56 protein-coding genes (1 of these 56 only partly in view) are annotated in these 55045 nt (G+C 64.4%); 33 read left to right on the top strand and 23 right to left on the bottom strand.

Annotation, left to right across the window (positions count from 1 at the left end; genetic code table 11):
• On the top strand, positions 1–10 hold the 3' end of the coding sequence (locus ACE3QM_RS02620; protein WP_374420008.1) for a LysE family translocator. Its footprint begins 620 nt before the window's first position; the window shows 10 of its 630 coding nt (coding positions 621–630); the start codon falls outside the window, past its left edge; its stop codon occupies positions 8–10.
• 100 nt (positions 11–110) lie between these two features.
• Here ACE3QM_RS02620 and ACE3QM_RS02615 read toward each other — a convergent pair whose 3' ends face one another.
• The 8 genes from ACE3QM_RS02615 to ACE3QM_RS02580 all read right to left on the bottom strand — a co-directional run bounded on the left by ACE3QM_RS02615 (position 111) and on the right by ACE3QM_RS02580 (position 8444).
• Entirely contained in the window at positions 111–449 is a 339-nt protein-coding gene (locus ACE3QM_RS02615; protein ID WP_048411694.1) for a DnaJ family molecular chaperone, read from the bottom strand.
• Positions 446–1174, bottom strand: a complete 729-nt coding sequence (locus ACE3QM_RS02610; RefSeq protein WP_374420006.1) for a hypothetical protein — start codon at positions 1172–1174, stop codon at positions 446–448. Before ACE3QM_RS02610 ends, ACE3QM_RS02615 begins: the two co-directional genes overlap by 4 nt.
• A gap of 4 nt (positions 1175–1178) precedes the next feature.
• The gene (locus ACE3QM_RS02605; RefSeq protein ID WP_374420004.1) at positions 1179–2027 is read right to left on the bottom strand and encodes a DUF2167 domain-containing protein; all 849 of its coding nucleotides are present in this window, start codon (positions 2025–2027) and stop codon (positions 1179–1181) included.
• Positions 2028–2324: 297 nt separating this feature from the next.
• The gene (locus tag ACE3QM_RS02600) at positions 2325–3173 is read right to left on the bottom strand and encodes a family 16 glycosylhydrolase (RefSeq protein WP_374420002.1); all 849 of its coding nucleotides are present in this window, start codon (positions 3171–3173) and stop codon (positions 2325–2327) included.
• Between the two features lie 275 nt (positions 3174–3448).
• Positions 3449–3964, bottom strand: a complete 516-nt coding sequence (locus tag ACE3QM_RS02595; RefSeq protein WP_048411691.1) for a hypothetical protein — start codon at positions 3962–3964, stop codon at positions 3449–3451.
• Between the two features lie 166 nt (positions 3965–4130).
• Positions 4131–4883 (bottom strand): hypothetical protein, encoded by a 753-nt coding sequence (locus ACE3QM_RS02590; protein WP_231462242.1) that lies wholly within the window; start codon positions 4881–4883, stop codon positions 4131–4133.
• 2 nt (positions 4884–4885) lie between these two features.
• On the bottom strand, positions 4886–5887 hold the full coding sequence (locus ACE3QM_RS02585) for a substrate-binding domain-containing protein (protein WP_374420000.1): 1002 nt from the start codon (positions 5885–5887) through the stop codon (positions 4886–4888).
• 310 nt (positions 5888–6197) lie between these two features.
• Entirely contained in the window at positions 6198–8444 is a 2247-nt protein-coding gene (locus ACE3QM_RS02580) for an NACHT domain-containing NTPase (RefSeq protein ID WP_374419999.1), read from the bottom strand.
• Between the two features lie 385 nt (positions 8445–8829).
• Between ACE3QM_RS02580 and ACE3QM_RS02575 the strand changes: the two genes are divergently transcribed.
• The 4 genes from ACE3QM_RS02575 (at position 8830) to ACE3QM_RS02560 (ending at position 12962) form a co-directional block, all read left to right on the top strand.
• The gene (locus ACE3QM_RS02575; RefSeq protein WP_374419997.1) at positions 8830–10269 is read left to right on the top strand and encodes a PhoPQ-activated protein PqaA family protein; all 1440 of its coding nucleotides are present in this window, start codon (positions 8830–8832) and stop codon (positions 10267–10269) included.
• A 187-nt stretch (positions 10270–10456) separates the two neighbouring features.
• A complete protein-coding gene (locus tag ACE3QM_RS02570) occupies positions 10457–11062 on the top strand; it encodes a transcriptional regulator (protein ID WP_374419995.1) in 606 nt (201 codons plus the stop codon).
• The gene (locus tag ACE3QM_RS02565; RefSeq protein ID WP_374419993.1) at positions 11059–12021 is read left to right on the top strand and encodes a threonine/serine dehydratase; all 963 of its coding nucleotides are present in this window, start codon (positions 11059–11061) and stop codon (positions 12019–12021) included. Before ACE3QM_RS02570 ends, ACE3QM_RS02565 begins: the two co-directional genes overlap by 4 nt.
• Entirely contained in the window at positions 12018–12962 is a 945-nt protein-coding gene (locus ACE3QM_RS02560) for an ornithine cyclodeaminase family protein (RefSeq protein ID WP_374419991.1), read from the top strand. Before ACE3QM_RS02565 ends, ACE3QM_RS02560 begins: the two co-directional genes overlap by 4 nt.
• Positions 12963–13130: 168 nt before the next feature.
• Here ACE3QM_RS02560 and ACE3QM_RS02555 read toward each other — a convergent pair whose 3' ends face one another.
• Entirely contained in the window at positions 13131–14393 is a 1263-nt protein-coding gene (locus tag ACE3QM_RS02555; protein ID WP_231462252.1) for a hypothetical protein, read from the bottom strand.
• Between the two features lie 249 nt (positions 14394–14642).
• Between ACE3QM_RS02555 and ACE3QM_RS02550 the strand changes: the two genes are divergently transcribed.
• The 6 genes from ACE3QM_RS02550 (at position 14643) to ACE3QM_RS02525 (ending at position 19515) form a co-directional block, all read left to right on the top strand.
• Positions 14643–15662: a low specificity L-threonine aldolase gene (locus ACE3QM_RS02550; RefSeq protein WP_231462253.1), complete on the top strand. Its 1020-nt coding sequence runs from the start codon at positions 14643–14645 to the stop codon at positions 15660–15662.
• Positions 15663–15776: 114 nt separating this feature from the next.
• Positions 15777–16970, top strand: a complete 1194-nt coding sequence (locus ACE3QM_RS02545; RefSeq protein WP_374419988.1) for a serine hydrolase domain-containing protein — start codon at positions 15777–15779, stop codon at positions 16968–16970.
• Positions 16971–17065: 95 nt separating this feature from the next.
• On the top strand, positions 17066–17611 hold the full coding sequence (locus ACE3QM_RS02540; protein ID WP_231462255.1) for a GNAT family N-acetyltransferase: 546 nt from the start codon (positions 17066–17068) through the stop codon (positions 17609–17611).
• Positions 17604–18029 carry a DUF2000 domain-containing protein gene (locus ACE3QM_RS02535; protein ID WP_374419986.1) on the top strand — a complete coding sequence of 142 codons (426 nt, stop codon included), beginning with the start codon at positions 17604–17606 and terminating at the stop codon, positions 18027–18029. The genes ACE3QM_RS02540 and ACE3QM_RS02535 overlap by 8 nt, the downstream gene beginning before the upstream one ends.
• 11 nt (positions 18030–18040) lie before the next feature.
• A complete protein-coding gene (locus ACE3QM_RS02530) occupies positions 18041–18739 on the top strand; it encodes a transcriptional regulator (RefSeq protein ID WP_374419984.1) in 699 nt (232 codons plus the stop codon).
• A complete protein-coding gene (locus tag ACE3QM_RS02525; RefSeq protein ID WP_374419982.1) occupies positions 18736–19515 on the top strand; it encodes a PhzF family phenazine biosynthesis protein in 780 nt (259 codons plus the stop codon). The genes ACE3QM_RS02530 and ACE3QM_RS02525 overlap by 4 nt, the downstream gene beginning before the upstream one ends.
• A gap of 161 nt (positions 19516–19676) precedes the next feature.
• Here ACE3QM_RS02525 and ACE3QM_RS02520 read toward each other — a convergent pair whose 3' ends face one another.
• Positions 19677–20591 carry a LysR family transcriptional regulator gene (locus ACE3QM_RS02520; RefSeq protein WP_374419980.1) on the bottom strand — a complete coding sequence of 305 codons (915 nt, stop codon included), beginning with the start codon at positions 20589–20591 and terminating at the stop codon, positions 19677–19679.
• Between the two features lie 153 nt (positions 20592–20744).
• On the opposite strand from ACE3QM_RS02520, the gene ACE3QM_RS02515 reads away from it, so the two are divergent.
• The 3 genes from ACE3QM_RS02515 (at position 20745) to ACE3QM_RS02505 (ending at position 23666) form a co-directional block, all read left to right on the top strand.
• Positions 20745–22157, top strand: a complete 1413-nt coding sequence (locus tag ACE3QM_RS02515; protein ID WP_374419978.1) for an MFS transporter — start codon at positions 20745–20747, stop codon at positions 22155–22157.
• Positions 22158–22235: 78 nt separating this feature from the next.
• Complete coding sequence (locus tag ACE3QM_RS02510; RefSeq protein WP_231465665.1) at positions 22236–22607, top strand: VOC family protein; 372 nt, start codon at positions 22236–22238, stop codon at positions 22605–22607.
• A gap of 72 nt (positions 22608–22679) precedes the next feature.
• Positions 22680–23666 (top strand): DUF1176 domain-containing protein, encoded by a 987-nt coding sequence (locus ACE3QM_RS02505; protein WP_374419976.1) that lies wholly within the window; start codon positions 22680–22682, stop codon positions 23664–23666.
• A gap of 72 nt (positions 23667–23738) precedes the next feature.
• On the opposite strand, the gene ACE3QM_RS02500 is transcribed toward ACE3QM_RS02505, so the two are convergent.
• The 5 genes from ACE3QM_RS02500 to ACE3QM_RS02480 all read right to left on the bottom strand — a co-directional run bounded on the left by ACE3QM_RS02500 (position 23739) and on the right by ACE3QM_RS02480 (position 27733).
• Positions 23739–24083 (bottom strand): VOC family protein, encoded by a 345-nt coding sequence (locus ACE3QM_RS02500; protein ID WP_048411676.1) that lies wholly within the window; start codon positions 24081–24083, stop codon positions 23739–23741.
• A gap of 67 nt (positions 24084–24150) precedes the next feature.
• Positions 24151–24735, bottom strand: coding sequence for a HutD family protein (locus ACE3QM_RS02495; RefSeq protein ID WP_374419972.1), 585 nt, complete (start codon positions 24733–24735; stop codon positions 24151–24153).
• 8 nt (positions 24736–24743) lie between these two features.
• Positions 24744–25949, bottom strand: coding sequence for a sodium/glutamate symporter (gene gltS, locus ACE3QM_RS02490; RefSeq protein WP_374419970.1), 1206 nt, complete (start codon positions 25947–25949; stop codon positions 24744–24746).
• 88 nt (positions 25950–26037) lie between these two features.
• Entirely contained in the window at positions 26038–26979 is a 942-nt protein-coding gene (hutG, locus tag ACE3QM_RS02485) for a formimidoylglutamase (protein ID WP_374419968.1), read from the bottom strand.
• A 25-nt stretch (positions 26980–27004) separates the two neighbouring features.
• Positions 27005–27733, bottom strand: a complete 729-nt coding sequence (locus tag ACE3QM_RS02480; RefSeq protein ID WP_374419966.1) for an IclR family transcriptional regulator — start codon at positions 27731–27733, stop codon at positions 27005–27007.
• Between the two features lie 512 nt (positions 27734–28245).
• Between ACE3QM_RS02480 and ACE3QM_RS02475 the strand changes: the two genes are divergently transcribed.
• The 5 genes from ACE3QM_RS02475 to ACE3QM_RS02455 all read left to right on the top strand — a co-directional run bounded on the left by ACE3QM_RS02475 (position 28246) and on the right by ACE3QM_RS02455 (position 32670).
• Positions 28246–29961: an ABC-F family ATP-binding cassette domain-containing protein gene (locus ACE3QM_RS02475; protein ID WP_374419964.1), complete on the top strand. Its 1716-nt coding sequence runs from the start codon at positions 28246–28248 to the stop codon at positions 29959–29961.
• Between the two features lie 153 nt (positions 29962–30114).
• On the top strand, positions 30115–30417 hold the full coding sequence (locus tag ACE3QM_RS02470; RefSeq protein WP_048411670.1) for a hypothetical protein: 303 nt from the start codon (positions 30115–30117) through the stop codon (positions 30415–30417).
• Positions 30410–31315: a sensor histidine kinase gene (locus tag ACE3QM_RS02465; protein WP_231463955.1), complete on the top strand. Its 906-nt coding sequence runs from the start codon at positions 30410–30412 to the stop codon at positions 31313–31315. Before ACE3QM_RS02470 ends, ACE3QM_RS02465 begins: the two co-directional genes overlap by 8 nt.
• A 28-nt stretch (positions 31316–31343) precedes the next feature.
• On the top strand, positions 31344–32096 hold the full coding sequence (locus tag ACE3QM_RS02460; RefSeq protein WP_231463953.1) for a LytTR family DNA-binding domain-containing protein: 753 nt from the start codon (positions 31344–31346) through the stop codon (positions 32094–32096).
• A gap of 64 nt (positions 32097–32160) precedes the next feature.
• Positions 32161–32670 (top strand): N-acetyltransferase family protein, encoded by a 510-nt coding sequence (locus tag ACE3QM_RS02455; protein WP_374419960.1) that lies wholly within the window; start codon positions 32161–32163, stop codon positions 32668–32670.
• Between the two features lie 112 nt (positions 32671–32782).
• Here the strand turns inward: ACE3QM_RS02455 and ACE3QM_RS02450 are convergent, their stop codons facing one another.
• Together ACE3QM_RS02450 and ACE3QM_RS02445 are read right to left on the bottom strand one after the other, a co-directional pair.
• On the bottom strand, positions 32783–33544 hold the full coding sequence (locus ACE3QM_RS02450) for an alpha/beta fold hydrolase (protein WP_374419959.1): 762 nt from the start codon (positions 33542–33544) through the stop codon (positions 32783–32785).
• 82 nt (positions 33545–33626) lie between these two features.
• Positions 33627–34562, bottom strand: a complete 936-nt coding sequence (locus ACE3QM_RS02445; RefSeq protein ID WP_374419957.1) for a LysR substrate-binding domain-containing protein — start codon at positions 34560–34562, stop codon at positions 33627–33629.
• Between the two features lie 129 nt (positions 34563–34691).
• Here ACE3QM_RS02445 and ACE3QM_RS02440 point away from each other — a divergent pair, with 129 nt between their 5' ends.
• The 4 genes from ACE3QM_RS02440 to ACE3QM_RS02425 all read left to right on the top strand — a co-directional run bounded on the left by ACE3QM_RS02440 (position 34692) and on the right by ACE3QM_RS02425 (position 38939).
• Positions 34692–35885 carry an MFS transporter gene (locus ACE3QM_RS02440; RefSeq protein WP_048411665.1) on the top strand — a complete coding sequence of 398 codons (1194 nt, stop codon included), beginning with the start codon at positions 34692–34694 and terminating at the stop codon, positions 35883–35885.
• A gap of 63 nt (positions 35886–35948) precedes the next feature.
• Positions 35949–36749 carry a 2,5-didehydrogluconate reductase DkgB gene (gene dkgB, locus ACE3QM_RS02435; protein WP_048411664.1) on the top strand — a complete coding sequence of 267 codons (801 nt, stop codon included), beginning with the start codon at positions 35949–35951 and terminating at the stop codon, positions 36747–36749.
• A gap of 328 nt (positions 36750–37077) precedes the next feature.
• Positions 37078–38295: a 6-phosphofructokinase gene (locus tag ACE3QM_RS02430; protein WP_082151188.1), complete on the top strand. Its 1218-nt coding sequence runs from the start codon at positions 37078–37080 to the stop codon at positions 38293–38295.
• 344 nt (positions 38296–38639) lie between these two features.
• Positions 38640–38939: a putative quinol monooxygenase gene (locus ACE3QM_RS02425; RefSeq protein ID WP_374419953.1), complete on the top strand. Its 300-nt coding sequence runs from the start codon at positions 38640–38642 to the stop codon at positions 38937–38939.
• Positions 38940–38997: 58 nt separating this feature from the next.
• Here the strand turns inward: ACE3QM_RS02425 and ACE3QM_RS02420 are convergent, their stop codons facing one another.
• From ACE3QM_RS02420 to ACE3QM_RS02410, 3 genes are all read right to left on the bottom strand, one after another.
• On the bottom strand, positions 38998–40182 hold the full coding sequence (locus ACE3QM_RS02420; RefSeq protein ID WP_231463938.1) for a NupC/NupG family nucleoside CNT transporter: 1185 nt from the start codon (positions 40180–40182) through the stop codon (positions 38998–39000).
• Between the two features lie 261 nt (positions 40183–40443).
• Positions 40444–41982, bottom strand: a complete 1539-nt coding sequence (rlmD, locus tag ACE3QM_RS02415) for a 23S rRNA (uracil(1939)-C(5))-methyltransferase RlmD (protein WP_231463937.1) — start codon at positions 41980–41982, stop codon at positions 40444–40446.
• 44 nt (positions 41983–42026) lie between these two features.
• Positions 42027–42734, bottom strand: a complete 708-nt coding sequence (locus tag ACE3QM_RS02410) for an ArsR/SmtB family transcription factor (protein WP_374419949.1) — start codon at positions 42732–42734, stop codon at positions 42027–42029.
• 124 nt (positions 42735–42858) lie between these two features.
• Between ACE3QM_RS02410 and ACE3QM_RS02405 the strand changes: the two genes are divergently transcribed.
• Complete coding sequence (locus tag ACE3QM_RS02405) at positions 42859–43362, top strand: DUF2938 domain-containing protein (RefSeq protein WP_374419947.1); 504 nt, start codon at positions 42859–42861, stop codon at positions 43360–43362.
• Between the two features lie 141 nt (positions 43363–43503).
• The gene (locus ACE3QM_RS02400; protein ID WP_374419945.1) at positions 43504–44478 is read left to right on the top strand and encodes a L,D-transpeptidase; all 975 of its coding nucleotides are present in this window, start codon (positions 43504–43506) and stop codon (positions 44476–44478) included.
• A gap of 1 nt (position 44479) precedes the next feature.
• Here ACE3QM_RS02400 and ACE3QM_RS02395 read toward each other — a convergent pair whose 3' ends face one another.
• Positions 44480–45901: a PLP-dependent aminotransferase family protein gene (locus tag ACE3QM_RS02395; RefSeq protein WP_048411658.1), complete on the bottom strand. Its 1422-nt coding sequence runs from the start codon at positions 45899–45901 to the stop codon at positions 44480–44482.
• 207 nt (positions 45902–46108) lie between these two features.
• On the opposite strand from ACE3QM_RS02395, the gene ACE3QM_RS02390 reads away from it, so the two are divergent.
• Together ACE3QM_RS02390 and ACE3QM_RS02385 are read left to right on the top strand one after the other, a co-directional pair.
• Entirely contained in the window at positions 46109–46738 is a 630-nt protein-coding gene (locus ACE3QM_RS02390) for a LysE family translocator (protein ID WP_374419942.1), read from the top strand.
• 150 nt (positions 46739–46888) lie between these two features.
• Entirely contained in the window at positions 46889–47521 is a 633-nt protein-coding gene (locus tag ACE3QM_RS02385; protein WP_374419940.1) for a class I SAM-dependent methyltransferase, read from the top strand.
• A 19-nt stretch (positions 47522–47540) separates the two neighbouring features.
• Here the strand turns inward: ACE3QM_RS02385 and ACE3QM_RS02380 are convergent, their stop codons facing one another.
• Entirely contained in the window at positions 47541–47972 is a 432-nt protein-coding gene (locus tag ACE3QM_RS02380; protein ID WP_374419938.1) for a phosphoribosyl-ATP pyrophosphohydrolase, read from the bottom strand.
• A 117-nt stretch (positions 47973–48089) separates the two neighbouring features.
• A complete protein-coding gene (gene aroA / locus ACE3QM_RS02375; protein ID WP_231461674.1) occupies positions 48090–49382 on the bottom strand; it encodes a 3-phosphoshikimate 1-carboxyvinyltransferase in 1293 nt (430 codons plus the stop codon).
• A gap of 218 nt (positions 49383–49600) precedes the next feature.
• Here aroA and cmk point away from each other — a divergent pair, with 218 nt between their 5' ends.
• The 6 genes from cmk to pyrF all read left to right on the top strand — a co-directional run.
• On the top strand, positions 49601–50269 hold the full coding sequence (gene cmk / locus ACE3QM_RS02370; protein ID WP_374419936.1) for a (d)CMP kinase: 669 nt from the start codon (positions 49601–49603) through the stop codon (positions 50267–50269).
• Between the two features lie 92 nt (positions 50270–50361).
• A complete protein-coding gene (gene rpsA / locus ACE3QM_RS02365) occupies positions 50362–52053 on the top strand; it encodes a 30S ribosomal protein S1 (protein WP_156183983.1) in 1692 nt (563 codons plus the stop codon).
• A gap of 7 nt (positions 52054–52060) precedes the next feature.
• The gene (locus ACE3QM_RS02360) at positions 52061–52375 is read left to right on the top strand and encodes an integration host factor subunit beta (protein ID WP_048411652.1); all 315 of its coding nucleotides are present in this window, start codon (positions 52061–52063) and stop codon (positions 52373–52375) included.
• Between the two features lie 134 nt (positions 52376–52509).
• The gene (locus ACE3QM_RS02355) at positions 52510–52803 is read left to right on the top strand and encodes a lipopolysaccharide assembly LapA domain-containing protein (protein WP_231461671.1); all 294 of its coding nucleotides are present in this window, start codon (positions 52510–52512) and stop codon (positions 52801–52803) included.
• 152 nt (positions 52804–52955) lie between these two features.
• Entirely contained in the window at positions 52956–54116 is a 1161-nt protein-coding gene (gene lapB, locus ACE3QM_RS02350; protein WP_231461670.1) for a lipopolysaccharide assembly protein LapB, read from the top strand.
• A 247-nt stretch (positions 54117–54363) separates the two neighbouring features.
• Positions 54364–55045 (top strand): orotidine-5'-phosphate decarboxylase (gene pyrF / locus ACE3QM_RS02345; RefSeq protein WP_374419932.1); only part of this gene is annotated, 682 nt, incomplete at its 3' end.

Genomic DNA, 55045 nt, shown 5'->3' with positions numbered 1-55045 from the left:
TATGAGTTGAGCCGCGCCGGCTCGCCATGAAAAATCCCGCCAAGCCTGGCGGGATTTTTTTTGGGGCCGCGCAAGGCGGCTTCACACTGGGAAGAATGGCGAGCCGGCGCTCAGGAGCACAGCGGCAGCAGGCGCTGATAGGCGGCGTTGATCTCCTTGCTCTTGCGTTCGGCCAGTTCGCGCAATTCCTGGCCCAGCGTGCTGACCTTGTCCGGGTGGTATTCCGCCATCCGCGCGCGGTAAGCGGCTTTCAAGGCTTCCGCCGAGCAGGGCAGCGTGATTTGCAGCACCCGGCAGGCTTGTTCCAGCTCGGAGACGGGCTCCGCCACCGGCTCGGCCTCGGGCGCGGGGCGGCGCGGCTGTTGCCGCGCGTTCTTGCGCGCGCTCAGCAGGTAATCCACCAGCCAGAAGCCCAGCAGGCCGAAAACGATTAGGGTGATGAGTTTCATGGTTGCGGCTCCGCTTGCCTGGCTTCCGCCAGCGTGATGATCTGGTGTAGATGCGCGCGGGCATCGGCCGGTTCCGTGACTTCCAGCTGTTCGCGCGCCAGCGCGGCGATGTGGGCGGCGCTGTCCGCGTCCAGCCCGGCCTCCGGCGCCAGCAGATCAATCAGCGGCAGCGGGGCGAAGCCGGCCAGGCCCAGCTTGCGCGGCAACTGGCTGGCGTAGGGCAGGCAGAGCAGGGCTTCCAGCATCAGCCGCAGTTGCGCGCCGTTGGGGCCCAGCCGCGCGCGGCGCAGCGCCAGCATGCCCAGCAGCGCGGCCGCCAGGTAGGCGATATAGCCGGCCAGCAGCAAGAGCAGCCAGTCCGGCGCGCCGGGGCGCAGCCACAGCGCCAGCGGCGCCGCGGCCACCGCGCAGGCCCAGCTCAGCGCCAGCCAGGGCGCGGTCCAGCGGTAGAAGCGGCGGTAGCGCTCCGCCTCCGCGCGCCAGCGCGCCAGGCTGCCGGGGGCGCTGGGCGCCCACAGGCTGAGCTTGGCGCAGGGGGAGGCGAAGCGCCACGGCGCGGCCAGCAGCGCGAAGCGGCCGCCCAGCCGCGCCCGCCACGAGGGCAGCCGCGCCTGGCAGCCGTGTCCGGCCAGATAGGCGATGCCTTCACCGGCCGGCAGCAGCAGCAGCAGGTCCAGCAGGAAGAAGGCGAGGATGGCCAGGCAGAGGATTAGGGAGTAATCCATGCGCTCACTGCGTTTTTTTGCGCGACAGCAGCGACTTCAGCCCGGCGAAGGCGGCCAGCGCCAGGCCGGCGATCACTTTCCAGCCGGCGGCCAGGATGCCGACAAACCATTTCCAGGCGCCGCTTTTCACCGCCGCGGCCGCCGCGCCGCCGACGATCAGGCCGGTCAGGCCGTATTCGGCCACTTTGTCGCCTTCCTTGAATTCCGAGTATTTTTCGCCCGGCTTGAACTGGAACTGGTTCAACTGGGTTTTCAGGTCCGCCACCGCGCCGTCCAGCCGCGCCGGTTCCGTCACCAGGGTGACGGAGGCCACGCCGGTGCGGGACAGCACCTTGGTGGTGTAGTTGACCACGCGCTGGCCGCCGCTTTCGCTGATGGTGGCCCAGGACAGGCGCTTGGTGTCGACCTCGTAATGCGGCGGGGTTTGCCAGCCCACCAGGTGCAGTTCTTGCCAGCCGCGCTTGCGGCGCTCTTCATTGGAGGCTTCGGTGCCTTCCTGCAATTGTTTCAGGATGGCGTCCGCGTCCAGCTTCTCGCCGTCCATCACGTGGCCGGTGCTGTCGTAGGACACCACGGCGAACCACGGTTCCAGCGATTGCGGGCCGAACAGCCAGGAGTCGGTGACATTGGGGTTTTGCATCGCCTCCATCAGCCGGGTGGTGTCGTCCTGGTCCAGCGACAGGTATTTGGGCGGCACTTCCCAGTTGGCGACATTGGCGATGTTTTGGGTGTAAGGACCCAGGTGCGGGTTCTTGACCGGGGAGTCCTTGTCGGCGGCGGCCTGTTGCGCGCCCACGGCGGCGGACGCGCTCAGGCAGGCGGCCACCAGGATTGTCTTGTATTGTATTTTCATGTCAAACCATCCAGTCGTTTTTGGTATTTATGCTTTTTGCAAAACCAGCTAGTTTCCCAAAAACCGTCCGGGTTTGGCAAATCCATGGGCGTGGTAATTATGGCGCCGTCCATCCGGGTCTGGACGACAAAAAGCCGCCCCGGGGGGCGGCAAGCATGCAATCGACAGATACAAAGGAGTTGGAAGCGCGCTTGGCGCTTCCCGAGGACCAGGCTAGTGTAGCTAGCCGATGTGACGCGCGCGTGACGGCGCGCGGCCTCCCTCCGCCTGGCTTGGGATCTTGTCGCGGAAGGGGCGTCAGCGCAGCGGCGAGGCGGCCGATGCCGGCGCCCGACGGCGCGCGGTGGGTTCGCCGGCGTCGCGGTACACCCGCACATAGTCCACCACCATTTCCTGCGGCCAGCGCGTGGACGCGTCCGGCGCGCCGGCCCAGTCGCCGCCCACCGCCAGGTTCAGCACGATGAAGGCCGGCTCTTGCAAGGCGCTCCAGCCGTCGCCGCCGTCGGTTTTCATCGTCACCGTCTGGTAGAGCCGGCCGTCGACGAAATAGCGGATCGCCGCTGGCGACCATTCCACGGCGAAATCGTGGAAGCGATCGTTGAACCAGCCCAGGTCCGGCGTGACGTAGGAGGCCGACGCCGTTTGCACCGTGCCGGCCGGCGCGCCGGGCTTGGGCCGGTGCGCGCTGCCCCAGATGGTGGCGTTTTCCGCGCCGGCCTCGCTGCCCACCATTTCCAGGATGTCGATTTCGCCGTAATGCGCGGGCTGATCCCATTGTTGGTTCAGCATCCAGAACGCCGGAAACATGCCTTGGCCGTAAGGCAGCTTGATGCGCGCCTCGATCCGGCCGTGGCGCCAGGCGGCCTGGCTGCGCAGCCGCGCCGAGGTGTAGTCGCGGCCGCCGTAGGCCTGCCGCCGCGCGGTGATATGCAGCGCGCCGTCGCGCACGGCCACATTGTCTCCGGCGGTGTAGTACTGCAGCTCATGCAAGCCCCATGGGCCGGGGCCGGATTCCAGCCGCCATTTGGCGGTGTCCAGCGCCGCGCCGTTGAATTCGTCCTGCCACGCCAGTTGCCAATTGGCCGCGGCTGCGCCACCGCTCAGCAGCGCCGTGATTGCGGCGGCTGCCGCCATCTTGCTTTTCATCGCTCATCTCGCCCGAGTTTGTCGAGCGCCCAGCATAGTTGGACGCGACAGCGGCGCAGTGCAACCGCGCTTGGCAGTTTTACCAAGCGCGGTCAGGTTCGTGGCCTAGAACGTGTTTACGATCTCGCGCGCTAAGAACCTGTTCAAAGCCTCGCGAGCAAGAGCGAGACAAGGCGAAAACGAGCGAAAAAGCGGAATGTACAGGTGGTACATGAGCATTTTGAGCTCGTTTTCAACGCCGTATCGTCGAAGCGCAGCAGATCGTGAACAGGTTTTTAGGAGCAATTCGAGTTCAGGCTGGGATAGGCGGTATTCAGGATCCACTTGCCCTTGCTGTTCTTGGCATAGCGGAAAGACAGGTAAATGGGCTCTCCCGCGGGAAACGGGGTGGACTGGGTGCAGGCTCCGGCCGCGTTCACCTGCTTGCAGGTGCTGGGCCGCGCGCCGGGCCAGCCGTTGGGATAGAGCGTGCCCTCCGGCACGCAATCGGATTCCGCCGCCCGGGTGCCGCATACGGCCGGTTTGGGGCCCTTGGGACCGGGGTAGCTCTGCCAAGTGGTGAAGGCGGCCTTGAATTGATCCCAACTGTCGAACTGCGATTTGCCCGCTTGGGTGGGCTGGCCGCGGATGTGGATGCTGACATGGCCTTCCATCGCGGTGTTGTCCGTCATGGATTTGACGCTGGCGTTCACGTCCGCGGTGACGCGGCATTCCGCCGCCAGCGACGGCGTGGCCGAGAATAGGCAGAAAGCCAGGGCGGACAGTGCAAGCGGGCGATAGGGATCAAGCATGGATGGCTCCTGAAAGCGGCGGGAAACGGTCCCGAACCGGGTTTTTAAAAGCGGGCGGCTGGAAGTTATCGCGCCAACAGGGCATGGCGCGGCTTATCGTTGAAGATTAATGCAAGGAGCATGATTGGAGCCTGCGCTTTGGGACAGGCGAGGAGCAGGCGGGAGGCTATTGCCGGTTGCGGGCCCAGGTGGCGGAGGTTTCCTGAAAGAACGCGTCCATATGGTGTTGGCGCCAGATGGCGGCGGTGTCCTTGGCGAACAGGCCGGCGCGCAGCGCCTGGCGCAGCTTGCTCAATACCGGCGGCGGGGTGTCGGGATTGCAGGCCAGCCAGCGTTCGGCCGGCGTCAGCAGCAAGACCTTGCGCGGCGGCGGGCCGGTGTCCGGTTGCGGCGGCGTGTCGCTGACGAAGACCTCCAGCCGCTTGGCCGCCAGCATCTTGAAGCCCAGCGCCGGTTTGGCGATGGGGATGTAGGGCAGTTGGGCGCTGCTGAGCAGGTCGCGCGCTTCGGCAATATCCACCGTGCCCAGCGTCCGGCCCCGGAAATCGCTCAGGCTGCGGAATGGCGCGGCATTGCCGGCGGCGGCGTAAGCCTGCAGCACCACCGGCGCGATGGCGGCCACATAGCTGAGGGTTTCCGCCTTGCCCTGATCAAAATTCACGTCCAGCGCGCAGGTGTTCTTTTCCGCCGCCGCCAGCAACAGCGCCCGTTTGGCCGGCGCCGTTTTCAGCGCCACCTCCAGCCCGGCCTTGCCCGCCAGGTAATGGAATGCTTCCGCGTAGGGGCCGGCCAGGCCATCGCGGGCCGGCAGCAGGAAGGGCGGATGCGCGTCCGCCACCACCGTCAGCGCGGGCTGGGCCGGTGTCCAGCCGCAGGGCAGCGCCATCACCGCCGCCAGGCATGCGCGAGCGAGCGCCATGGTCAGGACTTCACCAGGTCCACCGGCGTGCGCACGATGCTCTGCATCTCGCTCTGCGTCAGCCGTTTGTTGAAGGATTCCAGGCCCAGCCGGATTGCCTGCTCCGCCTGCAGCGCCGGGTGCTGGTCCGCGGTGGCGTAGATGCGTTTGGCCGCCAGCAGCGCGGCCATTTCCGGGATATTGTCGTAGCCGCCGATCAAGACCTTGCCGTCGCGCTTCAGCTCGCTCAGCGCCTGCGCCGCGCCTATCGCCATATTGTCGTTGCCGCACAAGAGCGCGGCCAGGTCTGGCGTTTGCCGCAGCAGCGCCGTGGCGGCGGCGCGGCCCTTGTCCCGCTCCCAGTCGCCCCAGGCGATGCCGGCCAGACTCATGCCGGCGTTGGCGATCGCCTCGCGGTAGCCGTCGCTGCGCGCCTTGGCGTTGATGGAGCCGGGCAGGCCCTCGATCACGCCCACCTTGCTGCGCGGTTTCAGCGCGCGCAGCACATAATCCCCCACCGCGCGCGCGCCGTTGAAATTGCTGGGGCCGACGAAGGGAATGTTGACGCCGTGGCCGGCCAGCGCGCGGTCGTCCAGCTTGTTGTCCAGATTGATCACCAGCATGCCGCTCTGTATCGCCTTGATTAGCGCGGGGATGATGGCGCGGGAATCCGCCGGCGTGATGATCAGAATCTGGTCGCGGCGCGCGATGCTGGTTTCGATGATCTTGACCTGCCCGGCCACGTCGGATTCTTCCGGCACGCCGTCCAGGGTCAGCCGGTATTCGGCGCGGTGCTGGGCGTGATGTTTGCGCGCGCCGGCGGTCATCAATTCGAAAAACGGATTCTTCAGCGATTTCAGCACCATGGTGACGGCCGGCTGCGCCGCGGCCGCCGCCCGCCAGGGGATGGCCAGCAGAGCCAGGGATGCCAGTAGAAGTTCGCGCCGCCGCATGGAGCTCCCCCGCTTGTCGAATGAATGCGCCGGCAAGCCGCCGGCCTGGCCCGGCCGCGCGGCCAGGCTCAAGGATATGGCTTCTTTATAGAGCACAGTGGGAAGGGCGGCAGCGGGCAGGACGCCGCGCCGTCGCGTCCGCCGTTTAGCTATGGCTGGATGGCTCCTTGTCTTCCTGCTCGGACTTCCGCGTCTGCGTCTGATGCAATGTATGGAGGTTGTTCACATGGGAGAGCCTTGAAAAACTAGCCTAATTGAGTAGTGCATTCGAAACTTTAGGCTAAATTATTGCTGTATGCGGTTTGTATTTCAATTTATGCTTATGGCATTTTTTTGGTGTTGGGGGGGTAATTTGAATTTTGTTGTGTTGTGTTTTTTTGGTTTAATTTAAGTTTTCCATTTTTATCCAGAGGGGATCTTTGCTTAAGGCTAGCTGGTCTTTTATAGCTTTCATGCGTGAAGTGTATTCGCGTTTTGGATTGTAAATGAATCCAGAATTGTCTTTGCTTTTTTCAATTAATCCTTCGGATATTAGTATTGTTAATATTTTGTCAATGATTTTTTTGTCGAAATTTTGCCCAAACCCACCTTTATATAAAGAGTTTTCCTTTCGCCCCCCCCCTCTTTGGAAAAATATTTTGTGTATTATAGATAAGAATAATTTTTGAGAAGGTGGAAGTTGACTACTTTTTATTCTAGAAGATGTTGAAACATTATCAGTAGATGATAATTTGCAATTTTGTATCCAGGTGGGCAATCCTGATGATGATGAGAGGCCTGTTGCTTTAATGATTTCACTGTTTTTTATTGTGACAAAAGATTCCGGGTCTATAAGGCAATTTTCAAAAGCAGAGTGATGTATTATGCAGTCAGAAAATAAAATGTTTGAAAATTTTCTTGCTCCAAACGAAAGTATGTAAATTTCACATCCAACCAAAGAGATTCCTGAAAAATTTATTGGCTCCCCTTCAATTAAGAGCAGGGAGCAGATTACTTCACCAATTAGTTGTGTGTTCTTTGCATTTCCTTCTCGATAAATAAAGGCTAAGGTTTCTTGCTCAAAATTGTATGTGTCTATCCATTGGGCTAAAAAATAAAGACCGAGAGGTTCGAGAGCTTGGTTGTATGGTATATTTAAGTCGTCGTGATTTTTGTTGGATATGTCTTCTATTACACCTTCTGCAAATAATAATTGCACAATGTAAGGGTCGACAAACTGCCTATCTGGTGATTCGGGCTCTATGCGTCCTAAAGTGCAGAGCCGTGATAGCATTAACTGTCCAGATTCATCTGGCGCATAGCCAGTTGCTTGCTCGTAGGCATGGTTTACATCCCTTGGGGTTAAACGACCTAAGTTACGTTGACTTAATCGAGTGAGCTTTGCGAGATTAGCTAGAACGGTTCGAACAGTTGACGCTTCTATAGATGTATGCATTTTTGCTTCGCGAGCACAAACAGTATCAATGAACTGTCCCCAAAAGCCGACCTCTCCTGAATCAGACTTCAAAATATTTTCTGCATCTGTTGAAGGAATGGTTGCTAAAATTTGAAACATTAATGGTTTTTTTGGAAGCCACTTTGGTGCAGATAAACTCAATCCTAGAGCTGTTAGATAAGTATTTGCTTGTTCTGTTTCAAACTCATCACGGCACCGAATGATTGCATGTGAGGTTTGTCTTAATGATAGGCCCAGCGCTTCGAGTAGTTCTTCGTCATCATTAAAGTAGTGCGGTCTTCCAGTTATGAGTGCTCCACCTTTTGATATTGATAATAAATCTCTGACACCGCTAAGAGCGTGCTTTCTTATTGACTGTCTTTTCCCTTCACTGTTTCCAAATGTTTGTGTTCCAACTTCGTCGAAACCATCGAGAAGCAACAAAATACTACCTGATCTAAGTAGTTGCATTACCTGGTCTATTGAATTAGAAAGCCCAAGTCTTTGGAAGTGGCCTGCTATTATTTCAATGCCAGATAATGCTCCCCAGTGCTCTCTTAAGCTTATTGCTATAGGGTATGCCGAAGCATTTCTATAGGTCTTGGCTAGAATTTGGAAGGCTTCGCGAACGCATCGACTTTTCCCTGTTCCATACTCGCCAAGTAAAATTAACCTGTTTCGTTTGCTAAGTTTTTCGCATATGTCTTGAACCGATACTGATTTTTCTTCTCCATTAATCAAATAGGTTACAGGGATGAAGTCGTTAGTGTCGGGCTTTCCTGATATAGGATCAATGGCACTTCCAAATGTACCATCTAATCTTATGGTTTTGTAGCTCAGAAAATTAAATGCTTGTTGTGAAAAAGTGTTGATTGAAACTACTTGAATTTTGTGAGCTTTCCCAATGTCAATCATCCCTTGAGTTGGTTCTTTTGAAATAATTATAAATGCTCTTGCTAATACTGATTGAGTGGCGAATTTCAACTTAATGGCTGCAATTTTACTAACATCAGAGCGAATTTTTTCTAAACTGAATTCTTCTGTTATCTCTAGTAGTATTACCTCTTCCTCAGATATGTGAATTACTCCATCAAAATTGACACCGTCGATTCTGTCTTTTTTGACAGGGCGTTGCCAGATAGTTTGTGCGATATTGCGTACGTAGTTTTCTAATAATGCCCATGAACTGTTCATTTTTTTCCAATTTAAGTGAATGGATTTTAAATATTTAATTATCAGTTTCGCTTATATGCATTTATGATATTATAATTATGCCCATGGGTTTTTTCAAGAGGAATTAGATTCTTGTGAAATTAAGATTGTTTTTGCTTGCTTTTTACTGCTCTCGTTAACTTACATCGTCATATTAATTATTTGGTCTTGCTTGGGTGTTATTTTAAATATGATGTTGATGTACAGCTTTTAAATATGTAAGTATTTTGAGCTAATGAGTTCGGATCTAGCTGATTTGATGTGGAATATGGGTGCTAACGGTCTAAGAGGATGGATGGCTTGATCTTTTACTCTAAGATATTGCAAAATCTAGCACCCACTCTCTAACAATTAATATATTCCGCCGATGAACGCTTCCCTCCCTCTCGCGCTGCGCGCCTGCGTCGCGCTGTGCTTGTCATGGCCCGCCGTCGCGCCGGCCAAATCCTTGCCGGCTCAGTCCGCATCCACCGTTGTCGCCGACTATTTGCAACAGGCCAAGGCCAGCCAGCAGCCGGCCGAGCTGCTCAGCTCGGTGGTGGAGGACGGGGTGGAGGTGCGCATGTACCGGATGGTGTCGCAGCAATGGCCGGGGGCCGGCAGTGGCATCAACAGCAATGCGCCGCTGTGGGAGCAGCAGTACAAGCTGGTCCTGCCCTTGCAGCGCAAGCCGGGCGCGCCGGTGCTGCTGTATGTGAATGGCGGCAGCAATCACGCGCAGCCGCCCAAGTTGCCGGATCGCTTGCCGGCGGAGGCGCTGGCGCGCGATCTGGGCGTGCCGGTGGCCGAGCTGTATTTCGTGCCGAACCAGGATTTGCAATTGGACGAGCAGCCGGCCGGCCGCGAGGACGCGCTGGTGGCCTATACCTGGCGTAAAACGGTGGATCAGCCGCAGGCGGAGCGCTTCAGTTCCCTGCACTTGCCGATGACGCAGGCGGTGAGCGCGACGATGGACGCCTTGCAGCGCAGCCTGCCGGGCAGCGAGCGTTTCGTGCTGGCCGGCGCGTCCAAGCGCGGCTGGGCCACTTGGCTGGCCGGCCTGAACGATAAGCGGGTGAGCGCCATCGTGCCGGTGGTGGCGGATTTCTGGAATGTGCGCGTCAACTTCACCCATGTTTACAATAGCTACGGCCAGCAATGGCCGGTGGCGCTGCGCGATTACCAGCGCAACGGCATCACCGAGGATGTGCTGCAGGGCGGGGCCGGTCTGGACGCCTTGTTGCGCTTCGAGGATGTGATCCATTACCGCGCCGGGATGGCGCGTTTGAGCAAGTATATGATTTCCGCCTCCGGCGACGATTTCGCGGTGCCGGATTCCGCCTGGAGTTATCTGCCGGACTTCGCCGGCCCCACCCAGCTGCGCTATCTGCCCAATCAGTCGCATTATGTGAAGGGCGATCAGATCGGCCAGGCCTTGCGGCAGTTCATGCGCCGCTGGCTGGCCGGCAAGCCGATGCCGCGGGCGCAGGTGGACGCGGACCCGGCCAGCGGCCGTCTGCGCGTCAAGGTGACGGCGCGGGAGGCGGGCAAGGCCACGCTGTGGCTGGCGAGCAATCCCAAGAGCCGGGATTTCCGCTTCAATTCCGGTATTCGTTATCAGCCCAAGGCGATCGAGGGCCAGTGCCGCCGCGGCAGTTGCAGCTTCGAGTTCCGGCCGGATGCCGCGCAGCCGGGCTGGCAGGCTTATTTCATCGCGTTCGAAGGCCAGGACTTCGCCTGGAGCACGCCGCCCTTGGTGTGGCCGCACGCCTATCCCAACGGCGAGTCGGTGCCGTTTGGCGCGCCGCGTTTGCAACTGGGGCGCTGATGACGTTGTGCCGCGTTTGGAGCCCGTGTTTGCATCTCTTGGCTCTGTCCTGATCCAGAAGCCGGCGATGCCGGCTTTTTCGTTCTTGGCTTTAGCTGTGGATTTTTAAGTCCATATTGGACTTTTTTGTTTTATTTTTGGATTTTTGAGTCTAAACTGGATTTGTTGATCCAATTCGAGTGCCGCCATGCTGTCCCGTTACCAGTCCATCGCCGATGCCATCGCCACCTTGTTCTACCCCTATGCCGAGGTAGTGCTGCATGACCTGGCCACCCAGTCCGTGGCCTATATCGCCAACAATTTCTCCAAGCGCGAGCTGGGCGACGATTCCGGCCTGGAAGAGCTGGAAAACACGCCGGACGCGACGGTGATCGGCCCTTACGAAAAACTGAATTGGGATGGCCGCAAGCTGCGCTCCATCAGCGTGGTGCTGCGCGACGAGGCCGGCGCCGCGCTCGGAATGATGTGCGTGAACCTGGACATCTCGGTGTTCGAGGGCGCGCGGGCGGCGCTGGACCTGTTCTTGTCCGGCAGCAAGCTGGTGGCGCAGCCGGCCTTGTTGTTCGAGGACGATTGGCAGGAGCGCATCAACCGTTTCATCCACGGCTGGCTGCAACAGCGTCAGCTGAGCCTGTCCATCCTCAGCCGCGAGCACAAGCGCGAGCTGGTGCAGGCGCTGCTGCGCGAGGGCGCGTTTCGCGGCAAGAACGCCGCCGACTACGTGGCCAATGTGTTGGGCATGGGTCGCGCCACGGTTTTCAAGCATTTGAAAGAGCTGAAGGAGCAAGCATGACACTGGATTCCCTGTTCGAAGCCATCGCCGCCGCCCACCAGGCCATCCGCCCTCAGGCGCGGGTCACGCCGCTGGAGCACAGCCCGGCCTTGTCCGCCCTGACCGGCTGCGAGGTGTATCTGAAGTGCGAGCATCTGCAGCGCACCGGTTCTTTTAAATTCCGCGGCGCCAGCAACAAGCTGCGGCTGCTGGACCCGGCGGCGCGGCGAGACGGGGTGATCGCCGCGTCCACCGGCAACCACGGCCAGGCGGTGGCCTTGGCCGGCGGGCTGCTGCAAGTGCCGGTGACGGTGTACGCGCCGGCGTCCGCCGCCGCGGTGAAGCTGGATGCGATCCGCGCGCTGGGCGCGGAGTTGAAGCTGGTGGACGGCGACGCGCTGGCGGCGGAATTGAGCGCCGGCGCGGCGGCGCGGCGGGCGGGATTGCCCTTCGTGTCGCCGTATAACGATCTGGAGGTGGTGGCCGGTCAGGGCACAGTGGGCATGGAGCTGGCCGAGCAGTGCCCGGAGCTGGACGCGGTCTTTGTCTCCGTGGGCGGCGGCGGCCTGATTTCCGGCATCGGAACGGCCTTGCGGCGCCTGGCGCCCGGCGCGGAAATGGTGGGCTGCTGGCCATCGGCGGCGGCCACCATGCACGCCAGCCTGCAGGCCGGCCGCATCGTCGAGGTGGACGAGGGCGACACCCTGTCCGATGGCACCGCCGGCGGGGTGGAGCCCGGCGCGGTGACTTTCGAGCTGTGCCAGGCCCTGATCCGCCATTGCGCGCTGGTCAGCGAGGCGGAGATCCGCGCGGCGCTGCGCTTGCTGGCCCAAAGCGAGCGCTGGATGCTGGAGGGCGCGGCGGGCGTGGCGCTGGCCGGCCTGTTGCAGCAGGCGCCGCGCTACCACGGCAAGAAGGTGGCGGTGGTGCTGTGTGGCCGCAACATCGTGCTGGATAAGTTTGTGAAGGCGGTGTCATGAAAATCTTCAACAAGGATGAAATCCTGGCGCGGCTGGATCTGGAGCGGGCGGAAGCGCTGCTGCGCCAGGGCTTCATCGCCTATTCCGCCGGGCGCGCGCAACTGCCGCCGGTGCAGCATTTCGCCTTTGCGGCGGCCAACGGCGATTGCTGCGTGAAATCCGGCCATGTGGAAGGCGAGAGCCTGTTCGCGGTCAAGGTGTCCTCCGGTTTCTATGACAATCCCAAGCGCGGCTTGCCCAGCAATCAGGGCCTGGTGCTGTGCTTTTGCGCCCGCACCGGCGCGCCGCTGGCGCTGCTGCGGGACGAGGGCTGGCTCACCGCTTGGCGCACCGCGCTGGCCGGGCGGCTGGCGGCGCGGGTCTTGGCGCCCAGCCGGGTGGAGGCGATAGGCATCGTCGGCACCGGCTTGCAGGCGCGGCTGCAATTGCGCGCCTTGCAGGCGGTGACGCCGTGCCGCGATGCATGGGTGTGGGGGCGTTCCGAGACCGAGCTGGCGGCCTTCGCCGCCGAGTTCGAGGCCGAGGGCTACCGTGTGCGGACCACGCTGGACGCGGAAGCGCTGGCGCGCGCCTGCCGGCTGATCGTCACCTGCACGCCGTCCAGCCGGCCCATTCTGCAAGCCGGCTGGCTGCGGCCCGGCAGCCATGTCACCGCGGTGGGCGCGGACGCCGCCGGCAAGCAGGAGCTGGCGCTGGAACTGGTGGCCGGCGCGGACCGCATCGTGGTGGATTCCGTCGCGCAGTGCGCGGCTTACGGCGAGGTGTCGCACGCGTTGGCCGCCGGATTGCTGGAGCGCGAACGGCTGGCGGAACTGGGGCGGGTGCTGGCCGGCGAGCAGCCGGGCCGGCAAAGCGAGGACGAGATCACGCTGGCGGATCTGACCGGGCTGGCGGTGCAGGACGCGCAGATCGCCAAGTGCGTGCTGGAGGCCCAGGCCTGAAACGCTATTGACCGTCAATGGGTTCTCAGAACCTGTTCAAAGTCTGCTGCGCTTCAGCGATACGGCGTTAAAAACGAGCTCAAAATGCTCATGTACCACTTGTACATTCCGCTTTTTCGCTCGTTTTCGCCTTGTCTCGCCCTTGCTCGCGAGACTTTGAACAGGTTCTCAGGCCGCGTGTGGGAAGCCATGCACCGGCCGTAAGGGCGGCCGGGCGTGGCCGCCCTGTTTTTGCGCCGCCATCAGGAAGCGGGTGTAGTTTTCCTTGCCTACCTGACGGAAGTTGAATTTGACGGTGTCGGCGCTCAGCACGACGCCGTCCTTGGCCTGCAAGCGCGCGACGATGTCGGCGATCACATTGTCCGCCTGCTGACGCAGCGCGGAGCCGGCTTCTTTTTTCAGCATTTCGTTGAGGGTGACGATGGCGGGCGCGTCCGCCAGCCCCATGGCGGACAGGACGGCGGCGTGTTGGCCGAAGTGCCGCCAGACGATGGCTTGCGAGCCCAGCCGCAACACGAATTTGAACGGAAAGCCGGTGCGGATGGAGAGCAGCACCGGGTCGATGCACACCAATTGTTCGATGGAGTTGACGCCCTCGGCCGCCAGCGCGGCGGAGATATTGGCGGTCACGCCTTCCAGTTGGATCAACTGGTCGTTTTCCTGCGGCTGTTCCTTGGCGTTCAGGTTCAGCGCCACCAGCCGGCGCAGCAGTTTGAACAGGGTGTCCATCGGAAAGGCGCCTACTGCGAAGGCGGACACGGTTTGCGCGGCGGAGACGGTTTCGGCGGCGCCGGCGGCGCTGACGGCCGCGCCGATGGGGATGGCCAGCATCATGCGCAGCGCGTACCAGTACACGTCCGCCACATTGAGGCTGCGCTTGCGCACGCTCAGCACCATGTCGCTGACCACGAACAGATAGGCGCCGGCAATGGCGGCGCAGACGATCTGCGCGTCGAACGGCAGCGTCAGTTGGTCGTTGACGGCGAGCAGGTAGAGCACGCTCATGCACAGAGTGGCGATCAGCATCAGCAGCATCGGGGTGAGGAAGGCGGCGCGGCCGTAGTGCTCGCGGTAGATCTGCTCGAACAATTGCTCGGCGGCGGCTTCCACTTCTTCGTTCTCAGGCAACGGCCAGGTGCTCAGTTGCGGGTGCTTGTCGGTGCGCGGCTGCCAGAACTGGCGCAGGTAATAGACCAGCGCGCCGTTGTTGAGCCGGTTGCGGAATTCCTCGTAGCGGGCGCCCCAGCCTATGACCAGGAAGCGGATCATCGGCGCGGCCGCCAGCGCGGTGACCAGCAGGCCCAGCGCGAAATGACTGGTGTGCAGGGAGCGGGAGAAAGGCCGTTCCGTCAGCCACGGCAGCATCGCCAGCGCGGTGATGTCCAAGAGCAGCAGGCCTATCCACAAGCCGTGATAGTTTAGGTTTCTCATGATGGCCTCGCTGATTGGCGGCGTGGCTACCATGTTAGTTCTCCAGCGTAAAATCGCACTCCGTACGAATAACTAGCCGCTTGGGCAGCGTCAACCTTGTCGAAAGTCGTGTTGAATCATTGATGGCCGGCCCCTAGCATTTGCTTCGCATTTGATTGGCATGCCAATAGCGCGGCGGCTGTCCTCGCCCGAGGTTTTCCTTGCCGCCGCTTGCCATCCTCCAGCCGACGTTCACCAACGGGACCAGACATGCCGGACATCATCGATTTGAGAAGCGACACTCTGACGCGGGTCAGCAAGCGCGATGTGGAAGCGCTGGATTTCGCCAAGATCGGCGACGACTGTTACGGCGAAGACCGCTATGTGCGTGAACTGGAAGCCTACTGCGCCGAGCTGTTCGGCAAGGAGGCGGCCTTGTTCATGCCCTCCGGCACCATGAGCAATCAGGTGGGCCTGCGCTGTCTGGCGGCGCCCGGCGATGAAATCGTCACCGAGGTGGGCTATCACATCAGCTTCTTTGAATCCTCGGCGGTCAGCGCCAACAGCGGCCTGGTGCTGAATGCCTACCATAGCCGGAATGGCGTGCTCACCGCCGACGAAGCGCGCATCGCCATCCACGCCAAGGCGCGCTGGTCCAGCCTGTACGCGGTGCCCAAGGTGGTGGCGATAGAGAGCAGCATCAACAGCTACGGCGGCATCGTCTATCCGGTGGACGAGATGCTGCGCGTGCGCGCGCTGTGCGACGAAATGGGCCTCAGCCTGTATCTGGACGGCGCGCGAGTGCTCAATGCCTGCAGTCATCTGGACCTGTCGCCGGCGCGTTATGCGCGGCCGGCGGACATGTTGAACTTTTGCTTTTCCAAAGGCGTGGGCGCGCCGTTCGGCTCCATCCTGGCCGGGCCGGCCCACAAGATCGAGGCGGCCAAGATCTTCCGCAAGTGGCAGGGCGGCAGCCTGCACCAGTCCGGGCTGATGGCCGGCGTGGCGCTGGACAAGATGCGGCATTGGCAGCAAGTGACGCAGCAAGACAATGACAATGCGGCCTGGCTGGGGCGCAGGCTGGGCGAAGCGGCGCGGCTCAAATACCCGGTGGAGACCAATATGGTGTTCATCGAGGCGGCGGACGCCAAGGCCGCGGCGGCGCGGCTGGCGGAGCGGGGCGTGTTGGCGCTGGCCTGGAAGCCGGACTTGCTGCGCTTCACTTGCAGCAGCCTGGTGACGCGGCGCGAGCTGGAGCGGGCGGCGGACATCATACGCGCCAGCCTGTGAGCGCTGGCCAGCCATTCCGGACAATTTCTCACGACAGAGCGGAGCGCCGCCCGCTTTTTCCCGGCGTGGCGGTCGCTTATCGTTGTTGGCTGTTTTGCAGCCAAAGGAAGCGATATGTCGAATGTGGAATGCAGCGTGCGGCCAAGCCGCGCGGAGCTTGGCCTGGACGCGCGCGTGGACGCGGTGCTGGAGCAGGCGCTGAGCGAGCGGCGGCTGGTGGGAGCGGTAGTGCTGGTGGCCAAGGACGGCACGCCGGCCTACCGCCGCGCCGCCGGCTGGGCTGACCGGGAGGCCGGCGTGCCGATGCGGGAGGATGCGCTGTTCCGGCTTGCTTCCGTCAGCAAGCCCATTGTTTCCACGGCCGCGATGGCGCTGGCGGCGCGGCGGCGGCTGGACCTGGACGAGGACATCGCCCGCTGGCTGCCGGAGTTTCGGCCGCGGCTGGCGGATGGAACGCCGGCGCGGATCACGCTGCGGCAGCTGCTCAGCCATAACGCCGGCCTGGGCTATCGCTTCTTTGAGGAAGACGGCGACGGGCCCTATGCCCGCGCCGGAGTGTCCGACGGCATGGATGCCGACGGCCTCTCGTTGGCGGAGAACCTGCGCCGCATCGCCAGCGTGCCGCTGCTGTATCCGCCTGGACAGTCCTGGGGCTATTCGCTGGCCACCGACGTGTTGGGCGCGCTGGTGGAGCGGGTGGCGGACGAGCCGCTGCCGCAGGCGGTGCGCCGCTGGGTCACTGCGCCGCTGGGCATGGACGACACCGATTTCCATGCCTTGGCGCCGCAGCGCCTGGCCGCGATCTACGTCAATGGCGAGGCCGAACCGTGGCGGATGGAGCAGCCGGCGATAGTGGCGCCGTTCGAAGGCACGGTGGGGATACGCTTTGCGCCGCAGCGGGCGCTGGACGCCGGCGCCTATCCGTCCGGCGGCGCGGGCATGGTGGGCAGCGCCGACGATTTGCTGCGCTTGCTGGAGGCGCTGCGCCAGGGCGGCGCGCCGCTGCTGCCGCCGGAATGGGTGGACGAGATGGGGCGCAATCACACCGGAGCGCAGGAACTGCCGGAAATGCCCGGCTTCGGTTTCGGCCTGGGTTTCTCGGTGCTGCGCGATCCGGCCGCCGCCGCGTCGCCGGAATCGCCCGGCACTTGGCGCTGGGGTGGCGCTTACGGCCATTCCTGGTTTGTGGACCGCGCGCGCGGCCTGAGCGTGGTGGCCTTCACCAATACCTTGTATGAAGGCATGTCCGGGCGCTTCGTTTCCGATCTGCGCGACGCGGTGTATGGCGTGGAGCCGCGCTTGCAATAATTCAACCAAAAATGTAAATTTCAACAAATTGTTGAATTGTGGCGGCCCAAGCCCAACGAGATTCGAGCTTGGGCCGCTGGCATGAAGGGGAAACGATGTTGCAATTGGAGCGCTTGGCGCTGCGCGAATTTCGCGCCGAGGATTTGCCCAATGTGTTTTACGGGCTGTCGCACCCGGAAGTGATCAAACATTACGGCATCCATTACGCCAGCGAGGAGGACTGCCGCGCGCAGATGCGTTGGTTCGACGACATCCGCGCCGACGGCAGCGGCCTGTGGCTGGCGCTGGAAACGCGGGAGGATGGGCGCTTCCTGGGCGCGGTGGGTATCAGTTCCTGGTCGGAACAGCACCATTGCGCCGAACTGGGCTATTGGCTGCTGCCGGAACACTGGGGCCGCGGCTATATGCGGGAAGCCCTGCGCGGTTTCCTGAGGCTGGCTTATCGCCGCTTCCCGCTCAACCGCGTCTACGCGCAAGTGGAAGTGGACAATCTGGGCTCCGGCAAACTGTTGCGGAGCGTCGGCTTTACCCTGGAGGGCGTCAGCCGCGAGTGCGAATGGAAGGACGGCCGCTATCTGTCGCTGGCCAATTACGCCTTGTTGCGCGCGGAGCATGAGGCGGAGGACGGTGGCGATGAGTGAGGCGGAACGCAAATACGTGGCGGTGATCCACAAGCGGCTGGAGCCGGGCCGGGCGATGAATGTGCTGGGCCATCTGGCGTTGGCCCTGGCCTGCCGGCTGCGGCGCGCGGACGCGGCGGCAAACCATGTGGACTATGTGGACGCCGACGGCGGCGTGCATCCGGCGATTTCCGCCGATCCCTTCATCGTGCTGCGCGCCGACAACTCCGCCAAATTGGCGCAACTGCGTCAGGCCGCCGCCGAAGCCGGGGTGGCTTGCGTCGATTTCACCGACACCATGGCCGAGGGCGGCAGCGCCGAACAAGTGCGCCGCACCGCGGCCACCCCGGCCGCCGCCTTGGAGTATTGGGGCGTGGCCTTGTGCGGCGACGAGGCCGAACTGGGCGCACTGACGCGCAAGTTCAGCCTCTACCGTTGACGGGCGGGCGCATGGACGATCCGAAGCAGGCGGAAAAACAGGCGGTGCTGCGCGCCTTGAGCGCCACGGTCAAGCTGGTGGGCGCCATGGTGGATGCGCACACCGAGGTGGTGTTGCATGATCTGGGCCGGCCGGAGCGCTCCATCATCGCCATCGAGAACGGCCATGTGTCCGGCCGTCAGGCCGGTGACGCCATCCTCGGTGGCCCGGCTGGCGACCGCGGCTTCGCCGCCATCGAACAGGCGATGCGTCAGGGCGGCGCGGAACCGGCGCTGGTGTCCGGCTACCATACCCTGAGCCGCGACGGCCGGCGGCTGCTGTCCGCCAGCGCCGTCTTCAAGACCGCCGCCGGCGAACCCTTCGCCGCGCTGTGCCTGAACAGCGACCGCAGCGAGCTGGAAGCGGCGCTGGCCTGCCTGCAGGCGCTGGTGGGCCGAGCGCTGCCGCCGCAACGGACGGCGCCGGAGCCGCCGGCGATGGACGAAGCGATGCAGGACATCATCGCCCAGGCGCTGGAGCGCGGCGGCAAGCCGCTGGCGCGGATGAAAAAGGCGGACAAGAAACAGGCTGTGGCGCAGATGCTGGAGCAGGGCCTGTTCATCGTCAAAGGCGGGGTGGAGCGCGCGGCCGAGGCGCTGGGCGTCAGCCGCTACACCGTCTACAACTATCTGGACGAAATCCGCGGCGATGCGCGGGAGGACAAGGCATGAACATCCCTATCTATCAGGTGGACGCGTTCTGTGACGCGGTGTTCCACGGCAATCCGGCGGCGGTGTGCCCGTTGTCGGCCTGGCTGCCGGACGCCGCGCTGCAAGCCATCGCGATGGAAAACAATCTGTCCGAGACCGCTTTTTTTGTCGCGGACGGCGAGCGGATGGCGCTGCGCTGGTTCACGCCGACCACCGAGGTGGATTTGTGCGGCCACGCCACGCTGGCCAGCGCCTGGGTGTTGTTCCATGAGTTGGGCTGGCGCGGCGAGCGCATCGCCTTCCAGACCCGCAGCGGCGAATTGACGGCGCGGCATGACGGCGAGCGCATCGAGCTGCGCTTCCCCGCGGTGACGCCGCGCCCCTGCGCCGAGCCGCCCGGCCTGCTGGCGGCGCTGGGCCTGGACACCGGCCAAGTGCTGGCCGCCGACGACTACATCGTGGTACTGGACGACGCGGCGCGGCTGGCGGCGCTGCGGCCGGACTTCCAGCGGCTGCGCGGCTTGCCCAAGCGCGGGGTGGCGGTGACCGCGCGCGGCGCGGATTGCGATTTCGTCAGCCGCTGGTTCGGCCCCGGCGTCGGCGTCGACGAAGACCCGGTCACCGGCTCGGCTCACTGCTGGCTGGCGCCGTACTGGGCCGGCGTACTGGGCAAGACCCGTTTGCAGGCGCGCCAGGGCGGCGCGCGCCGCGGCAGCCTGGAATGCCGGCTGGAAGGCGGGGAAGTGGCTTTGCTGGGGCAGGCGCGGCTGTATCTGAGGGGCGAGATTTACGTTTAGAACGTGTTTACGATCTCGCGAGCTAAGGCGAGACAAGGCGAAAACGAGCGAAAAAGCGGAATGTACACGTGGTACATGAGCATTTTGAGCTGGTACTCACCGTGTAACGCTCCACGACGCGCAGCAGATCGTAAACAGGTTCTTAGGCGTGGAGCGGCGCCTCACACGGCGCTTTCCGCCGCCAATTGCTCATCGCACACCGCCTTGACGCAGGCGCGCAGCCATTGCTGCGCCGGGTCCGCGTCCAGCCGTGGATGCCAGATCATGGAAACGGTGATTTCCGCCACCGTCAGCGGCAGCGCGAAGCTGTGCAGTCCGGCGCGCAACTGGCCGGTGTGACGTTCCGGCACGGTGGCGATCAGGTCGCTGGCGCGCGCCAGCGCCAGCGCGGTGGCGAAGCCGCCCACGGTGACCGCGACATTCCGTTGCCGCCCCTGGGCGCTCAGCGCCTCGTCCACCGGGCCGACCAATCCGCCGCGGCGGGCCACCATCACATGGCGGCCGGCGGCGTAGCGTTCGACGTCGATGGCGCCGGACATCAGCGGATGGCCGGCGCGCACCACGCCGACGAAGCGGTCGCGGAACAGCATGCGCACTCGCAACTCCGGCCCGGCTTCGTGGCCCACCACTCCGGTGTCGAGGTCCACCGCACCGTCGCGCAGCGGCGCATTGTCCTTGTCGCGCTTGGGCAGAAAATGCAGATGCACGCCCGGCGCCTCGCCTTGCAGCCGCGCCAGCAGCCGTGGGCCGAAGTTCTCGGCGAAACCGTCGCTGCAGCGCAGGGTGAAGCTGCGCTGCAAACTGTCCAGCCGCAGCGTCCCGGCCGGGCGCAGCGCGTTTTCCGCGTCCAGCACCAGCGCGTGCACCCGCTCGCGCAGCTCCAGCGCGCGCGGCGTCGGCGCCAGGCCGCGGCCGGCGCGCACCAGCAGCGGGTCGCCGGTGAGCTCGCGCAGCCGCGCCAGCGCGCGGCTCATCGCCGAGGGGCTGAGCTGCAGGCGGCGCGCGGCGCGGACGACGCTGCCTTCGCTCAGCAGCGCGTCCAGGGTGATCAGCAGATTGAGGTCGGGCATGGGCATGGCCTCACCTTAGCACAACGATATATGGCGTCAAACGCAACTATTCAGTGCAAACCATGCGTCTTCCGCCTGCCATGGCGGCGGCGTAGCCTGTATCGGGTCCGCGTTGGCGGCTCCGGCGTTCGGGGCCGGACGCGGCGGGGAGTCGTCCTCATGCCTGTTCCCGCATCCTCTTCGTTTTCTTCCGCCGCCGCGCTGGCCAGCCTGGCGTTGGCTATCCTGCTGGCCTCGCTGGGCACCAGCATCGCCAATGTCGGCCTGCCCACCCTGGCCACGGCCTTCCAGGTGTCTTTCCGGCAAGCGCAATGGGTGGTGCTGGCCTATCTGCTGTTGATCACCCTGGCCAGCGTCAACGCTGGCCGGCTGGGCGATCAGTTCGGCCGCCGCCGCGCGCTGCTGGCCGGCATCGCCCTATTCACAGTGGCCTCGGTGGGCTGCGGCACGGCCGAGGCCTTCTGGGCATTGCTCGCCGGACGAGCGTTGCAAGGCGTCGGCGCCGCGCTGATGCTGGCCCTGGGCATGGCCTTTGTCGCGGATATCGCGCCGCGCGAGCAGGTGGGCCGGGCGATGGGGTTGCTGGGTTCCATGTCCGCCGTCGGCACCGCGCTGGGACCGTCGCTGGGCGGCGCGCTGATCGAGGCCCATGGTTGGCGCGCCATTTTCTGGGTCAAGCTGCCGCTGGGCGCGCTGGCTTTCGCGTTGGCCTGGCGCGCATTGCCGGCGGAGCGCGGCCCCAGGGCCGAGCGCGTAGGTTTCGACGCCGCCGGCAGCGCTTGGCTGGCGCTGACCCTGGCCGCCTACGCCTTGGCGCTGACCCTGAAGCAAGACCATTCGTCGGGGCATTTCGGCGCGCTCAACGCCGCCTTGTTGCTGGCGGCCGCCGTTGGCTGCTGGTTCTTTGTCCGGGCCGAATCCAAGGCCGCCGCGCCCTTGCTTGACCTGGCCCTGCTGCGTGATCCCGCGTTGGCCGTCGGTCTGCTCGGCAACGTCCTGGTGTCCACGGTGATGATGGCCACCCTGGTGGTGGGGCCGTTCTATCTGGCGCGGGGTTTAGGGCTGGACGCCGCCGGCGTCGGCCTGGCGATGTCGGCGGGGCCGCTGGTGGCGGCCTTGAGCGGGGTGCCGGCCGGGCGGCTGGTGGACCGCTGCGGCGCGGTTGCTGCGGCGCTGGCAGGTCTGGCCGGGATAGCGGCCGGCGCCTTGGCGCTCGCATTGCTGCCGGCGCGCCTGGGGCTGGCGGGCTATTTGCTGCCGCTGATCGCGATCACCGCCGCTTACGCCTTGTTCCAGGCCGCCAACAACACCCTGATCCTGGGCCGCGCCGCGCCGCGCCAGCGCGGCCTGGTGTCCGGCCTGCTCAATCTGTCGCGCAATCTGGGCCTGATCAGCGGCGCGTCCTTGATGGGCGTGGTGTTCGTCGCGGCCAGCGGGGCCGCGGACATCGCCGCCGCCGCGCCGCCGCAAGTGGCCGCCGGCATGCGCGCCGCCTTTGGCCTGGCGGCGGCGCTGATGCTGTTCGCGCTGCTGCTGTCGGCGCGGGGACGCGGAAAAGCCGCGCCCTGCTGACGCCACGCTGTCAGCAGAGGGGGCGTAGCCTGTCCGTCATCCGCGGCGCAGCCCGCATTTCATGAAGAGAGGATAGCGATGACCTTGGCTCCCAAACCCAATCTGCAACTGCTGTATGTGACGGATATCCAGCGTTCCACCGCGCTGTATCGCCGTTTGTTCACCACAGATCCGGTATTCGCCAGCCCGCGTTATGTCGCCTTCAGCGCCGGCGGCGAGGCGCTGTTCGCCTTGTGGAGCGGCGGCGACGCGCCGCATGCCGATGTCCCGAGATTTGTCGAAACCGGTATCATGCTGGCATCCGACGCCGAGGTGGACCAGCTCTATCAGGCCTGGCGCGCCGACCCCGATCTGCGCATCGCGCAGCCGCCGAGCACCGAAGTCTACGGCCGTACCTTCCTGGCGCTGGACCCGGATGGGCATCGGATCCGGGTGTGCCAGCGGGACTGAGCGTTTGCGCCCTGTCTGCCGCGTGTTGGCGCTATCGCCGCGCGGTGGGCATGGAATGACACAAGGACAAGCATGCGAATACACATCATGGTCGCCGCGCTGGCGGCGCTAGGCCTGCCCGCCGCGAGTTGGGCCAAGGCGCAGGTATACAAGGATTGGGCGGTGGCCTGCGACAACACCCGCCATTGCGAGGCCAACGGCACGCAGGGCGATGAGGGCGGCAATCCGGTCAGCCTGCTGCTCAAGCGCGATGGCGGCCCGAATGCGCCGCTGAGCGGAGAGTTGCTGGCGAATTCGGAGGAGGGCGGAATCGGCCCGCTGAGCCTGCGCGTGGGCGGTTTCAGTCTGCAGGGTCTGAAAGACGAGCAGACACTGTCCGCCGCGCAGATGGCCAAGTTGCTGCCGCGCATGCTGGACGCGGACGCGGCGGAGTTGAGCGATGGCAAGCAGCAATGGCGGCTGTCGCTGGCCGGCCTCAAGGCCGCGCTGCTGCGCATGGACGAAGCCCAGGGCCGGCTGGGCACGCCCGGCGCGCTGGTGAAGAAGGGGACGAAGCCGGAAGCCTCGGTGCCGCCGGCCTTGCCGGCGCCGCTGTTGCGGCCGGTGCCGACGGCGGCGCGGCCCGGCGATGATGCTCTGGCGGCGCCCATCCTGAAGGCGGTGCGCGAGCGTGATTGTTGGGAGCAGATGCCGGACGAGGAGCATCCGGCGGTGAGCGTGCATCGCTTGAGCGCCAAGCAAGTGCTGGTGCTGCGCGAATGTGGTCGCGGCGCTTACCAGAGCGGTTCCAGCGTGTGGATCGCCCAGGACAAGCCGCCGTATCAGTCGCGGCTGGCCCAACTGCCTGGCGGCGAGCCCGAATACCAGATGAACGCCGAGTTCGATCAAGGCGTGCTCAGCAGTTTTTCCAAGGGCCGCGGCTTCAACGATTGCAATGCCAGCAGCGCCTGGGCCTGGACCGGCAGCCGTTTCGAGTTGATGCATGACGCCGAGGCGCCGCAATGCAGCGGCATCCCCGGCGGCATCTCGCTGCGCAGCTGGGTGACGCGGCAGCAATAAGCGGGCGCGGTCCGCCCGCGCCTTGTAGCGAAGGCGGACCGAGGTCCCGTCGTTGGCGTGGAGCCTGCTCGCTTATGTCGACTCGGGCTGATGCAGGCCAAAGCTCAGGCCGCCAGGCGCATGGCATTGCGCGAATTTGCCGAAGCCCGGCTCCTCCGCGATGCCGCCGTCGATTTGGCCGCCCAGGGCCCGCACGCGCTCAACGGCGGCCGCCAGGTCCGGCACCTGGAAGAAGAGATCGATCCGGGGCGCGGCATCCCCCCCGTGCAGGCCGGCTTTAATCGATCCGGCCTGAAACCAGCCGCCTCCGTCCGTGCCCATCGGGTGGAAGCTCCAGCCGAACAGTTCGGCGAAGAAAGCTCCGACAGGGGCCGCGTCTCCGGCGCCGATCTCGATATAGGAAACAGTTGATGCCATGGGAATCTCCTTAGGAGTTAAAAAGCCAATTGGCCTATTTCAACAGCCTAGGTGATTATAGGTCGGCTCAGGCCGGACCGACGGTTTCCAGTTCCACCCGCCACAGCGGCAGTGGGCGCTCGGCCTGCAGCCGCAGCGTCTCGCCGCGCCGGATCAGGGCAGCGTCCCAGGCCGCCAGCGGCAGCGGCCGTCCGTCCTGCCACAGCCGCGCGCCGTCTTCCAGCGTTAACAGCAGGGTCAGTTCGGCGCTGGAGCCCAATTCCAGCGCGCCATCCAGCATCAGCTTGTCCAGCCGCGAGCGGTAGCGGCCGCGCCGCGTCATCACGTTGAAATCGGTCAGCGGGCCGTCCAGCAGCCGGCTTTGCGCCGGGGTCTCGCCGGCGAAGGCCAGCGGCGCGCCGCCCGGCGTCAGCCGCAGGCTGTCCCTGCCTTCCAGTTGCAACTCCAGTCCCGCGCCTTGCAGGATCAGCAATTGCCGGTCCACGCCGTCGAAGCGCGAGAACGGCCCGTCGCTGGCGACGCTGGCCAGGCTGACGCGGTAGTCGAAATCGTCCAGGCCGGCGTCGGCCGGGGCGATCAATAGCTGGCGGGTGCTGCCGCCGCCATTTTTCCATGGGCTGGGCGGGCAGTCTTGCAGGCGGATGAGCGTCATGGCGGGCCTTAGTGCAGGTAGTTGATGATCCAGGCGTGGAAGGGAATCGCCACCAAGTCTATCAGCACCGCGCCGCACAGCGGGATGATCAGGAAAGCCTTGTACGAGGTGGCGCCGTGTTTCTGGCACACCGCGCTCATATTGGCTACCGCGTTGGGCGTGGCGCCCAGGCCGTGGCCCATCAGGCCGGCGCACATCACCGCCGCGTCGTAGTTCTTGCCCAGCAGACGGAAGGCGATGAAGACGCTGATCGCCGTCAGCGCGATCACCTGCAAGGACAGCACGCCCAAGAGCGGCAGCGCCAGATCGTACAGCTCCCAGATCTTCAAGCTCATCATCGCCATGGTCAGGAACACGCCCAGCGAGATGTCGGCGATGGCGTCGATGGCGGCGCTATTGAGCCGGATCAGTCGCGCGCGGTCGTTCAGATTGCGGAACACGATGGCGGCGAACATGGCGCCGACATAGGCGGGCAGCACGAAGTCCCAATGTTGTTGCACCTGGCCGGCGATCAGCATGCCGGCGGTCATCAAGGCCAGCACCAGGCCCATGGACGCGATCAGCGAATCGCTGTTCACGGTGACGCTGGCCTCGTGATCGTGATAGGCGGGCGCCGGCGTTGTGCCGGCTTCGGCCTGGATCGGCAGCTGGTGACGGCGGATCAGCCAGCTGGCCAGCGGCCCGCCCAGCACGCCGCCGGCGATCAGGCCGAAGGTGGCGGAGGCCAGCGCCACCGCGGTGGCGCCGCGGGTGCCCAGTTGCTCCGCCATCGGGCCGAAGGCCGCCGCCGCGCCGTGGCCGCCTTCCAGCGACACCCCGCCCGCCATCACGCCCAGCGTAGGGTCCAGTCCGAACATGGCCGCCGCGCCGGCGCCGAACACGTTCTGGAATACCGCCAGCGCCCAACAGATGCCCAGGTAGATCAACAGGGTGCTGCCGCCGGTGCGCAGCAGCGCCAGGCTGCCGCCTATGCCCACGGTGGTGAAGAAGGCCACCATGAACGGGGTTTGCAGCGTGGTGTCGAAGCTGACCGCGGCGACGCCGCTCTCGCGCAGCAGCAGGACGGCGATGGAGACGGCGAAGCCGCCTATCACCGGCGCGGGGATGCAGAAGCGCTCGAAGAAGCGCACATGACGCTTGAGCCGGTAGCCGGCCAGCAGGGCCAGCACCGCCAGCGCGGTGGTGGCGATCAAATCCAGTTTCCATTGCTGCATGGTTTCTCCTTTGCAAAAGTGCGGCTTGCCGCTGTGTCGCGGCTTGTTCCGTTTGGCCTCACGTTAGCGCGAGGCCTTGAACAGGTTCTCAGAGTGGTCGTGTCAGCCGGTGTATCAGCCGCGCCGCGGTCCGCGCGGTCAGTTGGTCCTGATCCAGCTCCGGGTTCAGTTCCGCGATATCAGCCAGCCGCAGCTTGCCGCTGGCGCGGAGGATGTCGATCAACGCTTCCAGCGTCGCCAGCGGCACGCCCAGCGCCGCCGGCGCGCTGACGCCGGGCGCTTGCGATGCCGGCAGCGCGTCCAGGTCCATGGTCAGGTACAGGCAATCGCAGGGTTCGATGAAGTCGCGCAGCCGCTGCAAGGGCTGTTCCAGCCGCCAGGGTTGCAGTTCCTCGTCGAACAGCATCTGGGCGTCGAGTTGTCTGGCGGTGGCGAACAGCGCGGCGGTATTGGCGGTTTCCGCCACGCCGGCGCACAGATAGTGGAACGGCCAGCCGCGCCGCTCGCAGTCGGCGGCGATCTGGGCGAAGGGGGTGCCGGAGGAGGCGAGCGGACTTTGGCGCAGGTCCAGGTGGGCGTCGATATTGATGATGCCGACGCGCGGCGCGCGGCCGGCGGTTTCCAGGTGTCGGGCCAGGCCGAGGAAGCTGCCGTAAGCCACTTCGTGACCGCCGCCGAGCACGATGGGAAACTGGCCGTCGTCCAGCAGGCCGGCCACTTGCCGGCCCAGTTCGGCCTGGGCGGCTTCCAGTTCGTCGTCGCGGCAATGCACGTCGCCGGCGTCGTAGGCGGCTTGCGGCTGATGCCAGGCCAGGTTGGCCAGCGCGCGGCGGATGGCGCGCGGCGCGGCCGCCGCGCCCGGGCGGCCCTGGTTGCGGCGCACGCCGGCGTCGCAGGCAAAGCCCAGCAGGGCGAAGCCGGCGGCGACGCCGGGCTGCCATGGGCGGATGCGTTGATGCCAGCGACGCGCCAGTTCGCCCTCGGCGTCGATGCGGCCGCTCCAGGCCGCGGGAGGTGTGTGTAGCGTCATGCTTGGTCTTTCGGTTCGGGGCCGCTCAATCGCAGCCCAGGTAAGCGCTGATATTGCGCGCGGCCTGGCGGGTTTGCTCGACCAGCAGGGCGCGGCGTTGGGCGCGGCCGGAAGGCGCCATCAAGGTCAAGGCGCCCAGCAGTTTGCGCCGCCCCTGCAGCAAGGGGGCGCTGACGCCCCAGATGCCGGCATCGATGGCGCTGTCGCTGGTGGCGTAGCCCTGGCGGCGCACCTCGGCCAGGGTCTGGCGCAGGGCCTCGTGTTCCTGCGGCGGCAGCATGCTGTCCAGGGTGGCCTGGCTGTGCGCGGCCGGCATGAAGGCCAGCAAGGCCAGTGCCGACGCGCCGCGCGCCAGCGGCTGGCCCTTGCCGGCGGCGAAGGCGCAGCGCAGCGCCTGCTGGCTTTCCATCATCTCGATGCAGATCACCTGCTGACGGGTGGCCACCATCAAGGCCACGGTTTCATTGCTCAGCCGCGCCAGCCGCTGCATTTCCGGGCGCGCCTGCGCCGCCAGCGTGTTGTGCCGCTGAAAGCCCATCGCCAGTTGCAGGCCCAGCGGGCCGGCGTGGTAGGCGCCGTCCGCGCCCGCTTGCAGCAGGCCCCACTGGCTCAAGTGAGTCAGCTGGCGGTACAGCGTGGACGGCGGCAAGGCCAGCTGCTGCGCCATGTCCTTGGCTCTCAGCGGCTGAGGCGAGGCCGCCACCAGCTGCAGGGTTTGCAACAGGCGATCGGAAGAAGAGCTGAGAATGGGCATGTCCGGTCCTTATTAGGATTTTCTAACCTTATCTATTGCGACCGCCGCTAAAAAGCCCGGTTTCCCACCTGGCGGTAATTCATTGCCTATTTTTGTTTGCCATTCCCGCATTGCGGGAAAACGGGGCGCGGACACAGAAGGGCGGCTGGCGCGCGGCGGCGCGCATGGTTTACACTGCCAGCCTGCATCCACCATGGATAAAGAGAGGCCGTCTCCTCTTGGCGAGACGGCGACGACGCGGACACGCCGGCTTTGATACGGATTCAAGCCCCGCCCGCAAAACGAGAGAAAGGAGGTTATATGGTTCAGTTTGCGCGCCCAGAAATGTTGGCTCGCTTGTATGGCACATTTGCCGGCTCTTGCCCGAGTTCCATCGCGCTGCGATAACCGGGTCGGAGCAAAGCCACTCTTCACTTCGAGTTTCACTCGCCGAGTCTTTCCCGACTCTCACGTTGTCGCCAGCGCTCCTGTTGACAGGGACGATCACGTCCCGAAAAAACGAGAGCAAGAGCATGACAACCCTGATTTCCGCGCAATCCCTGCAACTGGACGCCGGCCATGGCCCGCTGTTCCAGGACCTTTCCTTTACCGTAAAACTGGGCGATCGCATCGGCCTGCTGGGCCATAACGGCTGCGGCAAGAGCAGCCTGCTCGACGTGCTGGCCGGCCAGCGCGAAGCCAATGCCGGCGCGGTGCAATACGCCGGCCTGTGCCGTCTGCAATACGTGGAGCAGCATCTGCCGCCGCAATTGGCCGCGGTGAGCGCGCGCGCGGCGCTGCTGGAGGCGGTGGACCGCCAGCCCGAGCAGCACTGGCGGGTGGACAGCCTGCTGGACGAACTGGAACTGGCGGCCGCGGCCGATACCCCGGTGGCCAGCCTCAGCGGCGGCCAGCACACCCGGCTGCTGCTGGGCCGCGCGGTGCTGCGTCAGCCCAATCTGCTGCTGCTGGACGAGCCCAGCAACCATCTGGACCTGCCGTCGCTGCTGTGGCTGGAGGATTTCCTGCGCCGCTGGCAGGGCGGCTTCATCCTGGTGTCCCACGACGCGCGGCTGCTGGACGCGGTGACCGCGCACAGCTGGATCCTGCGCGATCAGCGCCTGTACCGCTTCGAGCAGCCATGCAGCCAGGCGCGGGCCGCGCTGGCGGAAGCCGATGCCGCCGCCCGCGCGCGCCATGCCGGCGAGCAGAAGGAGATAGACCGCCTGAACGCCAGCAGCAAGCGGCTGGCGATCTGGGGCCGCGAGCATGACAATGAAAAACTGCTGCGCCAGGCCAAGTCCATGCAAAGGCGGGTGGAGCGGCTGAAGGAGGAGCAAGCCTTCGTCAGTCGCGGCAGCCCGTGGCGCTTGCGACTGCAGGGCCAGCCGCTGGCGGCGGACCGGCTGCAGGCTTTCGAAGGCTTGCAGGTGCGCGCCGCGCCCGGCCTGCCGGCGCTATTCGTGGCCGATGAACTGAGCTTGCGCAGCGGCGACAAGGTGGCCTTGCTCGGCGCCAACGGCGCCGGCAAGTCCTCCTTGCTGCGCCAGTGCTGGCGGGACTGGCTGCAAGGCGAGGCCGGCGTGGGCTGGCGGCCGCACCCGGCGGCGCGCATTGCTTATTACGATCAGTCGCTGCGCCGGCTGGACGACGCGGCCACGCTGCCGGACGCGCTGTATCCGTTCGCGCCGCTGAGCGATGCGGAGCGGCGCCAGGCGCTGATTTCCGCCGGCTTCGCCTATGCGCGCCATGCTCAGACCGTGGCCACTCTCAGCGGCGGCGAACGCGCGCGGCTGTTGTTCCTGGCGCTGTCGCTGGCCAGCTACCACCTGCTGTGGCTGGACGAGCCGACCAACCATCTGGACCTGGACGGCAAGCGCGAACTGGCCGAGGAACTGGCCGGCTTTGCCGGCGGCTTCCTGCTGGTGTCGCACGACCGCGAGCTGATCGAGCAATCGTGCAACCGCTTCTGGGTGGTCAGCGACGGCCGGCTGCGCGAGTGGCCGGACGCCGCCAGCGCCTACGCCCAGCTGTTCACCCCGCCAGCCGTCGCGGCGGTGGCCGATCAGCCGCCGGCGGCCGACGGCGCGTCCGCTCCAAGCGGCGCGGAGCGGCAGCTGGAGCGCTTGTACCAGCTGGAAGCGCTGCTGAGCGCCGACCTGGCGCGCAAACCCAAGCATCAAAAGCCGCAATTGCAGCGGGAATGGCGGCGTGAGATGGGGATGCTGGAGCAGGCGCTGGGCTTGTAAACCGGATGGGCGGCGTTTAAACGCCGCCCGTTCGTCGCGTGTTTCGCCGCTTTGTCCATCGCCTTGCGCGCTTCGTCGCAAGTCGCTGTCGGTGGTGTTTGGCGCTGACTACAGTGAGCAGCGTCAAGCACGACACATCACGAGGAGTTAGACATGGACCGGAAAAAACACGCGGAAGCCCTGGACGGATTGAACGGCGCCAAACACAAGATCGCCATTTACTGGCGGCTTTATGTAGACTGGCTGGCCGGCCTCGGCTGGGGGCGGCTGGCGCTGATCTCGCTGCTGGCCTTGGTTTTGAGCGGCGTGCTGGCCTTGAGCGGCGCGGTGGTTTTTTTGATACTGATGTCCTTCCTGGTGAAGGCTTGCGTCGCGTCGAAGCCGTCGCGGCCGGCGGCGCTGACCGAGCGGACCGAGGAAGAAATGAAGCAAGACCGGGGGGCGTATCATGGATAGGCAAAAACATGCGGAGGCGCTGGCGGGCATTGACCTCGTCAGCCACAAGGCTTCCATCTACTGGTGGTTGTTTTTCGACTGGCTGGCCGTCGTCGGCTGGGGGCGGCTGCTGCTGATCTGCTTCCTGGGCCTGATCATGGGCGGCATCATCGGGGTGCCGGTGCTGGCCTTCTTCCTGGGCGTGGCCGTCTGCATCGTCAAGATCGTGGCCGGCGGCAAGCGTCGGGCGGAACAGCGCGCCGACGCGGCGGTGGAGCGCAGCCAGCAGGCGGAGGAACTGGCCGAGGTAGAGGCGCTGCAACGCCAGTTGGCGGAGGCGCGGATGGGGGCGTTGCAAGCGCAAATCGAGCCGCACTTCCTGTTCAACACCTTGTCCTCGGTGTGTCAGCTGATGGAAACCGCGCCGGAGCGCGCCTTGCTGATGCAAAAGGCGCTGATCCGCTACCTGCGCTCCTCGCTGCCTGAGTGGCGGGAGTCCCCGGCGGAAACCAGCCTGGGCCAGCAGCTGGAGTTGTCGCGCGCTTATCTCGACATCATGCAACTGCGGATGGAAGACCGGCTGCGGGTGCGGCTGGAGGTGCCGGAGTCGCTGTTGGACGCGCGCTTTCCGGTGATGATGCTGCAAACCCTGGTGGAAAACGCGATCAAGCACGGCCTGGAGCCCAAGGCCGAGGGCGGCGAGATCCTCATCGACGCCAAGGTGCTGGCCGGCGAGCTTAGGGTGGCGGTCAGCGACAGCGGCGTCGGCTTTCCCGAGCAGCCGGGGCAGGGCATGGGCCTGAGCAATATCCGCGAGCGCCTGGCCATGCTGCATGGCGAACGCGCGCAACTGCTGCTGGAAGTGTTGCCGGCAGGCGGCACCCGCGCCACCATAGGCCTGCCGTTCGCGCTGGTGTGAGCGGCCGGCCTGGAAGAGGACTGCATTAATGAGCAAACTGAGCGCGGTGATCGCCGACGACGAGCGCCTGATGCGCGAGCAACTGCGCATGGCCTTGCAGCGGGTATGGCCGGAGTTGAGGATAGTGGCCGAGGCCCACGACGGCGCCGAGGCGGTGGAATTGGTGCGCGAACATAGCCCGGACCTGGCCTTCCTGGACATCACCATGCCGGTGCAGAACGGCATCGCCGCGGCGATGGAGATAGACGGCCTGTGCCCGGTGGTGTTCGTCACCGCCTACGACCAGTACGCGATCAAGGCCTTCGAGGAAGGCGCGGTGGACTATCTGCTCAAGCCGGTGGAGGACGAGCGGCTGTTGCGCACGCGCCAGCGCTGGGAGCAGCGGCAGCTGACGCTGCCGTCGCATTGGCAGGCATCCTTGCAACAACTGAGCCGCCAATTGGCGCGGCCGGATTATCTGCGCTGGATCAAGGCCTCGGTAGGCAACAGCCTGCGCATGATCAGCACCGGCGAGGTGCTGTTCTTCCAGTCCGATGAAAAATACACCCGGGTGCAGACCGCCGCTTGCGAAGCCTTGATCCGGATGCCGATCAAGGAACTGTTGCAGGCGCTGGACCCGGACGAGTTCTGGCAGATCCACCGCTCCACCCTGGTGCGGGTGGACGCCATCGAACAGATCAAGCGCGATGACGGCCAGCGCGGCCTCATGCTGCAGTTGCGCGGCTACCCCGAGCCGCTGGAAGTCAGCCGCAGCTACGCCCATCTGTTTCAGCGCATGTGAGCCAGCCGTCGCGGCCGGCATGAAAACTGCTTGATCCTGTCCCATGATCCATGGGGAGAACAAGATGATGCGCATCAGACTCGCGCCGGCGCTGGCGGCCGGCGATTATTCGCGCTTGAGCGCGCTGTTGGCCGATAGTGTGGCCGGCGGCGCCTCGGTGGGCTTCCTCGCGCCCTTGCCGCTGGCGGAGGCCGCCGCCTACTGGGCGCAGGTGGACGCGCTGTTGGGGCCGGGATTGCAACTATGGCTGGCGGAAGAGGGCGAGGAACTGCTGGGCTGCGTGCAGTTGGCGCCTTGCCAGCGCGGCAACGGCCGCCACCGCGCCGAGGTGCAGAAGCTCTTGGTGCATTCCGCCCGCCGCGGCCGCGGCGTGGCGCGCCAATTGATGGCGGTACTGGAAGATCATGCACATAAACAGGGCATCCGCCTGCTGGTGCTGGACACCGAGGCCGGTTCCGGCGCGGAGGAGGTTTACCGCAAGCTGGGTTGGCGCAAAAGCGGCGAGATTCCGGATTACGCCGCCAGCCCGGACGGCCGCCTGCATCCCACCGCCTATTACTTCAAACGGCTGTGATGCGCCCGACTGTGTGAAACCTCATCCGTGCGCCGCCGCGAAATAGCGATGTGGTGGCTGCCACGCCGTTTTGCCCCCGGTCGCGCTTGCTCGCGAGCATAGGTGCCGACTCCTAGCGCCGGCTTATCGCCGCCAGCGCGTCGCGCACCGCGGCGAGCGCCAGCTCCGGCTCGGATAATTGGGGGAAATGGCCGCTGCCGGCGGTGACGACGCGGCAGCCGCGCGGCGACAGCGCCGCCAGCCGACGTTGGCCGGCGACGCGAGCGTCCAACTCCGCTTGGGACGTCAGCCAAGGCAGCATCGGCGGCGCGGCGCACAGCAGGGTCAGCGGGATGTCGGGAAACGGCGGCGCCTCGGCGATCTGCTCCACGCTGCGGCTCAGCTGGCCGGTTTCGTTCAGGGTGTCCCTGTCCTGGGCCAGGTCCAAGGCCCGACGCAGCCATTGGCTCAGTCGGCCTTGCCGCGCCTGGCGCGCGTCCATCTCCTCCGGCGCGCTGGCGTCCAGCCACACCACGGCGGCCACTTCGCCGGCGTAGCTGCGGGCGAACAGATTGGCGATCAAGCCGCCCAGCGCGTGGGCCACCAGCACATAGGGCGGAGCCAGGTCCGCCTTGAACAGCAGCGCGCGCAGGGTTTCCATCATCGCCGCGCCGGTCTGCGCCTCGCGCGCGCTACCGCTATTGCCTATGCCGCAGCGGTTGTAGGCGAACACGGTGCCGAGCGCGGCGAGCGCGGGCAGCATCTTGTACCAGCCTTCCAGCGGAGCGCCGGCGTCGTTGATCAGCACGATGGGCGGCGCGCCGCTGCCGGCGAGCAGGTATTCCATCGGCACGCCGTCTATGGCGGCGCTGAGTTTGGGCGGCAGGGTGCTCATGGCGCAAGCGGGAGGCCGAAGGGCCTGAAAGTGGTCTATCTCCATGTTTTTGTAAGTAAAAAATTAATTCAGTTCCTGAATATCATGATGATGGTGCATTTTCTTGCGCAAACAACGGCCGGCTCAAGCGTTGGCCCAGCTCCTGCGCCAGGTAGTCCACCCAGGCGCTGACACGCGGCGCCAGCGCGCCTTGCTTGTAGAACACCGCCCAGATGGTCTGGCTCCACGGCAGGCTGATGGCGTCCAGCACCGGCAGCAAGCGGCCGCTGCGCAGATCTTCTGAGGTGAGCAGGTCGTTGAGACAGGCGATGCCGGCGCCGTGCAAGGCCAGGTGCAGCAGGGTTTCGCCGCTGGAGGCGGTCAGCGTCGGCTGGATCGCCAGCCCATTGCCGCCGCGGTGGCGCAGCGGCCATAGATTGAGCGTTTCCGGCGCGGTGAAGCCCAGCAGCCGGTGCCGCGCCAGCGCGTCCACGCTATCCGGCGCGCCGTGGCGGCTCAGATAGTCCGGCGCGGCCACCAGGCGGACGCGGCTGTCGCCCAGGCGGCGGGCATTGAGGCTGGAGTCCGCCAGCGCGCCCATGCCGACGCGGATGGCGACGTCGGCGCGTTCTTCGATCAGGTCGACGATGCCTTCCGCGCCGGTCAGCTCCAGCCGCACCTGCGGGTAGCGTTCCAGAAAGCCGGCCGTCAGCGGCGCGATCAGCCGGGTGAGGATGGGGGTGGCGGCGTTGACGCGCAGCAGGCCGCTGGGCTGGGCCAGGCTGGCGGCGAGTTGGGTCTCGGTGTCCCGTAGCTCGGCCAGGATATGGCGCGCGCGCTCCAGCAGCCAGCGGCCTTCGGCGGTCAGGTCCAGCCGGCGGGTGGTGCGGGTGATCAGCGCCACGCCCAGCTGTTTTTCCAGCCGGCTGACACTGCGGCTGATGCCGGACGGGGTCTGACCCAGGCGTTCCGCGGCGGCGGAGAAGGAGCCGGCGTCTATGACTGAGACAAACGCAATCAGCGCTTCCATTGGTAGCATTGTTGATTCCAAGTCAAAAGTTATTGTCAGTGAAGCGGATTTTTCCGCGGCTGGCAAGCGCGCAGAATGCGGCCCTATTCGCTGGGTCCGCGTGAGCGGGCCGATCCGGCTTTTCTTTGGGAGAACACCATGCCGCTTGCCTTATGGGCGCTGACCTTGAGCGCCTTCGCCATTGGCACCACCGAGTTCGTCATCGTGGGCCTGATTCCCACCGTCGCCGCCAGCCTGGGGGTGTCGCTACCGTCCGCCGGTCTGCTGGTCAGTCTTTACGCCTTGGGCGTGGCGGTGGGCGCGCCGCTGTTGACCGCGCTGACCGGCCGCGTGCCGCGCAAGCCCCTGCTGCTGGGGCTGATGGCCTTGTTCACGCTGGGCAATCTGGTGGCCTGGCAGGCACCGGGCTACCAGGCGCTGATGGCGGCGCGGGTGCTGACCGGCCTGGCGCACGGGGTGTTCTTTTCCATAGGCTCCACCATCGCCACCGGCCTGGTCAGCAAGGACAAGGCGGCCAGCGCCATCGCGCTGATGTTCAGCGGTCTGACGGTGGCCTTGGTGACCGGGGTGCCATTGGGCACCTTCATCGGCCAGACCCTGGGCTGGCAGGCCACCTTCCTGGCGGTGTCGCTGCTGGGCGTGCTGGCCTTCATCGGTAGCCTGTTGTTGGTACCCAGGGATATTCCGCAGCCGCCGCCGGCCTCGCTGGCCGCGCAGCTGGCGGTGCTGAAGCGGCCGCGGCTATTGCTGGTCTACGCGATGACGGCCTTGGGCTACGGCGGTTCTTTCATCGCCTTCACCTATCTGGCGCCCATTCTGGAACAAGTCAGCGGTTTCGCGCCGTCGCGGGTGGGGCTGGTGATGCTGGTGTACGGCGTGTCGGTGGCAGTGGGCAATATCTGGGGCGGCCGGCTGGCGGACCGCAAGGGGCCGGTGCGAGCCTTGCAACTGATCTTCGGCTTGTTGGCGCTGGTATTGCTGGCGCTGAGCTTCACCGCGCCGTCGCCGGCGTGGGTGCTGGTCACGGTGCTGGCCTGGGGCGCGGTGGCTTTCGGCAATGTGGCCGGTCTGCAGCTCTATGTGGTGCGGCAGGCGGAACGCGACGCGCCGCAGGCGGTGAACGTGGCCTCCGGCCTGAACATCGCCGCCTTCAATGTCGGCATCGCCGGCGGCGCCTGGGCCGGCGGCTGGGTGGTGGCGGAGCTGGGTCTGTTGGCCACGCCGTGGATAGGCGCCTTGGTGGTGTTGGCGGCCCTGGGCTTGACCACCTGGTCCGGCGTGTTGGACCGCCGCGCGGCGCGCGCGCCGACCATGTGTTCGCAAGCGGTTTGATCGCCGGCGCAGGATGATGGCAATAAAGCGCCGCAGGGCGCGTAACTGAAAGGATGTTTAATCATGGATATGCCAAAAATAGGTTTGGGAACCTTCCGCCTGCAAGGGCAACAAGTGGTGGACTCGGTTTTGACCGGGCTGGAGTTGGGCTACCGCCACATCGACACCGCGCAGATTTACGGCAACGAGGCCGAGGTGGGGCAGGCGCTGCGCCAGAGCGGATTGCCGCGCGAGCAGGTGTTTCTCACCACCAAGATCTGGACCGAGAACCTGGGGCGGGAAAAATTGGCCGACAGCCTGCGCCGCAGCCTGGATCTGCTGGGCGTGGAGCAGGTGGACATGACGCTGATCCATTGGCCGTCGCCCGGCGACGAACTGCCGGTGGCGGAATATATGGAAGCCTTGGCCCTGGCCAAGCAGCAGGGGCTGACGAGGCGGATAGGCGTGTCCAATTTCACCATCGCCCATCTGCGCCAGGCGCTGGCGGCGGTGGGGCCGGGCGAGATCGCCAATCAGCAGGTGGAAGTGCATCCCTTTTTGCAGAACCGCAAGCTGCTGGCCTTCTGCCGCGAGCAGGGCGTGCCGGTCACCGCCTATATGCCTCTGGCCTACGGCAAGGTGATGGACGAGCCGCTATTGCGCGAAATCGCCGCGCGGCATCGGGCCAGTCCGGCGCAGCTGGCCTTGGCCTGGCTGTTGCAGCAGGAGGTGGCGGTGATCCCGTCGTCCACCCGGCGCGCCAATCTGGCCGCCAATCTGCAGGCGGCGGCGTTGCGCTTGAGCGAGGCGGAGATGGACGCCATCGCCGGCCTGGAGCGGGGCGAGCGGCTGGCCGCTCCGGAATTCAGCCCGCGTTGGGATTAAGAGCCTGTTCAAAGTCTCGCGAGCAAGGGCGAGACAAGGCGAAAACGAGCGAAAAAGCGGAATGTACACGTGGTACATGAGCATTTTGAGCTTGGTTTCAACGCCGTATCGCCGAAGCGCAGCAGACTTTGAACAGGTTCTAAGAGGCGGCAGGTGGTAGCTTGTAGCGCGGCGGCAACTTGCAGCGGGGTTTGCCGCCGGTCAAGGAAATCGGGTTTGAGCGACATCTGTGGCTTGAGGGGGCTTTTCGGCCAGTGGTATGTTTGTGGTATTCCCGGCTCGGCCGCGCGCCGCGCCGTTTGATTCTCCATTTCTCCAGGTGGCGATGATGTCCAAACCCCGTGCCGTATATTTGCAGTCGGGCGGTCCGACTGCGGTGTTGAACGCTTCCGCGCAGGGCGCGATAGAAACCGCGCGCCAGCGCGGCCTGTCGATGTACGGCGCTTTCGACGGCCTGGCCGGCCTGCTCGACGGTCGGCTATGCGATATCGACGCGGTGTCGGACGAGGCCATCGCCCAGCTCGCCTTCATGCCGGGCGGCAGCTTTGGCGTCAGCCGGCGCATGATAGGCAGCTTCGCCGAGGCCGGCGACGACTGGCGGCGGCTGCGCGAGGTACTGGCCCGGCACGATATCCATTATCTGCTGGTCAACGGCGGCAACGGTTCGCTGGGCTGCGCCGAGCGCTTGGCGGAGTTCGAGCGCCACATGGGTTATCCGCTCAAGGTGGTGGGCATTCCCAAGACCATAGACAACGACCTGGTGGGCACCGACAACAGCCCCGGCTACGGTTCCTCCGCCAAGTTCCTGGCCAGCGCGATGCGCGAGGTGGGCCTGGACATGACCAGCATGGGCTGGGGCCGGGTCTTCATCATGGAAACCATGGGCCGCCATACCGGCTGGTTGGCGGCGGCCTGCGCGGCGGCGGCGCGCAATGAGCGCGAAGCGCCGCACTTGCTGCTGTTGCCGGAAGTGGCTTTCGACGCCGAGCGCTTCCTCGCCGCGGTGGACGACAGGCTGGCGCGTTTCGGCCAGTGCGCGATCGCGGTGGCGGAGGGCATCACCGACGCCGACGGCCGCTTCGTCGCCGAGGCCAAGAAGTCCGAGGTCTACGGCCATGAACAACTGGGCGGCGCCGGCCACTGGATCGCTCAACTGCTGCTGCGCGAGCGCGGCATTTCCGCGCACGTGGCGCAGGTGGATTATCTGCAGCGCGCCGGCGGCCATCTGGGTTCCAGCATGGATGTGCGCCAGGCCTACATCATGGGCGAGCGGGCGGTGGAATGGCTGCTGGCCGGCAAGAGCGGCGTGATGGCCGGCATCAAGCGCATTCAGGACCATCCCTATTGCTGGGACGTGGTGGAGGTGCCGCTATCGGAGGTGGGCGATCAGGAGAAGCGCTTGCCGCCGGAATTCATCGGCGCCGACGGCTTCAGCGTGACGCCGGCCTTCCTCGACTATGTGCGCCCCTTGATGGAGGGCGAGCGGATTCCGCCGTTCAAGGATGGATTGCCGGATTATCGGCCCATCGCCTGGCCCAAGGTGTGAGGGCGGGAGACACTGGATGGAAGAACCCGGCTGGCGCCGGGTTTTTTATTGCCCAGTTGCGTGGCGTTTTCAAACCCGGATTGAAAGAGTCTGCGCGCGGACGGCCTGTTTGCTGATGAGCGGCGTCTTCATACTGACGGTTGGAGGCGTAGGCCAGCGCGCGGCCGCCGCATCATCATCCCAAGAGCCTGTTCAAAGTCTCGCGAGCAAGAGCGAGACAAGGCGAAAACGAGCGAGAAAGCGGAATGTACAAGCGGTACATGAGCATTTTGAGCTCGGTTTCAACGCCGTATCGCCGAAGCGCAGCAGACTTTGAACAGGCTCTAAGAACGGAGAACCGCATCATGACGACATTACCCCTGACCAGCATCGCCGTGCTCAAGGCCAAGCCCGGCCAGCGCGAGGCCTTGCGCGAGGCCTTGACCGCCTTGGTCGAGCCCACGCGCCGCGAGGCGGGCAACCTCGATTACACCTTGTTCGAACTCACGGACGAACCGGGCAGTTTTTACATGCGGGAAGCCTTCGTCAGCCGCTCCGCGCTGGACGAGCACTTGGCCGCGCCTTATTTCCAGGCTATCGAAAAGCGCTTCGATGAATTGCTGGCTGAGCCGATCAAGCTGATTTTCCTCGACAAGGTGGCTTGAGGCGGGAAATGAAACAGGCCCGGCATGGGCCGGGCCTGTTGGCGGAGGGGGGGCTGGCTTACAGCACCAAACCGCCGATCAGCGCCGACAGAATGCTGACCAGGGTGGAGCCGTACACCAGTTTCAGGCCGAAACGGGACACCATATTGCCGCGTTCCTCGTCCAGGCCCTTGACCGCGCCGGCGATGATGCCGATGGAACTGAAGTTGGCGAAGGACACCAGGAAGATGGAGATCACGCCTATGGTGTATTCCGACAGCTGGGCGGTGAGCTTTTTCAGTTCCATCATCGCCACGAATTCATTGGTCACCAGTTTGGTGGCCATGATGCTGCTGGCCGGCATGATGTCGGCGGCCGGGATGCCCATCAGCCAGGCGAAGGGGTAGAACACATAGCCCAGCACGTACTGGAAGTTGACGCCGAAGATGGCGTCGAAGATGTGGTTGACGGTGGTGATCAGCGCGATGAAGCCGATCAGCATCGCGCCGACGATCACGGCGATCTTGAAGCCGGCCATGATGTAATCGCCCAGCATTTCGAAGAAGGACATGCGGTGGGCGGCCTCGGCGCTGATCAATTCATCGTCGTCCTGGCTGGCGTCGTAGGGGTTGATCAGCGACAGGATGATGAAGGTGCTGAACAGGTTGAGGATCAGCGCGGTGACCACGAAACGCGGCTGGATGATCTGCATGTAAGAGCCGACGATGGACATCGACACCGTGGACATCGCGGTGGCGGCCAGCGTGTACATGCGCTTTTCCGAGAAGCTGCCGATGATGTTCTTGTAGGCGATGAAGTTCTCGGACTGGCCGACGATCATCGAGCCGACGGCGTTGAAGGACTCGATCTTGCCCATGCCGCTGATCTTGGCCAGCACCCAGCCTATGCCGCGTATCACCCAGGGCAGCACGCGGATGTGCTGCAGGATGCCGATCAACACCGAGATGTAGACGATGGGCATCAGCACCTTGAGGAAGAAGCTGAACTCGCCCTGATTGAGCAGGCCGCCGAACACGAAGTTGGTGCCTTCGCCGGCATAGCTCATCAATTTGTCGAACACGCCGGCCACGCCGCCGACCAGGGTCAGGCCGTAGCTGGAGTGCAGCAGGAAGTAGGCCAGCGCCATTTCCACCACGATCAGTTGCAGCACGTAGCGGATCTTGATGTTCTTGCGGTCGCGCGCCACCAATTGGGTCAGCAGGAAGACCACCAGCAGTCCGAAGACGAATTGAAGTATGTGCATATCTATTGCCTTGATGGGCCGTCCTTCAGGCAGGAGCGGCGATGTTGGCGGGCGGGCCCGCTGTGTGTGCTTGCGATCTCGTTATCGGTTTAACCGGTGAATTTTGACATGAAGAGATGCGCTATTCCATGTAAAAAGCATTAGCGCCTCACTGTGCGCCAATCCGTCGTTGCCGACTACCCGTTTTGGTCAAACAAGCTGCATTGCCCGCCGGCAAAAATAAAGCCCCCGGCCGCGGCCGGAGGCTTGTCGCATGCGGGTTTATTGCGCTTGCTGTTCCGCTTCGCGGCGGGCTTGCTCGGCGAAATAATAATCGCGGCGCGCTTGCTTGGCGGCTGCCTTTTCCGCCAGTTCCTGCTCCTTCTTGGCGGCTTCCGCCGCCGCCTCGGCGCGCTGGGCGGCCTTGATCGCTTCGCGCTCGGCTTCCTCGGCGGCTTCGATCACGGCGATTTCGCTGCGGCTCTTGCACGGGCCGGTCTTTTCGAACCAGGCCACCGATTCCACGTGGGCGGTGTGCGGGAACATATTGATGATGCCGGCCGTTTTCAGCGTGTAGCCCTTGGTGTGCACCAGCACATTGGCGTCGCGCGCCAGCGTGGCCGGGTTACAGGACACGTAGACGATGCGCTTGGGCGCGGTGTCCTCGGTGATGGCTTTCAGCAGCTGCACCGCGCCGTCGCGTGGCGGGTCCACCAGCATCTTGTCGAAGCGACCGAGCGCGGCGAAGGATTCCTCGGTGACTTCGAACAGATTGGCCATTTCATAGCTGACCTTGTCCTGCAGGCCGTTGTGGGTGGCGTTTTCCACCGCGCGCTTGACCAGGGCCTGGCTGCCTTCCATGCCGTGAACCTTGGCACCGGAGCGGGCGATGGGCAGGGTGAAGTTGCCGATGCCGCAGAACATGTCGGCGATGCGCTCGCCCGGCTGTGGGTCCAGGAATTTCAGCGCGCGCGACACCATCACCGCGTTGATTTCAGGGTTCACCTGGGTGAACTCGGTGGGGTAGTAGGGCATCTCCACGCGGTATTCCGGCAGGCTGTAAGTCAGCTTGGGCGCGTCCAGCGGGTAGATCGGATAACAGGTGTCCGGACCCTTGGGTTGCAGCCAGATCTGCAGCGGCCGCGCCTGGCTGCCATGGGTGTCGGAGAAGGCGCGCAGCACGGCGTGGTCGGCATCGTTGATGGCTTCCATATTGCGGAACACCAGGATGTCCACCTTATCGCCCACCGCCAGCTCCACCTGGGGCATGCGATTGTTGATCGACAGCTTGTAGATCATCTCGCGCAGCGGCACGATCAGGTCCGAGATATGGCGCGGCAGGATATGGCATTCGCTCATATCGGTGATGTAGGTGGAGCGCTTCTCGTGGAAGCCCACCAGCACGCCGCCTTTTTTCTCCACCAGCCGCGCCGACATCCGCGCGCGATGGCGGTAATGCCAGGCCGGGCCGGCGATCGGGGTCAGCACTTGCTGCGGCTTGACCCGGCCGATGCGGGCCAGATTGTCTTCCAGCACTCTTTGCTTGACCGCCACCTGGGCGCTGAACTCCACATGCTGCATCGAACAGCCGCCGCAGGTGCCGTAATGCGGACAGCGCGGCTGTGTGCGCAGGAAGCTTTCCTTCAGCACCTGGCTGGTGTTGGCGTTTTCGTAGGACGACTTCTTGCGGTAGGCGCTATAGACCACGGTTTCGTACGGCAGCGCGCCATCGATGAAGATGGTCTTGCCGTCTACGTGGGCGACCCCCCGGCCTTCGTGATCCAGCGATTCGACCTGGGCGATAGTCTGTTTGTGCGTCATGGTGTTGCGTGGAAAATCAATCGGAAAGCGGTAATTTTCTCAAATTATCCGGCGGCGCGCAGGGGTTTTTTGCCGACGGCGGCGGCGGCGCCGACTTCGACCTCCAGCCCGGCCGCCTTCCATTGCGGAAAGCCGCTGTCCAGCCGCCTGGCGTTCAGGCCGCGCGCGCGCAGCGCCGCCACCGCCTGGGTGGACAGCACGCAGTAGGGGCCGCGGCAGTAAGCGATGATTTCGGCGCCGGCGCGCAGCTGCTCCAGACCGTGTTCCAGCAGCTCCGGCGGCAGATTGAGCGCGCCGGGCAAATGGCCGGCCGCGTACTCGTCCGCCGGGCGCACGTCCAGCAAGATGAGGTCGCCGTCGTTCAGCCGCCGCAGCAGTTCGTCCAGCGTCACGCCGTCCAGCGCCTCGGGCCGCGCCGCGGCATCGTTCAGCAGCGCGCGGATGGCGCCGCGTTGGTGCTCGGCCTGACGGCGCAGCGCGTCCAGCACGGCCAGAATGGGGCCGTCGCCCAGCCGGTACAACACATGCTTGCCGTCGCGGCGCGACAACACCAGTCCGGATCGTTTCAGGTGTTGCAGGTGTTGCGAGGCGTTGGCGATGGACAGGCCGGCCAATTCGGCCAGCCGCTCAACCGGGCGTTCGCCCTGGGCGACGTGTTCCAGCAACAGCAGGCGGTGGGCATGACTCAGGGTACGGGCCAATTCGGCCAGATCGGCGAAGCGTTCCGGAGCGGGCGGGGCGGCGGTGGGCATGAGCGGCTTTCAAAATATCATTCAATCAATCTATTTAATGATAGTCTATTGACTGGATTTTGTCTGCGCCTGCTCGTGCTCAGCGGCTTGCGGCGGACACTGAATGGTTCTGCGAGGAGAGAGCATGGATGCGATAGTGGAATGGCTGGCGCGCGGCGCGCTGGTGGGCGTCGGCGCCACGGCGGTGATGGACGCGTGGGCATGGCTGCTGCGACGGGGCTTTGGCGAGCCATCGCTGGATTATGCGCTGGTGGGGCGCTGGATAGGGCATTGGCGGCGGGGCTGCTTCCGCCACCAAGGCATTGCCCGCGCCGAGCCGGTGCGCGGCGAACGGGCGCTGGGTTGGCTCGCGCATTATCTGATTGGCGTGGTGTTCGCTTTGTTATTGTTGGCGGTCTGCGGCGCGGCCTGGTGGCGGGAGCCGACGCCGGGACCGGCGCTATTGTTCGGCCTTGCCAGCGTGGCGGCGCCGTTCTTGCTGATGCAGCCGGCGATGGGAGCGGGCTTCTGCGCCGCGAAGACGCCGCAACCCTGGGTGACGCGCCGGCGCAGCCTGATGGCGCACGCCAGCTTTGGCGTCGGCCTGTACGCGGCGGCCTGGATCTTGGCGCATTGGCCGGCGCTTTGAGGCAAAGCCGGCCGTGCTGACGTAAAACCGACAATATTGTCGGACAATATTGCTTGGGCCGAGGTTTGGTAATAGTCAGAATCTTGCTTTTCCACGCTTTCTGTTAGAATCGAACAATAGTGATTTCAAATATGGTGCGGTATGTTGAAGCGATGTATTGGGCTGTTTGGGGTGCTGGGATTGGGCGCGGCGACGGTTGCCGGCGCGGCGGTGATTCCCGAGCCCGATGTGCAAGTCAGCCCCGCTGGCCTGCATCTGGTGCTCAATCTGCCGCAAGCCAGGTTGTTCCAGTACCAGGACGGCCACTTGTCCAAGATCTACCCGGTGGCGGTGGGCAAGATGTTGACCCAGACGCCTATCGGCAGCTTCGACATCACCGGCATCTACAAGGCGCCGGCCTGGCATGTGCCGCGCTCCATCCAGGAAGAAATGCGCCGCAGCGGCAAGGAAGTGCAGACCGTGGTGCCGCCGGGGCCCAATAACCCGCTGGGGCCGGTGTTCATCCGTTTCGGCGAGGCCAAGCTGGGCCTGGGCTTCCATGGCACCAATGCGCCGGGTTCGGTGCCGGGCTTCCGCAGCCATGGCTGCGTGCGCATGAAAAACGATGACGCCTTGCTGCTGTCCAAGACCGTCGCCCGCGGCGACGCGGTGACGGTGGCCTATCAGACCGTGTTGCTGAATCAGGACGCGGCCGGCAATCTGTGGCTGACCGCTTATCGCAATCATTACAAGCAGGATGATCCTTCTTTCCCGATGCTGGCGGAAACGCTGCTGGCCTGGCAGAAGCAGAAGTCCGCGGTGGTGTACGGCGCGCGGGTGGATCAGGCCTTGAAGGCGCGCAAGGGCGTGCCGGTGTGCCTGACCTGCAAGGACGTGGCCAAGGCCAAGGTGGACGGCGATCTGGCGGTGGTGCGTTGGCTATCGCCCGGTCAGACCGGCGACACCCAGTTCGCGCGCGAGCCGGCTGGCCGCGAGCCGGGCGGCCCGCTGCCCACCCAGGCCGCGCCGCCGGCATCGGCGCCGCAACACGCTCCGGCGGCGGCGCCGTCGTCGGCGCCGTCTTCCTCGCGCGCCGCGGTGCGCGCCCAGCCGCGCGGCAACGGCCGCCCGGCCTGATTCAGTCGGCCATCTCTCCCGCCAATTCCCCAACGCGCCGCAAGGCGCGTTCGTACGCCGGGTTCCACGGATAGCAGCAGGACAGCCGCACGCAGTTGCGGTAGCGGCCCTTGGCCGAGTACAGCGCGCCGGGCGCCACGGTGATGCGTTCGGCCAGCGCGGCCTGGAACAGCTCCATGGTGTCCACGCCGCTGGGTAGCTCCACCCACAGCAGGCAGCCGCCGGACGGCGAGGTGGCGCGCGTCTGTGCCGGGAAGCAACTGGCGACGGTGCCGCGCAACCGTTCCATCTGGCTCATGAAGTGGCGGCGTATCAGCCGCAGGTGATGATCGTAGCCGCCGGTTTCCAGGTATTCCGCCAGCGTTTCCTCCAAGAGCCGCGGCTGGGCCAGCGAACTGGCGAACTTCAGCCGCGTCACTTCGCGCAGAAAACGCCCCGGCGCGATCCAGCCGATGCGGAAGCCCGGCGCCAGCGTCTTGCTGTAGCTGGAGCACAGCAGCACCCAGCCGTCGCGGTCATAGGCCTTGACCGCGTCCGGGGTGGCGCCGTCGTAATGCAGATCGGCATGCGGCACGTCCTCGATCAGCGGCACCTGGTATTCATTGACCAAGGCCGCCAGCCGCTGCTTGGCCTCGGCCGGCATGGTGCAGCCCAGCGGATTGTGCACCGTGGGCATGGCGACGATGGCGTTGAGCCGCTTTTCCGACAGCAATAGTTCCAGCGCGTCCAGCGACAGGCCGTTGGCCGGGTGGGTGGGAATCTCGATCACGCTCAGGCCCAGGTTCTTCAAGGTGGGCAGCAGCGCGAAATAAGTGGGCGACTCCAGTCCCACGGTGTCGCCCGGCTTGCAGCAGGCGCGCAAGGCCAGTTGCAGCGCCTCGGTGCAGCCATTGGTGATCACCAGGTCCTCGGCCGCCAGCACGCAGCCCCAACTGACCGCGCGCTGGGCGATCTGGCGGCGCAGCCGTTCCGAGCCGGGCGGGAACGGATAATCGGTGGTCAGTTCCGGATGCTGGCGCAGCAGCCGCCCCATGATGTGCTTGAAGCGGGTGGTGGGGTAGAAATCGCTGCCGCGCGGGCTGGCCAGCGACAGGTCGATGTAGTCGGCGCGGGTCTGCGCCGTCATCACCGCCTCGATCTGATCCACCACTTCGCCGGTGTGATGGGCGGCGCTTTGCCGGCGCATGCGCGGCAAGGGCAGGGTGGCGGCGGATTTGACGTAGAAGCCGGACTGCGGCCGCGCTTCTATCAGGCCGCGGTCTTCCAGCGTGCGATAAGTCATCAAGATGGTGGACGGGCTGACCTTGTGCATTTCGCAGGCCTTGCGCACCGAGGGCAGCCGTTCGCCGGGCTGCACCACCCCGGTCTGGATCAGGGTGATCCATTCGTTCACCAGTTGCTGATACAGGGGTTCATCGCTCATGCCCGGGCCTCGCTCACAGAATTTGTCGCTTCCATCGGTACAGTTTCCTTGGAAAATGACCGTAACAGTTTGTCGATTGTAAAACTGTTATGGTTCCAATTCAATTTTTCTGAATCTGTATTCGTCACTGCCGCGGCGTTATCATTTCCGCCATTGGAAACCAAGGCGTCCGGATCCTTCCGGCGTCTGCAATGGGCTGGAACGGTAATGAATTTTGTTGCATTGGTGACTTATTTGCTGGTGATGTCGATCACGCCGGGGCCGAACAATCTGGTGCTGGCGTCTTCCGGGGTCAATCACGGGTTTTCGCGCACGGTGCCATCGCTACTCGGCATGTCGCTGGGCTTGTCGGTTCAGGTGGGGCTGCTGACCGTGTTCCTGGGCGGGCTGATGTCGGTGATCGCCTCGGTGCAGGTCTACCTGGCGGTGGCCGGCTGCCTGTATCTGCTGTGGCTGTCCTGGGGCATGGCGCGCTCGGAGCCGGCCGCGGGCGAATCTGGCGGCGCGCCGATGGGGTTTTGGGGCGGGGTGTTGTTCAACTGGCTCAACCCGAAAGTCTGGTTGATGGGCTTCAATATCGCGATGGTGTTTCTGCCGGCCAAGATGAACGCCTGGCATGCCGGCCTGCTGTTCGCCGCGCTGACCTTCGTCATCGGCCTGCCGTGCATCGCCTTGTGGGCGGGCTCCGGAGTGGCCGCGCGCCGCTTGCTGGCGTCGCCGCGCCGGCTGCGGGCATTCAATTGCGGCATGGCGGCGATGCTGGCGCTGACCGCGGTCTGGCTATTGCTGGAAATGCTGCCGGCGCAGTCGATGCAGGCGTTGCCGCAAATGATTTGATGAATAGCTGAATCGATTGTGATGTCCTTGCGATGCTCATCGCCTATTCTGTCCAAAAGGATGGGTGGCCTATCGGCCAGGTAATCCGGACGAAGGGTCCGGGCCGAGATGGGCCGGTCAGGCGCAAAGCCGATATCGGGGGCATCATCAATGACAGCAGCGGGATTCGACGGCGTGTACCGTTCGAGCACGTCGTTCTACGGGGATCAACCATCGCCGTCTCTGGTCCAGTATCTGGACAAATATCATGTATCGGCCGGCGGCGCCGGCCTGGATTTGGGCTGCGGCCAGGGGCGCAACGCCTTGTTCCTGGCGCGGCTGGGCTTTGCGATGACGGCGGTGGATGGCTCGTCCGAGGCGATTGCGCGCCTGGGCGAAACGGCGGACGAACGCCGCCTGAACGTGGCCGGCAAGGTGGCGGACCTGGCCGGTTTGCAACTGGATGCGGAGCATTACCGGCTGATCGTCGCCAACACCTCGCTGGACCATCTGGACGCGGCCGCCGGGGCGGCGCTGGCGCGGCGGATGGAGGAGGCGCTGGAGCCGGGCGGTTATCTGTTCGTGTCGGTATTCATGGTCAACGATCCCGGCTGCGATGCCCAGGGCCGGGTGGCGAGCGAGACGGCGTCCTATGTCCGGCACTACTATCAGCCGGACGAGTTGCGCCGTCAGTTCGCCGCGCTGACGCTATTGGCCTACCAGGAGGAGTTCGCGCTGGATGTCGGCCATGGTCGGCCGCATTATCACGGCATCGCCCGATTGTTTGCGCGGCGCGATCATTGAGCGCGCGGCGTAGCCGAGATTAAATGGGGTCTCGGGATTCCCGCGCCCGGTGTATCACCCCCTCCTTGTCGGCCGGCCGCCAGCCGGCCGGCTTCAGCACCTTGCCGTCCTCGCGGCGCACAATCTTGCCGTCCACGCATTTGCGCATATTGGCGGCGTGGATTTCGCGCGCCATCTCCTCCAGCGGCAGACCTTGCGACATCAGCAGTCCGCTGAGCACATTGAGCACGTCCACGCCTTCGGCCAGCAGTTCCGCCATCCGTCGCGAGCGTTCCGCCTCGTCGCCGTCCTGGCGTTTATAGTCGGCCAGCGCGTGCTGGAATTCGGCCAGTTCTTCCTCCAGCATGGTTTCCCACATTGCCAATTGCTGCGGCTGCCACTGCGGTCGCGCCGGGCTGGGGATGTCGAACTGCTGCATGAATTGGCGGCGCAAGGCAAAGAAATTTTCCATGATGTAGATTTTTTTGTTTTTAATAATCTATATATTGTGTTTTATTGCGGTGCTAGGCGCAAGGCTTGGCCAAGAAAAAACCCCGCCGGAGCGGGGTTGTCGAGCGGGGCGGCTGGCTCAGGCCTGCGCTTGCAGCGCCGCCAGCGCGTCGAAATAATCGGGGAAGGTCTTGGCCACGCACTTGGGGTCGTTGATGGTGACCGGCGCGCCCAGCAGCGAGACCAGGGAGAAGCACATCGCCATGCGGTGATCGTCATAGGTGTCGATTTCGGCATCGGGGGTCAGCGCCGACGGCGGGGTGATGCGGATATAGTCCTGGCCTTCTTCCACCACGGCGCCGACCTTGCGCAGCTCCGCGGCCATCGCGCTCAGGCGGTCGGTTTCCTTGACGCGCCAGCTTTCGATATTGCGCAGCGTGCTGGTGCCGTCGGCGGCCAGCGCCGCCACCGCCAGGGTCATCGCCGCGTCCGGGATGTGGTTGAAGTCGGCGTCTATCGCCTTGAGCGGGAGCGTGGCGCTGGCTTCTATCCAATTGGGGCCCATGCGCACTTCGGCGCCCATCAGCCGCAGCGCGTCGGCGAATTTGACATCGCCCTGGATGCTGTCCGCGCCCACGCCTTCCACCCGAACCGGGCCGCCGGCCAGCGCGCCGGCGGCGAGGAAATAGGACGCGCTGGAAGCGTCGCCTTCCACGTGCACTTCGCCCGGGGAGATATAGCTCTGGCCGCCGGGGATGGTGAAGCGCCGCCAGCCGTCGCGTTCAACCCGCACCCCGAAGCGCGCCATCAGGTTGAGGGTGATTTCGATATAAGGCTTGGAGATCAGCTCGCCGCTGACTTCGATGACCGCGGTTTCGCCGGTCAGCGGCAGCGCCATCAAGAGGGCGGTGAGGAATTGGCTGGACACATTGCCCTTCACCGGAATGGGGCGGCCGGCTTCCAGTTGCGCCGGCATGATGGTCAGCGGCGGGAAGCCGGTATTGCCCTGGTACTGGATTTGCGCGCCGGCCACGCGCAGCGCGTCCACCAGGTCGCCGATCGGCCGTTCGTGCATGCGCGGCACGCCGCTGAGCTGGTAATGGCCCTGCATCAGCGCCAGCGCCGCAGTCAGCGGACGGAAGGCGGTGCCGGCGTTGCCCAGGAACAGGTCGGCGTTCTTGACCGGGAATTCACCGCCGACGCCTTGCACGCGGAAGTCGCGGCTGTCGCCGATCTGCTCGATCTCCACGCCCAGCAGCTTCAGCGCCGCCAGCATGTGGCGGATGTCGTCCGAATCCAGCAGCTCGCGCACCAGGGTGCTGCCATTGCCCAGCGCGGCCAGCAGCAAGGTGCGGTTGGAGATGCTTTTCGAGCCGGGCAGCTTGATGGCGCCGGATAGATGGCGGACGGGGGCGAGATGCAGTTGTTCCATGGCGGTTCTGAGTCTTGTGTGCTTGATTGGCGGATGGCGCCGCGGCGCCCGTCGGACAATGTAACCGCCATCGCCGCATTTGCGCAAACCCGGCGCCGGGTTTCGCCGCGCGGAGAATCTTGCTGTGCCGGCCGGCGGCTTGCGATAAAATCGCCGGTTTGGCCGGCTGGCCACGCATGTGGCCGCCAGCGCGAATTTTTGCAAGGATTTATCAGCACATGACCGCACCTGTCATCGCCATCGACGGCCCGTCCGCCTCCGGCAAGGGCACTGTCGCCGCCCTGGTCGCCGCGCGGCTGGGTTTTCATTATCTGGATTCGGGCTCGCTCTACCGGCTGCTGGCGCTGTTCGCGCTGCGCCGCGATATCGCTTGGGACGACGAGGCGGAGCTGGCCGCCGCCGCCGCCGGCCTGCCGGTGGAATTCGCCGATGGCGCGGTGTGGCTGGCCGGCGAGGACGCCAGCGCGGCGATCCGGGCCGAGGAGATCGGCATCGGCGCGTCCAAGGTGGGCGCGCTGCCGGCGGTGCGCGCGGCGCTGCTGCAGCGGCAGCGCGATTTTTGCCGGGCGCCGGGCCTGGTGACCGATGGCCGCGACATGGGTTCGGTGGTGTTTCCCGCCGCGGCCTTGAAGGTGTTTTTGACCGCCAGCGCGGAGGAGCGCGCGGAGCGTCGCTATAAGCAGTTGATCGGCAAGGGAGATTCTGCTAATCTCCCACAGATTCTGCAGGACATTATCGATCGGGACGCGCGCGATGCCGCCCGGACGGTAGCGCCGCTGCGCCAGGAGCCGGACGCCTTTTTGCTCGATACCACGGAGCTGACCATAGACCAGGCGGTCGCACAGGTCCTACGCTGGTTCGAGGAAAGACAGGTCTCCGGCCTATGATTTTTTTGTCGGGTGAAAATGCTGCAAAGCAATAAACCCCTTGTGCAACCCTAACCCCGCACGCCGCAAGGCGCGCACCGAGAGTACGCTTGATGACTACCCTCTCCATGGAAAACTTCGCTCAGCTGTTTGAAGAGAGCCTGACCCTTCACGACATGCGCGTGGGCGAGGTGATCACTGCCGAAGTCGTAGCAGTTGATTCCAACTTTGTTACCGTAAACGCCGGCCTCAAGTCCGAGTCCCTGATCCCGGCCGAAGAATTCAAGAACGACCAAGGCGTGGTCGAAGTTGCCATCGGCGACTTCGTGACCGTAGCCATCGACGCGCTGGAAAACGGCTTTGGCGAGACCAAGCTGTCCCGCGAAAAAGCCAAGCGCCTGGCCGCTTGGGTTGAGCTGGAAGAAGCGCTGGAAACCGGCAAGATCCTGTCCGGTCTGATCAGCGGCAAAGTGAAGGGCGGCCTGACCGTTATGGTCAACGGCATTCGCGCCTTCCTGCCGGGTTCCCTGGTTGACGTGCGTCCGGTGAAAGACACCACCCCGTACGAAAACAAGCAGATCGAATTCAAGGTCATCAAGCTGGATCGCAAGCGCAACAACGTGGTTGTGTCCCGTCGTTCCGTGCTGGAAGAAACCCTGGGCGAAGAGCGCAAAGCTCTGCTGGAAACCCTGAAAGAGGGCGCCATCATCAAGGGTATCGTCAAGAACATCACCGACTACGGTGCGTTCGTTGACCTGGGCGGCATCGATGGCCTGCTGCACATCACCGACCTGGCATGGCGCCGCGTGAAGCACCCGTCCGAAGTTCTGGCCGTGGGCGACGAAGTAGAAGCCAAGGTACTGAAGTTCGACCAAGAGAAGAACCGCGTATCCCTGGGTCTGAAGCAACTGGGCGAAGATCCGTGGGTGGGCCTGTCCCGCCGCTACCCGTCCGGCACCCGTCTGTTCGGCAAGGTGACCAACCTGACCGACTACGGCGCGTTCGTGGAAATCGAACAGGGCATCGAAGGCCTGGTGCACGTGTCCGAAATGGACTGGACCAACAAGAACGTACACCCGTCCAAGGTTGTTCAGGTTGGCGACGAAGTGGAAGTCATGATCCTGGAAATCGACGAAGACCGTCGTCGTATCTCCCTGGGCATGAAGCAGTGCCTGGCCAACCCGTGGAACGAGTTTGCCGACAACTTCCACAAAGGCGACAAGCTGAAGGGCGCGATCAAGTCCATCACCGACTTCGGCGTGTTCGTTGGCCTGCCGGGCGGCATCGACGGCCTGGTTCACCTGTCCGACCTGTCCTGGAACGAAGCTGGCGAAGAAGCCGTGCGCAAGTTCAAGAAGGGCGACGAGGTTGAAGCCGTTGTTCTGTCCATCGACGTTGAGAAAGAGCGCATCTCCCTCGGCATCAAGCAGATGGAAGGCGATCCGTTCAACAACTTCGTTGCAATGAACGACAAGGGCGCCCTGGTTAAGGGTACCGTGAAGTCCGTTGACGCCAAGGGCGCCGTTGTGGCCCTGGACACCGATGTTGAAGGTTACCTGCGCGCTTCCGAACTGTCCCGCGACCGCGTGGAAGACGCTCGTTCCGTGCTGAAGGACGGCGAAGAAGTCGAAGCCGTGATCATCGCCGTGGACCGCAAGTCCCGCAACATCAGCCTGTCCATCAAGGCTAAAGACGCTCAGGAAGACAACGTTGCTCTGAAGAGCCTGTCCGTAGACAGCGCTTCCGCTGGCACCACCAACCTGGGTGCCCTGCTGAAGGCAAAACTGTCCGGCTCTAACGAGTAATTGAGACATGACCAAATCTGAGCTGATCGCTAGGCTGTCGGAACGACTTGCCGAGCGCAATTCTCAGTTGGTCTACAAAGACGCTGAATTGGCCGTCAAAACCATTTTGGATGCGATGGCCAATAACCTGGCGCAAGGGAATCGGATTGAAATCCGCGGTTTCGGCAGTTTTGATTTGAACTACCGTCCGCCTCGGATTGGCCGCAACCCCAAGTCGGGCACCAGCGTCTCGGTTCCTGAGAAATATGTGCCGCATTTCAAGGCTGGCAAGGAATTGCGCGAACGCGTCGACCTGTCCCTGATGGAGCAGAGCGAGGCCTGAGCGTCAATCTCCGGCTTAGCGAATCCGAAGCGCCGCTTTTGCGGCGCTTTTTCTTTGCGTCGCGGAAATTCCAGCTTGGGTTGCGCCGGGCTATCGTTTAAACTTGCACTCCGGCAAACAAATCGAGCGAGATCATGCGTTACCTGCTTCGTATCGTTGAATTGGCCCTGTTGGTATTCCTGATCGCGGTCACCGTGCAAAATAGCCACGCCGTCGAATTCAAACTGTTCTTCGGCGAGTCCTGGTCCGCGCCGTTGATCGTGTTTCTGCTGTTGTTCTTCGTCGCCGGCGCGCTGGTGGGCCTGTTGGCCACGCTGGGCTATTATCTGCGCAGCCGGAAAGAGCTTTCCCAATTGAAAAAAGAATTGCGCAACAGGCCTCCCGCCAGCAAGGTGATCAGCGATCCCAGCGACGCGATCGCGGACTGAGGAGGCCGGCGAGAGCGGCTGACAAAACCGGGTCTTGAAGCCCGCGTCGCCCGATGGGGCGCGCCGGGCGTTCGGGCGGCCGGGTTTTATCAGCCGTTCTTTTGTGATGCCGCTAGCAGCGGCTGTTGTTGTTTGTCCGGAAAGGATTGCTGTTGGAACTGGATTTGTGGTGGTTGCTATTGTTTCCGGCCTTTTTTGGCCTGGGTTGGTTTGCCGCGCGCGTGGACATGCGCACCGTGCTGAAACAGGCCAAGGCGGTGCCCACCGGCTTTTTCCGCGGCCTGGACGCCTTGGTGGAAGACAAGACCGACGTCGCCGCCTCGGCCTTGGCCGAAGTGGCGCGCCAGCAGGGCTCGGCGCTGGAATTGCAGCACACCTTGGGCAAGCTGTACCGCAAGCGCGGCGAGAACGACCGCGCCATCCGTCTGCATCAGCGCATGCTGGACGCGCCGGACCTGCCGGCCGAGCACCGCGACGCGGTGCGTTTCGAATTGGCCCAGGATTTTCGCAAGGCTGGTCTAGTGGACCGGGCCGAGGAAATTCTGCTCAAGCTGCAGGACGGCAATATGGGTCTGGCGGCGCGGCGCCAGTTGCTGGACATCTATCAGCAGGACCGCGACTGGAACAAGGCCATCGCCACCGCCAAGGAGCTGCGCAGCGACGCGCACTCCTTCCAGCACGAAGTGGCGCAGTTTTACTGCGAGCTGGCTCAGGGCGAGCTGTATAAATCCAATAGCGAGCAGGCGCGCCATTATGTGGGCGAAGCGTTTGCCGCCAACCGCAAATGCGTGCGCGCCAGCCTGATTCTTGGCGATATCGAATTCACCGAAGGTCGCATCGACGCGGCGATCGCCGCCTGGCAGAACATCGAAAAGCAGAACTACGAGTATCTGTCGATGGCGGCCGAGCGCATGTTCGACGCTTACGAGCGCATGGACAAGCCGCTGGAAGGCATCGCGCTGCTGCGCGGCTACCAAAAAACCTTCCCGCAGCTGGAGTTGACCGATCTGCTGTACCAGAAGATCGCCACCTACGAGGGCGAGGAAAAGGCGCTGGAAGTGGCGCGCGAGGGCGTGCACGCGCGCCCCAGTCTGTCCGGCGTGTATCGGCTGATCGAGGCGCAGATGGACGAATTGAGCCCGGAAGGGCGGATGGACGCGGAAGTGGCGCGCGCCTTGGTGCTCAAGCACGCGCAGCGCCTGAGCGTGCATCGTTGCAAATGCTGCAACTTCCGCTCGCGCGCCTTTTTCTGGCATTGCCCGGCCTGCGGCGAGTGGGAAGGCTTCACCGCCAACCGCTCGGAATCGCAGTAACAAGACATGGCTTAAGATTAAGCAGCCGCCCTGAGAACCTGTTTACGATCTGCTGCGCGTCGGCGGGATGGATGGAAATGGGCGTTGAAACCAAGCTCAGTGCTCATGTACCACCTGTACATTCCGCTTTTTCGCTCGTTTCCGCCTGGTCTCGCCTTCGCTCGCGAGATCGTAAACACGTTCTGAGCGGCTGCGCTGATTTGAATACCGGCCGCCGGCAAGCGTCGGCGGCAAGAATGGAGCAAGCATGAATCCTTTGATCGCAGCCGGCTTTGCACGGCCGGCTTCGCCCGTGGTCGTGGCGCTGGACTTCGCCGACGCGGATAGCGCCTTGAATTTCGCCAGCCGGCTGGACCCGAGCGAGTGCCGGCTCAAGGTGGGCAAGGAGTTGTTCACCTCCTCCGGCCGCAGCCTGGTGGAAAGCCTGGTGGCCAGGGGATTCCAGGTATTCCTGGATTTGAAGTTCCACGATATTCCCAATACCGTGGCCCATGCCTGCAAGGCGGCGGCGGAAGCCGGCGTCTGGATGGTCAATGTGCACGCCTCCGGCGGCCGCAGGATGATGGAAGCGGCGCGCGAGGCCTTGGCGCCTTACAGCCAGCGTCCGCTGCTGATCGCCGTCACCGTGTTGACCAGCATGGAAGCCGCCGACCTGGCCGAAATCGGCGTCACCGTGTCGCCGCAGGAACATGTGCTGCGCCTGGCCACGCTGACGCGCGACTGCGGCCTGGACGGCGTGGTGTGCTCGGCGCAGGAGGCTGGCGAGCTGAAAGCCGCGCTGGGCCAGGATTTCAAGCTGGTGACGCCGGGCATCCGCCTGGCCGACAGCGCCGCCGACGACCAGCGCCGGGTGATGACTCCGGTGACCGCGCTGGCCGCCGGCTCGGACTATCTGGTGATCGGCCGGCCGCGCAACCCCGCCGCCGCCC

Origin of the sequence: Chromobacterium sp., from assembly GCF_041912965.1 — a bacterium.
Classification (GTDB): Bacteria; Pseudomonadota; Gammaproteobacteria; order Burkholderiales; family Chromobacteriaceae; genus Chromobacterium; species Chromobacterium aquaticum.
This window is presented reverse-complemented; position numbering and strand designations above follow the sequence as displayed.

Coding starts and splice junctions, on each gene's coding strand:
- ACE3QM_RS02430 (WP_082151188.1), top strand. CDS start 37,078: ATGTCCAAACCCCGTGCCGTATATTTGCAGTCGGGCGGTCCGACTGCG.
- ACE3QM_RS02445 (WP_374419957.1), bottom strand. CDS start 34,562: ATGCTACCAATGGAAGCGCTGATTGCGTTTGTCTCAGTCATAGACGCC.
- ACE3QM_RS02550 (WP_231462253.1), top strand. CDS start 14,643: ATGCCGGACATCATCGATTTGAGAAGCGACACTCTGACGCGGGTCAGC.
- ACE3QM_RS02590 (WP_231462242.1), bottom strand. CDS start 4,883: ATGGCGCTCGCTCGCGCATGCCTGGCGGCGGTGATGGCGCTGCCCTGC.
- ACE3QM_RS02520 (WP_374419980.1), bottom strand. CDS start 20,591: ATGCCCATGCCCGACCTCAATCTGCTGATCACCCTGGACGCGCTGCTG.
- ACE3QM_RS02500 (WP_048411676.1), bottom strand. CDS start 24,083: ATGGCATCAACTGTTTCCTATATCGAGATCGGCGCCGGAGACGCGGCC.
- rlmD (WP_231463937.1), bottom strand. CDS start 41,982: ATGACGCACAAACAGACTATCGCCCAGGTCGAATCGCTGGATCACGAA.
- ACE3QM_RS02495 (WP_374419972.1), bottom strand. CDS start 24,735: ATGACGCTCATCCGCCTGCAAGACTGCCCGCCCAGCCCATGGAAAAAT.
- ACE3QM_RS02605 (WP_374420004.1), bottom strand. CDS start 2,027: ATGAAAATACAATACAAGACAATCCTGGTGGCCGCCTGCCTGAGCGCG.
- ACE3QM_RS02390 (WP_374419942.1), top strand. CDS start 46,109: ATGAATTTTGTTGCATTGGTGACTTATTTGCTGGTGATGTCGATCACG.
- ACE3QM_RS02355 (WP_231461671.1), top strand. CDS start 52,510: ATGCGTTACCTGCTTCGTATCGTTGAATTGGCCCTGTTGGTATTCCTG.
- ACE3QM_RS02470 (WP_048411670.1), top strand. CDS start 30,115: ATGGACCGGAAAAAACACGCGGAAGCCCTGGACGGATTGAACGGCGCC.
- ACE3QM_RS02380 (WP_374419938.1), bottom strand. CDS start 47,972: ATGGAAAATTTCTTTGCCTTGCGCCGCCAATTCATGCAGCAGTTCGAC.
- ACE3QM_RS02395 (WP_048411658.1), bottom strand. CDS start 45,901: ATGAGCGATGAACCCCTGTATCAGCAACTGGTGAACGAATGGATCACC.
- hutG (WP_374419968.1), bottom strand. CDS start 26,979: ATGACGCTACACACACCTCCCGCGGCCTGGAGCGGCCGCATCGACGCC.
- ACE3QM_RS02480 (WP_374419966.1), bottom strand. CDS start 27,733: ATGCCCATTCTCAGCTCTTCTTCCGATCGCCTGTTGCAAACCCTGCAG.
- ACE3QM_RS02615 (WP_048411694.1), bottom strand. CDS start 449: ATGAAACTCATCACCCTAATCGTTTTCGGCCTGCTGGGCTTCTGGCTG.
- ACE3QM_RS02475 (WP_374419964.1), top strand. CDS start 28,246: ATGACAACCCTGATTTCCGCGCAATCCCTGCAACTGGACGCCGGCCAT.
- cmk (WP_374419936.1), top strand. CDS start 49,601: ATGACCGCACCTGTCATCGCCATCGACGGCCCGTCCGCCTCCGGCAAG.
- rpsA (WP_156183983.1), top strand. CDS start 50,362: ATGACTACCCTCTCCATGGAAAACTTCGCTCAGCTGTTTGAAGAGAGC.
- ACE3QM_RS02460 (WP_231463953.1), top strand. CDS start 31,344: ATGAGCAAACTGAGCGCGGTGATCGCCGACGACGAGCGCCTGATGCGC.
- ACE3QM_RS02440 (WP_048411665.1), top strand. CDS start 34,692: ATGCCGCTTGCCTTATGGGCGCTGACCTTGAGCGCCTTCGCCATTGGC.
- ACE3QM_RS02425 (WP_374419953.1), top strand. CDS start 38,640: ATGACGACATTACCCCTGACCAGCATCGCCGTGCTCAAGGCCAAGCCC.
- ACE3QM_RS02555 (WP_231462252.1), bottom strand. CDS start 14,393: ATGAGAAACCTAAACTATCACGGCTTGTGGATAGGCCTGCTGCTCTTG.
- ACE3QM_RS02385 (WP_374419940.1), top strand. CDS start 46,889: ATGACAGCAGCGGGATTCGACGGCGTGTACCGTTCGAGCACGTCGTTC.
- ACE3QM_RS02525 (WP_374419982.1), top strand. CDS start 18,736: ATGAACATCCCTATCTATCAGGTGGACGCGTTCTGTGACGCGGTGTTC.
- ACE3QM_RS02410 (WP_374419949.1), bottom strand. CDS start 42,734: ATGCCCACCGCCGCCCCGCCCGCTCCGGAACGCTTCGCCGATCTGGCC.
- ACE3QM_RS02450 (WP_374419959.1), bottom strand. CDS start 33,544: ATGAGCACCCTGCCGCCCAAACTCAGCGCCGCCATAGACGGCGTGCCG.
- ACE3QM_RS02530 (WP_374419984.1), top strand. CDS start 18,041: ATGGACGATCCGAAGCAGGCGGAAAAACAGGCGGTGCTGCGCGCCTTG.
- ACE3QM_RS02505 (WP_374419976.1), top strand. CDS start 22,680: ATGCGAATACACATCATGGTCGCCGCGCTGGCGGCGCTAGGCCTGCCC.
- ACE3QM_RS02540 (WP_231462255.1), top strand. CDS start 17,066: ATGTTGCAATTGGAGCGCTTGGCGCTGCGCGAATTTCGCGCCGAGGAT.
- ACE3QM_RS02465 (WP_231463955.1), top strand. CDS start 30,410: ATGGATAGGCAAAAACATGCGGAGGCGCTGGCGGGCATTGACCTCGTC.
- ACE3QM_RS02580 (WP_374419999.1), bottom strand. CDS start 8,444: ATGAACAGTTCATGGGCATTATTAGAAAACTACGTACGCAATATCGCA.
- ACE3QM_RS02610 (WP_374420006.1), bottom strand. CDS start 1,174: ATGGATTACTCCCTAATCCTCTGCCTGGCCATCCTCGCCTTCTTCCTG.
- ACE3QM_RS02600 (WP_374420002.1), bottom strand. CDS start 3,173: ATGAAAAGCAAGATGGCGGCAGCCGCCGCAATCACGGCGCTGCTGAGC.
- ACE3QM_RS02360 (WP_048411652.1), top strand. CDS start 52,061: ATGACCAAATCTGAGCTGATCGCTAGGCTGTCGGAACGACTTGCCGAG.
- ACE3QM_RS02565 (WP_374419993.1), top strand. CDS start 11,059: ATGACACTGGATTCCCTGTTCGAAGCCATCGCCGCCGCCCACCAGGCC.
- ACE3QM_RS02420 (WP_231463938.1), bottom strand. CDS start 40,182: ATGCACATACTTCAATTCGTCTTCGGACTGCTGGTGGTCTTCCTGCTG.
- aroA (WP_231461674.1), bottom strand. CDS start 49,382: ATGGAACAACTGCATCTCGCCCCCGTCCGCCATCTATCCGGCGCCATC.
- ACE3QM_RS02595 (WP_048411691.1), bottom strand. CDS start 3,964: ATGCTTGATCCCTATCGCCCGCTTGCACTGTCCGCCCTGGCTTTCTGC.
- ACE3QM_RS02515 (WP_374419978.1), top strand. CDS start 20,745: ATGCCTGTTCCCGCATCCTCTTCGTTTTCTTCCGCCGCCGCGCTGGCC.
- dkgB (WP_048411664.1), top strand. CDS start 35,949: ATGGATATGCCAAAAATAGGTTTGGGAACCTTCCGCCTGCAAGGGCAA.
- ACE3QM_RS02545 (WP_374419988.1), top strand. CDS start 15,777: ATGTCGAATGTGGAATGCAGCGTGCGGCCAAGCCGCGCGGAGCTTGGC.
- gltS (WP_374419970.1), bottom strand. CDS start 25,949: ATGCAGCAATGGAAACTGGATTTGATCGCCACCACCGCGCTGGCGGTG.
- ACE3QM_RS02455 (WP_374419960.1), top strand. CDS start 32,161: ATGATGCGCATCAGACTCGCGCCGGCGCTGGCGGCCGGCGATTATTCG.
- ACE3QM_RS02510 (WP_231465665.1), top strand. CDS start 22,236: ATGACCTTGGCTCCCAAACCCAATCTGCAACTGCTGTATGTGACGGAT.
- ACE3QM_RS02405 (WP_374419947.1), top strand. CDS start 42,859: ATGGATGCGATAGTGGAATGGCTGGCGCGCGGCGCGCTGGTGGGCGTC.
- ACE3QM_RS02535 (WP_374419986.1), top strand. CDS start 17,604: ATGAGTGAGGCGGAACGCAAATACGTGGCGGTGATCCACAAGCGGCTG.
- ACE3QM_RS02575 (WP_374419997.1), top strand. CDS start 8,830: ATGAACGCTTCCCTCCCTCTCGCGCTGCGCGCCTGCGTCGCGCTGTGC.
- ACE3QM_RS02560 (WP_374419991.1), top strand. CDS start 12,018: ATGAAAATCTTCAACAAGGATGAAATCCTGGCGCGGCTGGATCTGGAG.
- ACE3QM_RS02400 (WP_374419945.1), top strand. CDS start 43,504: ATGTTGAAGCGATGTATTGGGCTGTTTGGGGTGCTGGGATTGGGCGCG.
- ACE3QM_RS02570 (WP_374419995.1), top strand. CDS start 10,457: ATGCTGTCCCGTTACCAGTCCATCGCCGATGCCATCGCCACCTTGTTC.